Source organism: Photobacterium sp. AWH4_225, assembly GCF_056158405.1.
In genome coordinates, this window is the sequence record NZ_JBSWTF010000006.1 from 1 (window position 1) to 46,959 (window position 46,959).

The 46,959-nt window shown below is 47.2% G+C and carries 46 protein-coding genes and 1 pseudogene; 25 read left to right on the plus strand and 22 right to left on the minus strand.

The genetic code is table 11. The features are described 5' to 3' along the window. The 3 genes from ACXAD4_RS29305 to ACXAD4_RS29315 all read left to right on the plus strand — a co-directional run. On the plus strand, positions 1 to 293 hold a 293-nt coding region (locus tag ACXAD4_RS29305), incomplete at its 5' end, for a ParA family protein (protein WP_475245809.1). A gap of 17 nt (positions 294 to 310) precedes the next feature. Then, positions 311 to 619: a hypothetical protein gene (locus tag ACXAD4_RS29310; RefSeq protein ID WP_475245810.1), complete on the plus strand. Its 309-nt coding sequence runs from the start codon at positions 311 to 313 to the stop codon at positions 617 to 619. Positions 620 to 1,392: 773 nt separating this feature from the next. Then, on the plus strand, positions 1,393 to 4,179 hold the full coding sequence (locus tag ACXAD4_RS29315; RefSeq protein ID WP_475245811.1) for a glycoside hydrolase family 18 protein: 2,787 nt from the start codon (positions 1,393 to 1,395) through the stop codon (positions 4,177 to 4,179). Between the two features lie 495 nt (positions 4,180 to 4,674). On the opposite strand, the gene ACXAD4_RS29320 is transcribed toward ACXAD4_RS29315, so the two are convergent. Beyond that, positions 4,675 to 5,070 carry a transposase gene (locus tag ACXAD4_RS29320; protein WP_475245813.1) on the minus strand — a complete coding sequence of 132 codons (396 nt, stop codon included), beginning with the start codon at positions 5,068 to 5,070 and terminating at the stop codon, positions 4,675 to 4,677. A 945-nt stretch (positions 5,071 to 6,015) separates the two neighbouring features. On the opposite strand from ACXAD4_RS29320, the gene ACXAD4_RS29325 reads away from it, so the two are divergent. The 8 genes from ACXAD4_RS29325 (at position 6,016) to ACXAD4_RS29360 (ending at position 19,558) form a co-directional block, all read left to right on the plus strand. After that, positions 6,016 to 8,766 (plus strand): glycoside hydrolase family 18 protein, encoded by a 2,751-nt coding sequence (locus ACXAD4_RS29325; RefSeq protein WP_475245815.1) that lies wholly within the window; start codon positions 6,016 to 6,018, stop codon positions 8,764 to 8,766. 218 nt (positions 8,767 to 8,984) lie between these two features. Further along, a complete protein-coding gene (locus ACXAD4_RS29330; protein ID WP_475245816.1) occupies positions 8,985 to 9,356 on the plus strand; it encodes a winged helix-turn-helix domain-containing protein in 372 nt (123 codons plus the stop codon). 144 nt (positions 9,357 to 9,500) lie between these two features. Continuing rightward, a complete protein-coding gene (locus ACXAD4_RS29335) occupies positions 9,501 to 9,995 on the plus strand; it encodes a CS1 type fimbrial major subunit (RefSeq protein ID WP_475245818.1) in 495 nt (164 codons plus the stop codon). 153 nt (positions 9,996 to 10,148) lie between these two features. Beyond that, positions 10,149 to 10,805, plus strand: coding sequence for a hypothetical protein (locus ACXAD4_RS29340; RefSeq protein WP_475245820.1), 657 nt, complete (start codon positions 10,149 to 10,151; stop codon positions 10,803 to 10,805). A gap of 13 nt (positions 10,806 to 10,818) precedes the next feature. Continuing rightward, positions 10,819 to 13,290, plus strand: a complete 2,472-nt coding sequence (locus tag ACXAD4_RS29345; protein WP_475245821.1) for a TcfC E-set like domain-containing protein — start codon at positions 10,819 to 10,821, stop codon at positions 13,288 to 13,290. Continuing rightward, positions 13,283 to 14,350 carry a hypothetical protein gene (locus tag ACXAD4_RS29350; RefSeq protein WP_475245823.1) on the plus strand — a complete coding sequence of 356 codons (1,068 nt, stop codon included), beginning with the start codon at positions 13,283 to 13,285 and terminating at the stop codon, positions 14,348 to 14,350. Before ACXAD4_RS29345 ends, ACXAD4_RS29350 begins: the two co-directional genes overlap by 8 nt. A 2,274-nt stretch (positions 14,351 to 16,624) precedes the next feature. After that, entirely contained in the window at positions 16,625 to 18,016 is a 1,392-nt protein-coding gene (locus ACXAD4_RS29355; protein ID WP_475245824.1) for a hypothetical protein, read from the plus strand. Positions 18,017 to 18,034: 18 nt separating this feature from the next. Further along, entirely contained in the window at positions 18,035 to 19,558 is a 1,524-nt protein-coding gene (locus ACXAD4_RS29360) for a hypothetical protein (RefSeq protein WP_475245825.1), read from the plus strand. 203 nt (positions 19,559 to 19,761) lie between these two features. On the opposite strand, the gene ACXAD4_RS29365 is transcribed toward ACXAD4_RS29360, so the two are convergent. From ACXAD4_RS29365 to ACXAD4_RS29455, 19 genes are all read right to left on the minus strand, one after another. Further along, positions 19,762 to 20,400, minus strand: coding sequence for a hypothetical protein (locus ACXAD4_RS29365; protein ID WP_475245826.1), 639 nt, complete (start codon positions 20,398 to 20,400; stop codon positions 19,762 to 19,764). A 709-nt stretch (positions 20,401 to 21,109) separates the two neighbouring features. Then, the gene (locus ACXAD4_RS29370; RefSeq protein ID WP_475245828.1) at positions 21,110 to 21,952 is read right to left on the minus strand and encodes an MBL fold metallo-hydrolase; all 843 of its coding nucleotides are present in this window, start codon (positions 21,950 to 21,952) and stop codon (positions 21,110 to 21,112) included. A 236-nt stretch (positions 21,953 to 22,188) separates the two neighbouring features. Continuing rightward, on the minus strand, positions 22,189 to 22,410 hold the full coding sequence (locus tag ACXAD4_RS29375; protein ID WP_475245829.1) for a hypothetical protein: 222 nt from the start codon (positions 22,408 to 22,410) through the stop codon (positions 22,189 to 22,191). 4 nt (positions 22,411 to 22,414) lie between these two features. Beyond that, positions 22,415 to 22,630, minus strand: coding sequence for a hypothetical protein (locus ACXAD4_RS29380; protein WP_475245830.1), 216 nt, complete (start codon positions 22,628 to 22,630; stop codon positions 22,415 to 22,417). A gap of 88 nt (positions 22,631 to 22,718) precedes the next feature. Beyond that, the gene (locus ACXAD4_RS29385; protein ID WP_475245831.1) at positions 22,719 to 23,852 is read right to left on the minus strand and encodes an ISL3 family transposase; all 1,134 of its coding nucleotides are present in this window, start codon (positions 23,850 to 23,852) and stop codon (positions 22,719 to 22,721) included. A gap of 233 nt (positions 23,853 to 24,085) precedes the next feature. Further along, the gene (locus ACXAD4_RS29390) at positions 24,086 to 24,268 is read right to left on the minus strand and encodes a DUF2786 domain-containing protein (RefSeq protein WP_475245833.1); all 183 of its coding nucleotides are present in this window, start codon (positions 24,266 to 24,268) and stop codon (positions 24,086 to 24,088) included. A gap of 44 nt (positions 24,269 to 24,312) precedes the next feature. Then, positions 24,313 to 24,435 carry a hypothetical protein gene (locus tag ACXAD4_RS29395; protein WP_475245835.1) on the minus strand — a complete coding sequence of 41 codons (123 nt, stop codon included), beginning with the start codon at positions 24,433 to 24,435 and terminating at the stop codon, positions 24,313 to 24,315. A gap of 12 nt (positions 24,436 to 24,447) precedes the next feature. Further along, positions 24,448 to 24,669 (minus strand): hypothetical protein, encoded by a 222-nt coding sequence (locus tag ACXAD4_RS29400; RefSeq protein ID WP_475245836.1) that lies wholly within the window; start codon positions 24,667 to 24,669, stop codon positions 24,448 to 24,450. Further along, positions 24,662 to 24,910, minus strand: coding sequence for a hypothetical protein (locus ACXAD4_RS29405; protein ID WP_475245837.1), 249 nt, complete (start codon positions 24,908 to 24,910; stop codon positions 24,662 to 24,664). The genes ACXAD4_RS29400 and ACXAD4_RS29405 overlap by 8 nt, the downstream gene beginning before the upstream one ends. Then, entirely contained in the window at positions 24,907 to 26,139 is a 1,233-nt protein-coding gene (locus ACXAD4_RS29410; RefSeq protein WP_475245838.1) for a GIY-YIG nuclease family protein, read from the minus strand. The genes ACXAD4_RS29405 and ACXAD4_RS29410 overlap by 4 nt, the downstream gene beginning before the upstream one ends. A gap of 82 nt (positions 26,140 to 26,221) precedes the next feature. Continuing rightward, a complete protein-coding gene (locus ACXAD4_RS29415) occupies positions 26,222 to 26,380 on the minus strand; it encodes a hypothetical protein (RefSeq protein WP_475245839.1) in 159 nt (52 codons plus the stop codon). A 46-nt stretch (positions 26,381 to 26,426) separates the two neighbouring features. Further along, complete coding sequence (locus tag ACXAD4_RS29420; RefSeq protein WP_475245840.1) at positions 26,427 to 26,720, minus strand: hypothetical protein; 294 nt, start codon at positions 26,718 to 26,720, stop codon at positions 26,427 to 26,429. A gap of 201 nt (positions 26,721 to 26,921) precedes the next feature. Further along, a complete protein-coding gene (locus ACXAD4_RS29425; RefSeq protein ID WP_475245841.1) occupies positions 26,922 to 27,812 on the minus strand; it encodes a membrane lipoprotein lipid attachment site-containing protein in 891 nt (296 codons plus the stop codon). A gap of 13 nt (positions 27,813 to 27,825) precedes the next feature. After that, positions 27,826 to 28,131: a hypothetical protein gene (locus ACXAD4_RS29430; RefSeq protein WP_475245842.1), complete on the minus strand. Its 306-nt coding sequence runs from the start codon at positions 28,129 to 28,131 to the stop codon at positions 27,826 to 27,828. 178 nt (positions 28,132 to 28,309) lie between these two features. Beyond that, positions 28,310 to 28,567, minus strand: coding sequence for a hypothetical protein (locus ACXAD4_RS29435; RefSeq protein ID WP_475245844.1), 258 nt, complete (start codon positions 28,565 to 28,567; stop codon positions 28,310 to 28,312). An 8-nt stretch (positions 28,568 to 28,575) separates the two neighbouring features. Continuing rightward, on the minus strand, positions 28,576 to 28,830 hold the full coding sequence (locus ACXAD4_RS29440; RefSeq protein ID WP_475245845.1) for a hypothetical protein: 255 nt from the start codon (positions 28,828 to 28,830) through the stop codon (positions 28,576 to 28,578). Positions 28,831 to 28,941: 111 nt separating this feature from the next. After that, complete coding sequence (locus ACXAD4_RS29445) at positions 28,942 to 29,067, minus strand: hypothetical protein (RefSeq protein WP_475245846.1); 126 nt, start codon at positions 29,065 to 29,067, stop codon at positions 28,942 to 28,944. Then, positions 29,060 to 29,851, minus strand: a complete 792-nt coding sequence (locus ACXAD4_RS29450) for a 3'-5' exonuclease (protein WP_475245847.1) — start codon at positions 29,849 to 29,851, stop codon at positions 29,060 to 29,062. Before ACXAD4_RS29450 ends, ACXAD4_RS29445 begins: the two co-directional genes overlap by 8 nt. A gap of 11 nt (positions 29,852 to 29,862) precedes the next feature. Then, positions 29,863 to 30,312, minus strand: a complete 450-nt coding sequence (locus ACXAD4_RS29455) for a hypothetical protein (RefSeq protein ID WP_475245848.1) — start codon at positions 30,310 to 30,312, stop codon at positions 29,863 to 29,865. A gap of 1,681 nt (positions 30,313 to 31,993) precedes the next feature. On the opposite strand from ACXAD4_RS29455, the gene ACXAD4_RS29460 reads away from it, so the two are divergent. The 3 genes from ACXAD4_RS29460 to ACXAD4_RS29470 all read left to right on the plus strand — a co-directional run bounded on the left by ACXAD4_RS29460 (position 31,994) and on the right by ACXAD4_RS29470 (position 34,308). Continuing rightward, complete coding sequence (locus ACXAD4_RS29460; protein WP_475245849.1) at positions 31,994 to 32,728, plus strand: hypothetical protein; 735 nt, start codon at positions 31,994 to 31,996, stop codon at positions 32,726 to 32,728. A 424-nt stretch (positions 32,729 to 33,152) separates the two neighbouring features. Continuing rightward, positions 33,153 to 33,503: a hypothetical protein gene (locus ACXAD4_RS29465; RefSeq protein ID WP_475245850.1), complete on the plus strand. Its 351-nt coding sequence runs from the start codon at positions 33,153 to 33,155 to the stop codon at positions 33,501 to 33,503. A gap of 133 nt (positions 33,504 to 33,636) precedes the next feature. Continuing rightward, a complete protein-coding gene (locus tag ACXAD4_RS29470) occupies positions 33,637 to 34,308 on the plus strand; it encodes an MPN domain-containing protein (protein WP_475245851.1) in 672 nt (223 codons plus the stop codon). 71 nt (positions 34,309 to 34,379) lie between these two features. On the opposite strand, the gene ACXAD4_RS29475 is transcribed toward ACXAD4_RS29470, so the two are convergent. Further along, on the minus strand, positions 34,380 to 35,321 hold the full coding sequence (locus tag ACXAD4_RS29475; RefSeq protein WP_475245852.1) for an HNH endonuclease: 942 nt from the start codon (positions 35,319 to 35,321) through the stop codon (positions 34,380 to 34,382). Between the two features lie 228 nt (positions 35,322 to 35,549). On the opposite strand from ACXAD4_RS29475, the pseudogene ACXAD4_RS29480 reads away from it, so the two are divergent. From ACXAD4_RS29480 to ACXAD4_RS29490, 3 genes and pseudogenes are all read left to right on the plus strand, one after another. Further along, a pseudogene (locus tag ACXAD4_RS29480) lies at positions 35,550 to 36,086 on the plus strand (recombinase family protein); the annotation flags it as partial. A gap of 242 nt (positions 36,087 to 36,328) precedes the next feature. Further along, a complete protein-coding gene (locus tag ACXAD4_RS29485) occupies positions 36,329 to 36,949 on the plus strand; it encodes a hypothetical protein (protein ID WP_475245853.1) in 621 nt (206 codons plus the stop codon). A gap of 118 nt (positions 36,950 to 37,067) precedes the next feature. Continuing rightward, on the plus strand, positions 37,068 to 37,256 hold the full coding sequence (locus tag ACXAD4_RS29490) for a hypothetical protein (protein ID WP_475245854.1): 189 nt from the start codon (positions 37,068 to 37,070) through the stop codon (positions 37,254 to 37,256). Positions 37,257 to 37,326: 70 nt separating this feature from the next. Here the strand turns inward: ACXAD4_RS29490 and ACXAD4_RS29495 are convergent, their stop codons facing one another. Continuing rightward, positions 37,327 to 37,923, minus strand: a complete 597-nt coding sequence (locus ACXAD4_RS29495) for a recombinase family protein (protein WP_475245855.1) — start codon at positions 37,921 to 37,923, stop codon at positions 37,327 to 37,329. Positions 37,924 to 38,654: 731 nt separating this feature from the next. Between ACXAD4_RS29495 and ACXAD4_RS29500 the strand changes: the two genes are divergently transcribed. From ACXAD4_RS29500 to ACXAD4_RS29535, 8 genes are all read left to right on the plus strand, one after another. Then, the gene (locus ACXAD4_RS29500; protein ID WP_475245857.1) at positions 38,655 to 39,707 is read left to right on the plus strand and encodes a replication initiation protein; all 1,053 of its coding nucleotides are present in this window, start codon (positions 38,655 to 38,657) and stop codon (positions 39,705 to 39,707) included. Between the two features lie 1,069 nt (positions 39,708 to 40,776). After that, a complete protein-coding gene (locus ACXAD4_RS29505) occupies positions 40,777 to 41,658 on the plus strand; it encodes a ribonuclease T2 family protein (RefSeq protein WP_475245859.1) in 882 nt (293 codons plus the stop codon). Next, positions 41,645 to 42,613 carry an endonuclease/exonuclease/phosphatase family protein gene (locus ACXAD4_RS29510; RefSeq protein WP_475245861.1) on the plus strand — a complete coding sequence of 323 codons (969 nt, stop codon included), beginning with the start codon at positions 41,645 to 41,647 and terminating at the stop codon, positions 42,611 to 42,613. Before ACXAD4_RS29505 ends, ACXAD4_RS29510 begins: the two co-directional genes overlap by 14 nt. A gap of 119 nt (positions 42,614 to 42,732) precedes the next feature. Further along, complete coding sequence (locus ACXAD4_RS29515; protein WP_475245862.1) at positions 42,733 to 43,455, plus strand: hypothetical protein; 723 nt, start codon at positions 42,733 to 42,735, stop codon at positions 43,453 to 43,455. A 79-nt stretch (positions 43,456 to 43,534) separates the two neighbouring features. Continuing rightward, positions 43,535 to 44,269, plus strand: coding sequence for a hypothetical protein (locus ACXAD4_RS29520; protein WP_475245867.1), 735 nt, complete (start codon positions 43,535 to 43,537; stop codon positions 44,267 to 44,269). Next, entirely contained in the window at positions 44,266 to 44,784 is a 519-nt protein-coding gene (locus tag ACXAD4_RS29525) for a metal-dependent hydrolase (protein WP_475245863.1), read from the plus strand. The genes ACXAD4_RS29520 and ACXAD4_RS29525 overlap by 4 nt, the downstream gene beginning before the upstream one ends. A gap of 450 nt (positions 44,785 to 45,234) precedes the next feature. Beyond that, a complete protein-coding gene (locus ACXAD4_RS29530; RefSeq protein WP_475245864.1) occupies positions 45,235 to 46,134 on the plus strand; it encodes a D-alanine--D-alanine ligase family protein in 900 nt (299 codons plus the stop codon). 341 nt (positions 46,135 to 46,475) lie between these two features. Further along, positions 46,476 to 46,959, plus strand: a 484-nt coding sequence (locus tag ACXAD4_RS29535) for a ParA family protein (protein WP_475245865.1), incomplete at its 3' end; no start/stop codon positions are given.

Consider the following 46,959-nt stretch of genomic DNA (forward strand, 5'->3'; position numbering starts at 1 on the left):
ACGGTTTGGCTGATCTGCTCGATGCACTGGAAGAAGTCAAAGAGTCTGACGACGTCAACTATGCGGTATTCCGCAACGAATATGCCAAGGCCAACAAGCTGATCAATAACTTCCTTGATGAACAGCTGAATGACCTGGAAGGAAAGCTGCTCGAGACCACAATCCGGCGCACCGAAGCTATCGGCCAGGCGAGTGTCAGTGCCGAGCCTATCCATACCTACAAACCAAGCTCTACCGTCATCAACGATTACAAAGCCCTTGCAAAAGAAGTTATTGCAAGAGTAAATGTATAACAAATGTAATACATTATATGAGTAAACTAAAAGGGGTGACGGCCCTGAACCGTCGCAAGGAGCGCAAGGCAGAAGCCGATGCGCAACCACAGAAAAGTGAGAAAATCACCACGGTAGCGACCCGCCGGAATGTTACGACAGGTACTTCGCCGGTACCGATGCGCCTGCCGGAGAACGACAAGGCCGAGCTGGGCCTGTGGCTGGAAGAGCTGAGCGAGGCGACAGGCAAGAAGATCACCGGTGCCAAGCTGATGCGCGGGCTGATCCGCATGCGCGGGAAGCTGAACCAGAAAGCGTTGATCAAGGCGATTAACGAGGCGAACTAACAAGACGAACAGAGCCGTACAATTTGGTAAATCTCAAGGAGGAGATAATGGATTGGCTTTGTTATCTCTTGTGTAGCATAGCGATATATCAACAAGCAGCAAAAAGACATTACGACAGTAGACAGTATCACTACTCTCCTTCCTCTTCTGCTGCATACAGTTGTAACAGGGCAAGATACAGGATCCTGCCGCTGATAACCCCGACTTGGAACTCTCGGCCTTTTTTTAAGGCTGCTTTGAGTATTTGATAACAAGACCTGAGTCCGTACACGGCCGGATAAAGGAGAACGCCTCAAACGTAAAGCCAGGAGAAGGGGTTCAAGCTGCAATCAACGACAATTCGAATATTGCTGATGCATTAAAAAACTCAAGGAAACTAAAGCTGACTTCCTGATACTCACCGATGCAATGGGAAAGTTTAAAGGCGTGATACACTATAAAGACGTTGTCGAAGAAATCATTGCATTCACGCTCAAGTCGAGTGAATGCAAAGCGTCTATCTCCTGAAAGTACGACCAACACCTACCTCCCCCTCAATAAATGTATTATAAAGGTAATACACCTATACAGTGCCACTAATAATAAGGACCTACAGTCTAGTGCAGAGACCTGCCATTTCGGTGTGTCCTCCTTGCTGATGCCGTGAAGGGCTCTCTTTTTTTTGCGCCGCGATTAGCACAACTTAACGATATTTAACGTGATCCTAATTCCGGTTCCCTCGAAGATCACCTTCCTTTTATTGAGTTCCATCCCGAACAAAAGCAAGGTAAACAATGAACAAGAACAAAATAGCGCTAACTACCATTGCCGTGACACTGGCAATGAATGCCCACGCAAACGACAACCTTCCCGGAATCTCCGACGGCAGTTTTCACAACACCGTTACTCTTGATTACCGAACTCCGGCGGTGCAGGACCGCAACGAAGTCATTATTGCCTTCGACATTAACTGGGGCAAGGTACCGGATGAGGCATGCTACTACATAGATGATAAAGAAGTAGGCTGTCAGGGGCGTGATGATTTTACTATCAATAACCACGATGACTGGAATGACCATGCGACGATACAAGGGGATATAGATGTCCCTGTCCAGATGGTTGCCGAACAACCAGAAGTCACGGCTAAGGTGATAGTTAAATCAACGGCCGGTGTCTCAAATGCCTACCGTGCAATAACCCTTACTGGCGACGCCGTCCTACCTTTTGACTATGAAACCAGTGTTGAAGGCCTGACCGAACAAACTGTTATTTACAACGACGCCGGCAATATCAAGAACGGCACCATGAGCGCCGAGGCCGTGGTCGAGCGGAACTCGGACAAGCTGGTCACAGGCTATGTCTCTGAGTGGGCACAGTACGACCGCCAGTTCAGCCTGGAGTCTATCGACCCGACAGCCTATGGCAAGCTGGTTTACTCATTTCTAGGTATCTGTGGTGATAAAGGCTCACAGGCCAGTACTGTCGCCCAGGCCTGTGAGGACCTAGAGCTGGACGAACACGAAATGGTTGTACTCGATATGTGGGCCGGCCTGCAGAGTGCCGTCAGCCAGCGCCAGGAAGATATGGGCTGGAGCGACCTTTACGACGGGGCCAGCAAGCAAAACTATGACGGGCTGAACCCGGGCAATGTCCGCGGCTTGCTGGGCCAGATGCTGGAGCTGAAGGAGCAAAACCCAGACCTGAAGCTGGCACTGAGCGTCGGCGGCTGGACGCTGTCCGAACCGTTCCACCGCATGGCGGCAACACCGGAGTCCCGCAAGATCTTCGTCGACTCCATCGTAAGCTTTATCAATAAATGGGACTTCGACGGCGTAGATATCGACTGGGAATACCCGGGCCACGGCGGCGAGTCCGGTGCCCACACGCCAGAGGATGCTGACAACTACGTCCAGTTGATCCGGGACATGCGCACGGCGCTGGACGGGGCAGGGTTGCAGGATGTCGAAATCTCCAGCGCCATCGGGGCAACCGAGCAGTATATGGAGCTGGTCGGGGCCGAAAACTACAAGACTCTGGCTGGGGCCGGCGGGATCCTCGATTACATCTACCTGATGAACTACGACTACTGGGGGGCGTTCACCCCGGACAAGCTGGGCCACCAAACCAACCTGTTCGGCAGCAGCTTTGCCGGTGAAGACGGCGCGAACAGTGCCGAAAAGGCCATCAATACCCTGAAAGGCTACGGCGTTGAGCCCGAGCGCATTATGCTGGGTGTTGCCAACTACCACCGTGGCAAGCAGGGCACCATCCAAGAAGCGGGAGTGCCTGGCTCGGCGACAGATGTCACCGCCACCTCCGTTTTCGGTAGCCACGAGCCCACGGTGGTAGAAGGCTACGATCTCTATGCCAACATGGCCGGAGACGATATGAAAGGCAGCAATGGCTTCAAGCTGTATACGGATGCTGCCGCCAACGCTGACTACTTCTACAACGAGCAGACTGGCGTATACTACAGCGGCGATACGCTGCGTACCGCACACCAAAAAGCGAAGTATGCCGAAGAAAACAACTTGGCCGGCGTCTTCACCTGGACCGTCGAGCAGGACTACAACGGCTATACCGTCAACGCACTGAACGAAGGCCTGGGCAACACCCTGTCCGAAAACCACACCACCAAGGCAGAGCGTGACCAGTGGAATACCACCTGCGGCGACAACGTCTCAAGTGACGAGTGTGAAACCCTGAACGAGGGCGAGCGCTACTCCCTGGGAGAAACCACCGAGAACTACGCCAAGTTGCGGCCGGACCAGAAGAGCGTGTTCTTCTACGTGCCGCCGCAGGACGGGGTGGTACATGCCGACGCCTCCACGCCAGCCCGTTCGCTATGGAGCGGGGCGGCCGGCACCTCCTTCATCGAGGTTGAAGTGGTGAACGAGCAGGGCGAGGAATTCACTGCCAAGATCCGCGGCCACAAGATGTACGGCAGCCGAGGCCTGCGCATGAACGACGGGGTTCAGGACGGCCACGGCGCCTTCCACTCAACCTTCAAATATGCCGACAACATGCACCTGCCGCAGGGGATCTATACGGCCAAGCAGCCAGTTACAATTTACGGCATGAGCTGGGGCGGCTCACCGGAGCCCGTAGCCAAGCTAATCCTGGATGTAAAACTGGATATGAACATCGAGCAGGATGATATCCAGCTGGGCAGCTGGACCGATAACTACGCCAAGTTGCGGCCGGACCAGAAGAGCGTGTTCTTCTACGTGCCGCCGCAGGACGGGGTGGTGCATGCCGATGCCTCGACACCGGACCGCTCGCTATGGAGCGGTGCGGCAGGCACCTCTTTCTTCGACGTGAAGGTGGTGAATGACGAGGGTGAGGAGTTCACGGCCAGACTGCGTGGCCACAAGCAGTACGGCAGCCGCAACCTGCGCATGAACGACGGGGTCCAGGACGGCCACGGCGCCTTCAGGGCAACAATCAGTGCTGATGACAACCCGAACCTGCCTGCCGGCCATTACCGTACCGAGGAGCCTGTATTGATCTACGCCCAGAGCTGGGGTGGCGCGCCCAAACCAGTGAAGGCACTGAAACTGGATGTCGACTTTAGCTTATAGCTCAGGCCAGCAGTATTGAAGCTGTAGGGAAGACAAAAAAGCAGCTTATCTTTAGGTATGAATCCGATAGGCGCCGCCTATCGGATTTTTTTATCAGATAACAGCCTGCTTTTTATAATCACGGCGTGAAAAAATCTTAACGTTATTGACTTAGCTATAGAATAAAGAGAGTCAAAAGATATTTGCAGCAAAAAATTAGGGGAGGTAAAAGCTGTTTATATCGTAAGTTCCATTTCTAACCCATCCAGACTGATCCCATTCGGTATCATGCTCCGCCACCAAATCAATTCCACAGAAAATACATCTACCAGCATTGCATTCACCACAGTAATATAAACACTCTAAAGTTAGATGGATGAAAATCCTTCTTCTTTATATGGCAAATTGATTCATGAAAAGGGGGCACACAGGAAAGTTAATTCTATATATGAAAGGAATAAAGGCTGTTTCTATCACATCACTAAGCACTAGTTTCATCCATGAATATAACGCCACTCAACTTAAGCAAGCGGTATACAGTTTAAAATATAGTTCCTGACAAGTAAAAAAGCCACCTTGTAAAGAAGATGGCTTTTCATGGGCCAGCAAGGAGAGAGCCTTTGTGTAGTTAAGTACTAACTCACACTGTTCTTGACGTTTTTTATTCTCTTGATGCCTTACATATCGGCGGGTTATGTCTTCATTAATTCCAACGCTTTCGACAAAATAGCCTCTCGGCCAAAAGTGATTTCCCCAACGCTTATTCTTCCTCAAATACGGAAACTTGCTGAATAACTTCAGGGCTATTTTTCCTTTCAATAACCCTATCAACTTGTACATTAAACTCAATGATCTCACATCCAAGTTGATTACAGTACACCTGGATACACCGATAAACCTCTTTATCCACATTGCTCTTCAAAACCCTGAACGATACTTGGAAGTCCATATGGTATGATATTGACTTCGCGAAAGATCAAGAAATCATTTAGCAATGAGTAGTACTTCAGGCAAAGCCTCTCTGGATGATAAACACCTACTGAAATGGGTGGCTCAGGGCTCAAAACAAAAGGTAAATCAATAATCTCATTCCTATATGGTCACCCAGCAAGTGGGTTTAGAAATTCACTATTAGAAACTAATTTATAGTGTGAAAAATCTAATTATTTTTTCCTAGGAGTAGCAGAAACCTTATTACCAAAAGGGTTAGATAACGAAAAGCCTTCTATGTAAATATGTCTACCTCGTTAATCTTCTCATCCTGAAATTATCAGCTTTACAGTTATTGGTTTTTTCATACTTATCCTGAAGTAAGTTAACACGGTATACCTTTCTAGGTAAGAATATATTACTATTACTATTTTGAATTTTTTTTTGACTAATAACGATTGATAGCAAAGAGAGGTGACCACTCCTCTCCATTGCTCGATAAAGGGCGCGATAGACCCTCTTATCAAACTGTTCCCACTTCTTCATAATCTGAGTTATTTATTGTTGTAAAAATGTTATTTAATAGGTTGTAACACTAACACCAAATAATTTTTTATCATTAACTGACATAGATGCACCTTAATTTATGTTAAGCATTGTTAAGTAGACGCCACCGTATACAGTTGCTAATGCTCTGATAAATGCCTCTAAAAAGAAGCCATAAAAGGAATATTAACTTATTCCAACACTAAAGATCCTTTACCACCTCATGCAAGCCAAAAACCACTCGTACAATGATAATACTTAATGAACTAAGTTGGTTAGTATTATTTAATAATAGTTAACGTGATTGCTGTTTTCCTATCCCGATAATTGGTATCGCTTACTCCCTATGGGGCCAATAAATCGGAATTTAGCAGGAATACAATGAACGTAGGAAAAATAAGCTTTACTGCCATAGCTATTTCTATGGCAATAGGTGCACACGCTAGCCACATCACGCTAGACTACGGCACACTCTCAGAGCAAGATCGAAATAATGTCAAAATCGTCTTTGATATGAACTGGGCAAAAGTACCAAGCGAAGCTTGCTACTTTGTCGACGCTGAAAAAGTAGGATGCCAGGATCGTGACCAGTTCACTTTGACCAGCCACGACCCTGGCTCAGATATGGCCACCATTCAAGGTGAAATGGCTGTACCGCCTGAAATGGTGGCCGAGCAAGATGCTGTTACAGCCAAAGTAACCGTCTCGAGCGGTGAAACAGCGACTAAAAACATCACTCTGACTGGTGATACCACACCACCTCCAGGCTCGGACTTCGACTACGAGAACAGTGTTGAAGGCCTGACCGAACAAACTGTTATTTACAACGACGCCGGCAATATCAAGAACGGCACCATGAGCGCCGAGGCCGTGGTCGAGCGGAACTCGGACAAGCTGGTCACAGGCTATGTCTCTGAGTGGGCACAGTACGACCGCCAGTTCAGCCTGGAGTCTATCGACCCGACAGCCTATGGCAAGCTGGTTTACTCATTTCTAGGTATCTGTGGTGATAAAGGCTCACAGGCCAGTACTGTCGCCCAGGCCTGTGAGGACCTAGAGCTGGACGAACACGAAATGGTTGTACTCGATATGTGGGCCGGCCTGCAGAGTGCCGTCAGCCAGCGCCAGGAAGATATGGGCTGGAGCGACCTTTACGACGGGGCCAGCAAGCAAAACTATGACGGGCTGAACCCGGGCAATGTCCGCGGCTTGCTGGGCCAGATGCTGGAGCTGAAGGAGCAAAACCCAGACCTGAAGCTGGCACTGAGCGTCGGCGGCTGGACGCTGTCCGAACCGTTCCACCGCATGGCGGCAACACCGGAGTCCCGCAAGATCTTCGTCGACTCCATCGTAAGCTTTATCAATAAATGGGACTTCGACGGCGTAGATATCGACTGGGAATACCCGGGCCACGGCGGCGAGTCCGGTGCCCACACGCCAGAGGATGCTGACAACTACGTCCAGTTGATCCGGGACATGCGCACGGCGCTGGACGGGGCAGGGTTGCAGGATGTCGAAATCTCCAGCGCCATCGGGGCAACCGAGCAGTATATGGAGCTGGTCGGGGCCGAAAACTACAAGACTCTGGCTGGGGCCGGCGGGATCCTCGATTACATCTACCTGATGAACTACGACTACTGGGGGGCGTTCACCCCGGACAAGCTGGGCCACCAAACCAACCTGTTCGGCAGCAGCTTTGCCGGTGAAGACGGCGCGAACAGTGCCGAAAAGGCCATCAATACCCTGAAAAGCTACGGCGTTGAGCCCGAGCGCATTATGCTGGGTGTTGCCAACTACCACCGTGGCAAGCAGGGCACCATCCAAGAAGCGGGAGTGCCTGGCTCGGCGACAGATGTCACCGCCACCTCCGTTTTCGGTAGCCACGAGCCCACGGTGGTAGAAGGCTACGATCTCTATGCCAACATGGCCGGAGACGATATGAAAGGCAGCAATGGCTTCAAGCTGTATACGGATGCTGCCGCCAACGCTGACTACTTCTACAACGAGCAGACTGGCGTATACTACAGCGGCGATACGCTGCGTACCGCACACCAAAAAGCGAAGTATGCCGAAGAAAACAACTTGGCCGGCGTCTTCACCTGGACCGTCGAGCAGGACTACAACGGCTATACCGTCAACGCACTGAACGAAGGCCTGGGCAACACCCTGTCCGAAAACCACACCACCAAGGCAGAGCGTGACCAGTGGAATACCACCTGCGGCGACAACGTCTCAAGTGACGAGTGTGAAACCCTGAACGAGGGCGAGCGCTACTCCCTGGGAGAAACCACCGAGAACTACGCCAAGTTGCGGCCGGACCAGAAGAGCGTGTTCTTCTACGTGCCGCCGCAGGACGGGGTGGTACATGCCGACGCCTCCACGCCAGCCCGTTCGCTATGGAGCGGGGCGGCCGGCACCTCCTTCATCGAGGTTGAAGTGGTGAACGAGCAGGGCGAGGAATTCACTGCCAAGATCCGCGGCCACAAGATGTACGGCAGCCGAGGCCTGCGCATGAACGACGGGGTTCAGGACGGCCACGGCGCCTTCCACTCAACCTTCAAATATGCCGACAACATGCACCTGCCGCAGGGGATCTATACGGCCAAGCAGCCAGTTACAATTTACGGCATGAGCTGGGGCGGCTCACCGGAGCCCGTAGCCGAGATAAAACTGGATGTAAACCTGGATATGAACTTCGAGCAGGATGATATCCAGCTGGGCAGCTGGACCGATAACTACGCCAAGTTGCGGCCGGACCAGAAGAGCGTGTTCTTCTACGTGCCGCCGCAGGACGGGGTGGTGCATGCCGATGCCTCGACACCGGACCGCTCGCTATGGAGCGGTGCGGCAGGCACCTCTTTCTTCGACGTGAAGGTGGTGAATGACGAGGGTGAGGAGTTCACGGCCAGACTGCGTGGCCACAAGCAGTACGGCAGCCGCAACCTGCGCATGAACGACGGGGTCCAGGACGGCCACGGCGCCTTCAGGGCAACAATCAGTGCTGATGACAACCCGAACCTGCCTGCCGGCCATTACCGTACCGAGGAGCCTGTATTGATCTACGCCCAGAGCTGGGGTGGCGCGCCCAAACCAGTGAAGGCACTGAAACTGGATGTCGACTTTACGCTATAGTAACTAGCATAAACCACATCAATAATACAAAGCCAGAGTATTTCCTCTGGCTTTATTTCATTTTCGTGACAACATATACCGTTTTAATTTATGTGATGACGTGCCTTATAAAGCTAAACATATACTTGTGAAGCCTATACAGGCTATTAGTATAACAAATCAACAAAACCAATAAAATCAATAAAAAATCAACAACTAAAGCATTAATGAAACATATAATGGAAGAAGAGGCCATGAATTCTATATACGAGATAAAAATCGGAACAAATGACAAGTGTGTGTTTTTCCCCACCGAACGTGTAATAAGAAAAAACATAGGTGAAAATAAAGTTAGGCTAACCACAACTGAAGCTAAGATGCTAAAACTACTGTGTTCTCACGTTGGTAAGAATGTAGAACGCGCCTATATTGAAGATGAAGTCTGGCGTGGACGAGGAGTAGTACCATCAACAACAAACTTGAATCAACTTGTATGTACATTAAGACAAAAGATACGACACGTGGCAGAGGAGAATATTATAGTAACCGTACCTAGAGTAGGGTTTGTTTTAAGTGATATGGTAGATGTCTCTCCAATAGAAAAAATATGAGCGTTAATTCAACATATAAAACATCACGACAACTTAATGTTTTTTAATCAAGCTTAACTCAACTTAACTTAACTTAACTATATGTAGCACAACAACGCTATAAAATTAACATTTCTCTACACAGTAAACATAAAAAGGTAAAACATGTTTAGCAAAAAAACTGGTGTTGTTGCTTCTCTAATTTTGGCAGCACTCGTAACTAGTGGTGCAGCAAATGCAGCTGATGGCGACCAAATAAATAAAGTCATCAATGTATCGGCAACTATCCCTTCAGGGACATTTAGCGTCGAGCCGACATACGGGTCGTGGCCAACTGATATCGAGTTGCCATATGACACAGCAACCAAAACTTTCAACACTTACGATCTTCACCTACAAGCAGTTACCGCTACCGGCCTTACGGCACACCTGCAGCAGGAAGCAGTACTTACCAGCGGCTCCAACGAAGTACCGCTAATCGTAAAGCTGGCTAACATACCGCTAGGCCCAACACCGACCGGAATCGTACAAAACTCTGGTAGCGACGGCAGCCCAGAAACACACGTAATCGACCTATCAATCGAAGCTGCTCCCGGCACCCATGAGCAAGTCGGCCTATACGCAGGCGTTGTTAACATGGTTATGGAAGATACTTTTTAAGCTTACTTGATACGTTGCTCACTCTAAAGTATGGAGTGCGGAAGCACTCCATACTTTATATGTCTGGACAAAACCATGGTATACCTAAACTACGCCCCACAGATATTATTACTATTTATTGTTTTTTTTAGCGTACCAACTCAAGCGAGTGTCATGCAGGTATTGGTTCCCAACAAAGTAACAATACTGGAATCAAACAGCAAAGACTCATCAGCATTAATACAGGTATCTAACCCCGACAAAAAAACGCCAAGGTTCGTCAAGGTCGGCGTTTATTATATTGACCCAGATAGCATAGGTACCGGAAAAGAAAAGCTGATAGAGATAACGGGGAAATTGAAAAAAGACGACCTAATAGTCCTTCCGGATAAAATAGCCATCCCACCAAATGGCCAGACCAGTGTAAGGGCAATATATACAGGGAAAAGCCTTGATGATGACAGGAATTATAAAATCAGATTTTACCCAGTAACGGAATTAGAATATATAGGACTTGAAAACAACAATGAAAATAAAGCTGAGTTATTTTTTTCCATTTCTTCAACGACATTTGCCACTGTCGTCAAATCGAACCCAACTTACCAACTCGACATAGATGGAAGCAAGGTAACCAACAACGGTGACAGTATAACCTTGATGCAAAACTGCAATATCTGCCGAGGCAACGACTGCAAGGTATTTACGGAATTTCGACTCCCCCCCGCGCGCCAGCTAGATTTTAATCCAATCATCAAAGGGGAAAAAAAATTAACATGGCAGTGTGACTTAATCGAGCCAGGTGCAGGCAAGAGAGTCGTCACAAACCACTAAGCTAATAAATCCTATGACACAAATAAAAAAAAATTTATTTATTGCTTGGGCAGTGCTTCATTGCTTTCAGGTTGCTGCTACACAGACAGAGGCAGCAACCTCACAGGACGAATTTAGTTTTATAACTCCAGCTGGTTTTGAAGGCCTGCTGGGCCACAACGCGACACCGACCGAACTGCTGTATTTAAATATCACAATTGACGAGGGTGAAATTGTTTTCTCTGACTCTGGTAAAAAGCACTACCGCTCGGACGGGCAAGAGCTAGAGTTTGACAAGACATACCACTGCGTATCGAGCGCACTCATCCGCGACATCATTGATAATGAGAACCTCTGCAAGTCCATGAGCTTCACACTACATGAAAAGTTCGAAGACAAGGTACAACTGGTATACTTACAGCCGGACAGCCGATCTATCCCGGCATTGAACCAACATTTCGGCATTAGAGCCGAGAGAAGCCAAACTATGCAGGGACGGGAGCACATCGGCCGTAGTACGGTGGACACGGTGAGCGGAAGCTTACGGTACAACGCCAACTTCACAGAAGGTGATAATTCCAACGGCTCCCTGTCACTGTCCGGGCAGGTATCCTATGCCGAATACCTCATCGAGGCCGAGCCTATACTTGACCGCTATAATGGGAGCAACTCGGTGAACGTCGGTAAGTTGCTCGGCTCTAGGACTTATGCCGGCACCAAACATGAGCTCGGGTTCAAACCATCCAGCCAGAACGACCTGATCAACTCGAGCATCGGCGTCATACCCAGCCGAAATATGGTGGGCGGTTGGTACTCGTCAACCAGCGAGACATTCAGGAATAAACAGCAAGGCACGGGTTCACCCTTGCTGGTATTTATGCCATTTACCGGCATAGTCGAGGTATACCGCGGCAACCGCCTGCTCTACGTCACACGTGCAACGGCCGGTATGGCCCAAATCCCTGTTGTTGATTTTCCGATAGGCGTCTACGACGTGACAATCGTGCGCCGCTCCCTAGGTGGCGAAGAGCTTGAAGCCATTACGGATACGGTCAGCAATTCGCTAACTGACAGCGGTTTCACACTGGCACTGGGCATGATGAGCTCAGGACCAAAGCAACTCGATGTACTGGATGGAGATTACGATGAACTGGCAGCAGGCTTTGCCTACCAGTCCAAAGTCCATGAGTACGCCACAGGATCGCTCTCGATACTCAACATCGACACGGCCCAGTATCTCCAATCGACAATCAATTACCAGCCGCCTTTCCCACTAGGCGTCGAACTGTCCACTGAATTTAATATTAGATCCAAGGACTGGGGGGTTAACCTGCAGACAAACTATACGGGCACGCTGATGGGCAAAATGGTAAACAGTAACTTCAACTATCGGTATAGCGATCTACTCGGAGCCGAGAGCCATTCGTACTTCTTCAACGTATCACTGATGCCGAACCTGAATTATTCCAATCTATTCATGCTCAATGCCCATACATCAAAGGTAAATACACCGCAATACAGGGAAGACTACAGCGAACTTAATATCGAGAACCAGAATGCCGTCAACGTATTCGGCGTACCAGCCAACCTGAGTACCTCGCTAGGGACCTCGACGACCGATGACCTGCTGGCTACGCTATCTCTAAACTTTATCCTCGGCTCCAGGCAGGATTATTCGCTGAGCACCAACTTCACCTATACCGGGCAACGAGAATCGTCCTATGGTGAAGTCATCATGTCAAAGCAGCTGGCAGAGGAAAGTACACTGAGCCAGCTGACCTTATCTGCTGGCGGGGGGCAGGAATTCGTGCGGCTCGGCGCTGATGCGAATTTCGAGTTCGACGGTGCCGACGCCTACCTGGGCGGCTTCGTGTACCAGGATGCCCTGCAGGGGACCTACAACAGCAACCAATATGGCAGGATCAGCGGCAACATGTACTTCTCTGGAACCCAATATGCCTTCGACCGGAACGAGGCCAGCTCCGGGGTTATCGTCAATATGGATACCCTGCCAGGAAGCAACATCGATGTCCGGGCTGACGTCAGCGGAGGGAGATCCGTAAAGCTTGGAGAAAGCAACACTCTAGTAACCGTTCCGAGTTTCACAGAAAGCAGTATGTACATCAATTCGTCGAATGCCGTCATCGATGACTATAGCCACAACTATGTACTCTACAAAGGGAACTTTGCGTTCCTGGCCATAGATCCGAGACAGACGTTCGAGGCAGCCGGCTACATCAACTTTGGCGACATTGGTAACGACAGCATCACTCTGAAAAACCACGAGTCCAAGGTCACTATCAGAAACCACGAGTCCACCGTCGATATCCACGGTACCGACAACGAGGAATATTTCCAACTGACGGTCTCGCGCCAGTATCCGGTGCTCGAGCTACTCGACGACCAGGGCCGCTCGCTTTGCACCGTCGAACTAGACGATAGATTGAAGTCCAGCAACAACCAAGAGTTCGTGTATTTGGGCAAGGTAGGGTGCCAGAATGGGTAAGCAAGCTATGAATATATTGATCCGATCTTTAACAGCGGTATTCTGCCTAGCGGTATGGTCTGGGATGGTACACGGCGCACAATTCACCATTCCCGTTGGGCTGCTGCACTACGAGCCCGATACCATGGGTAACTTCCTGTTGCCACAGTCCGGAACCAGTATGCCGCTATGCGGGGAAAACAATGCCTTTGCCAGGAAGTACAGAGTATCCGGCAGTGTTCAGGGTTCTGCGAGTCACCAATATCGCGCCCAAGTGAATGAGCCAGCCTATGTCACCCTTTATGAAAGAAGTGGGAAAGGCACGGCTCAAATAAAAATCACCCCGCTGGGGACCCAAAAAACAGCATCAAAAACTTTTGGAGGGAGTGCCACCATCACGGGTAGTACATGTGCAAGTAGCACTAGTTCTTACAATTTTTATGGAGAAAAAAGTTACGGGACTGAAGGGGCTGTTAGTATTAAAGAGCATTTAAGTTATCATTATAAGATTTATTACACCCTAGCTTTCGAGCTCCTCAATCCAGAGTCTGTCACTCCAGGGATCTACTCTGCGCGAGGCGGATACCAGTTTAGCACCGAAGAAATTAAATTGACCTCTTACACTAATTCTGGCACAACAACCTCGCCCTACATTCCCAACCTTAGCCTAGTCATAGGCCACGTGTTCAATATTGATATGCCCCATACCTCGGTGTCCCTGTCGTCCTCCCACGAGGATGATGACTCTTTCACCGGCGAAGTGCGGTTCAGAGCCCAGAGCAACGAGCGGTACAGCATTACCATGCAATGCAGCAATTCGGCTGCGGCTACCCCAGAAGGGAATTGCTTATTCTCGAGTAGCGAAATGGTACTGGCTACCCAGGCGCGTTTCACAGAGCAGAACCAGAGCTACCCACTGCGGCACGGGATCCCTACTTATATCGAAGGTGCCGACTTCACCGGTAGCCCCTACGAATACCCGGGTTACATCGACTTTACCCTCAGCGGGGTCAAGGAGCACGGCGAGGCGGGAAATGTCTACTATGATGTCGTCAGACTGACTTTCGAAGCTGACTTCTAATGCCAAGCCAATTCACTTAAGCTGACAACAACCCCGGCCGGGGATCTGCCAATAACTTCTGGCTAGAAACTCGAGCCTAATCCCAGGACCGTAAATACCAACGAGTACTCCCATATTGCCAAGGACGGCTCCCAAAAACTACAACCTCCTCACTTCGACACCCAAACAACATCAGCTCCACTTATGGGGCAGCTGACACTGCAAGACGGCCTGAAAAAGAAAGAACCAACACAACAGCAGGCCTATTCACGGATAGTACCTCCCGTTAAATATGCCCAAATAATTATTGACACAAAGACTTTCCAATTCATAGAAAAAATAAAAGCCTTGCAGCTTTCAATAAATCGAGAAAAAGCATACACCAAAGAAATAAACACATAACAATATTTAATATAAAAAAACCATTATTGGGATCAGGAACCGCCAAAAAAAACGTTTTAATATACAAAAGCACACATAGAAAATAAAATAACAAAATAAAACATTCTCAAAAACACAGAGGAAAGCCCTATAGAAAATTTGATTCTATATAAAACAAGCAAAATAAAATGATTGTAATTTCATTTAAACCTAAATAAATGTAATGATATAATTTTCAATTTTGGAAAAAACATACCCGACAGATCATCAAAGGCCTATCGACGATGAGTCGGGGCATCCTCATATTGAGTAATGCTTATTACGCAACCAACCTCGATATAGCGGAGGAGGCCGATATGCTGAGCCGATATCTTGCAGTACTGGAAGCTTACTAACACCCCACGTTACTAGTATTGTCAGTAAGAAACCGGATTTCATGCAGCAAGTCGGCAATAACGTTCTATTTCCAGCTTAGCCCCCAAACCCACTTATTTTATGGGGGCTTTTTTTTAAATCAAAAACAATAAAAGCCAATTAGCCATGATTAATTTAAAGAAAATACTGGATATCCATTTAAAAAGTCGCCACACAATTAACTACTATCAGTGGGAGTTTTACAAAAATACCATACACGGAAGCTGTATTGTCTGCGAACTACCAATGGTGCCCCCATACTCTGTAGTCCGTCATAAAAAAGAACACACTTTTATTGTTGCAGGGATAAACGTTGACACGCTTGCCCCACGATTCTGGTTCGTTAAATATAAACCAGAAAAAGGAAGTATTTATAAGGTCAAAGGAACCATTGAGCTAGCCTCCTATGACAGGAAACACTCAATAAGACTAAACTCTTTAAACTGGTGCCATATTATAAGCTCCACTCTTCAAAATGGCCTATCTAACTATAGCCATGTAAAAGTTGGCCACAGCCGTTTTATTCTATTTAGTAACCGATACAAATCGCGCCTAACTGAATTACTTACACACTCAGGTCCGGAAGGCAAAGAGGCTGCCATTGATTACTTTTTTCACATCACAAGTACCGCCAACAGAACACAAGAGCAACATCGACTACTCATGGATACAGCCAGGAACCGCGACTGTATTGGCCAATAAAATATTTTTTTTGGGAGCAAGAGCCGTAAAAAAGGCAGTTAGAAAAATATGGCGGTTCCTTTGATAATAGGATAGCGCCCATCAGGTACTGGTAAGGCATGATGGCACCGCCAAGCAACATAGCGACCTCTATCCCAGCGTCTTTGATAACTCTGAGTACAGCAATACTCGTTATTAGCACCAACACTAATGTACCTAAATTCTTTTGTTATTGTTAATGCTTTTGCCCCAATAAAGCTTGGGGCTTTTTTATTCAAGCTATTGAACCCCGCCCGACAGTGGCAACTGTCAACGTCTTGCGTAATACCGGCCAATACTCAATAAAACAGCGATAAGAGGTTGAGCAGTTATCTGAAATTCCTCGTTCGAACAGCATGCCACTGAGACTGGCCTCGCTAATGAGGGGAGCCATAACCTCGAAGGTACCAAGGGATAACTTCAGGGGCAAAATGCTTCCTTTGAAATAGGGGTTCCTCATTGAAATTGCACATTGGTTGGCAAAAACGCTGATTTAGAATTTAGACGTCTGTTCTTGCAACAGCCCCCCGAATTTCGGGGATAACTGGCTAAATCGGCAGCTTATATAATTTTTATTAAAAAAAATTAAGTTAACTTTCTGTTTTTTTGTATTCCGAATATAATGCCGACCAATCACTGATTGGAGTGTACTAAGCAATGCAAAAATCAAAATATAACTAGCGCCAAATAGCTAGTCACTAAAATCCTATAAATTTAAAGCGATAACAATATGAATAAGTGCAGCGCTCTATTTATATAGGAATAGGATTATTTCTACTCATGAAGAAGCAAGTTGGTCTATTCATTTTATTGCCATTAATTTTTCCTGCTTATGTGCTGGCAAATACCAGCATCGAGGACGATGTTCTGGATGAGTTCTCGACGGTCGTCGCCGGTATCAATGACATTGAGGTCAAGCTCAATACCATCCAGCAGGAAGTGGTTGCGTATAATGAAACCCAAGCGGTAAACTTACAGCAGCTCGAGTCGCTCGAGTCGTCCTTGGTGCTGAATGAAGCACAGTTGAAGCAGCACAAGGATCTATTTGTCCAGGTCATCACATCCGTTGAAAATCCTCTGGAAACAAAGGAATACCAAGCCCTATCGGAATTGGCTCTGCGCTCAGAGTCGTTGAAGCAGCAGATCACCGAGCTAAAGCAGCTTACCACCGACGAGAGCAAGAAGCGTGAATTGCTGGCGCTTGAGAAGGCAACGAAGTATGACTTGAGCGCCAGTATCAATGCCTTCAAAGATAAGCACTCAACTTTTTTATATAACTACAGCAAGCAAGCCAAACGCGCTGTCATCAATAGCGTGTATTCATGCAATACTCGTAGCGCCCTGAGCGACTGCGTGAATAGCGATGGCTTCAAGCAGGATATTGCCAAGCAGATCCTCAATAGAGAGTTCGTCTCGGACTATTACCACTTTGGCGGTGTCGAGCTCAAGGACTTGTCCTATACGTTAAGCAATGCAAGCCAAAACCTGCAAGGGGAACTGGTTTATACGGCTAAGGTAGAATACAAGTTTCTCGTCAACCCGGGTTTGTTGCGGGCCACCAAGGATATGCTCGGCATTGACTTTGAGGAATATCAGGTTAGTCTGAAAAGCAACTGCAATGCCACCTATGAAGTCAACCGCTCCAGGGTGGGCTCTGGGACTAACTTAGCCATAAACCTCTCGAGGGGCAGCAACACAATCATTGCCAGTTGCGATGGCGAAAGGCAGTCGGTGGTAAGGGAAATAGAGCAAGATCAAGCGCTGTATTTTAACTTTGCCATGACCAAGCCGGAAAAGGCGGCCTCCCCCGACATCAAGCCGCAAAAGAAAGTGCCGCCTATCAAGCGTGAGAAGAAGCTGTACCAACCCCATATTATCGGTACCGACAGTAATGCCAAGTTGGTGTTTGCCCTGCCAGCCGCCGCTGACACACAGACGCTGGCCAACCTATCCTACAGCAATGCTCAGCAGGCATGTATTACTATCAAGGGAACGCTGCCGGAAGAAAAGTTGCTGTTTGATAACCTGGATTACATCACCCAGGATGAGATTGCCAACAAACCTTTCTGGCTCGCCGGGGGCGATCACTTCAGGCTATCAGACAATGACTTCATTGTTTCTGGCTCGAAATCGGACGCGCACAACAATGTCATTTGCACTATTGCGCTTTAACCGTGGCGACAGGCGATCATGACGTTAACCGAAACCTGTTCTACGGCACTCTTACTGATGGCATTTCTGCTTCCCGAAACTGCCGCAGCTGGGATAGAGCAGGATATAGTCAATGCGCTCTCCCCCGACGTGGCAAGCATCCATGCGCTTGATCACCAGCGCCAAACCATTGCCGACAATATCACCGAAAACCGGGAAAAAACAGCGGTACTGGGCGAGAAAGTCAGGTTACTTGAATCTAAATTGGCACTAAACAAAGAACAGCTCAACAAGGCCAGGGATGAATTCGTCAGGTTGATTGCCGTTGACCCGGATCCCAGCGGTACGCCCGAATACAAAGTGCTGACGGACCTTGCCAAGGAAACGTCGTTACTTGAGAAGCAAATCGCAGCCCTCAAGGCGACAGTGGATGACGACATCGTGTCGAAGGAACTACTTAAACTTAAAAAATCAACCAGCTATGAATTGGGCCGCCAGATTGACGCGTTCAGGCGTGACTATTCCAACTACATTTACGATTACAGCAACAAGCGCAAAACCAGAATGATCCGCGGCAACTACCCATGCAGTGCCAAGCGATCACTGACAGACTGCACCCATACCAACACATTCAAGGAGTCGTTGGTTGCCCGCGCCCTAAAAAAAGAATTTAGCTCTGGCCAGTTCAGTTACCAAGGTGTTGATCTTGAGATTGAATCTTACCAATTGGTTGATGCTCGCCAGGATCTGAATGGCACTCTCAGCTATACCGCCGAGCTGACATACCACCTTGTACTGTCGCCCCTCTTGTTGAAGGTAACAAAAGATATCCTGGGGATCGATTTTGACCAATACCAATTAAGCCTTACCAGCAACTGCCCGACGCTGTTTGAGGTGAACCAGCGCGTAATCGGGGAGCTTAACCAACGCGCAATCGATGAGGGGGAGAGCCTGCAGTTCAAGGCCGAAAGGGGCAAAAATACCATTGTGGCTATATGTGGTGTACTCAAGCAGACGGTAGTCAGGGAGGTGGAAAAAGATCAGGCGCTGCACTTTCACTTTGATATCCCGGCACCGCCTCCCCAAGCAGAAAAGGAACAAGCACCGGCCAACACCTTTGCCAATACTGAAAACAAACCGACAAGCCAGCCGGTGGGGGATGCCATCAACAAGGTCATATCAGTTTCGTCGGTGATCCCTTCCCCGACTTTTAGCATTACGCCGATTTATGGTGCCTGGCCGGCAGAGGTTGAGATACCTTTTGATGATAATACCCAGTCATTTTCAGACTGGACAATCAACTTGGCAGCCAACGTATCTGTCGGGTTATCTGCCCATCTGGCCACCCCACTCGTATTGAGAAGTCAGGCCGGCGTAACGCCACTGGAGGTCAAGATCAACAAACAACCGCTATCAACGGAGCCTGTACTTATCATCGACCATACCCATGGTAAGCATTTAGCCAAAACCCACTATATCAACCTCACGATCGGCAGTAGTGATACGGCATTCATGGGGTTATATTTCGGAGTTGTAAGTTTGGTGCTTGAAGATAATTTTTGACTTAGCCCAAAAATAAATGTGATTCCCGGTTACGGGCGGATAATCCGAAAACGAGCGAGATGAAGCAATCTTGATCTAAATTTTTCCCGAACACTTCGCGGATCCACGTTTTAGGGTTTCTTGATTACCTGGGGTGTGAACCCCAACACTAGCCTTAAAAAATTAGATTTTAAGGCTAGATTTTTAGCCTTTCACTCATTTTATTACAAACGTATATCGAGCGATATCACACTACTCAGCTGTTTGTCATAAATTATTGAGTATGTTTTTCCTGATCTTGTGAATAGGATAATTTCAGCATTTGATGACATTAACTGACCAGAGCTGTCTGTGAATGGAAAGTTATCATCAAGCTCCCAGTAACCATCTGATTCCCATTCGAAAGATCCACTGTAAGTGTTTGAATTATCAGATGTAAAAGTAAACGTGTTACCGATGATATTCCAATCAGGAGAAATATTTCCCAAAGCTTCTGATGAGGTTTTATTCAACTCTGCTCCTAATTGGTCACTACTGGCTTTTGTACCACTAAAGTTGACGCTGTAATGACCCGTTTGTAGAGTCCAGCTACCAGCCGTCCCCTCTTTATATTGATCGTAATCAATAGAGTTTGTGCTTTCTGTAAAAGATAAAGGCACAAAGGTGCTATTCGATTTGAAATCAATTAAGAGTAGATCACCTTGCTCATCATTAGCAATGATTGCTGAATCTACACCCATTTCCGATTCATTCAAATACAAACCTTCAAATTGATCGGGTAACTCTACATGATTATTATCATCATCACTTGAGCACCCAAGTAATGCAATTGAAGCTAAAGCAGCGAAAGTTATTATTTTCATTTACATTTCATCCTAAGTGTTATTTTTTGACTTAATTGTAATTACCTTTATTTGAATTCAACCAAGGATAAGGCTCTGTCGAAAGATTTGGTTTCTCGCGCAAATGATAATTCATTAATAAAATAGTGAAAGCATTTTTTGCATACAATATTCACATAGTTTATGTGGACTTATATTTATATTTTATAACGGTGACATTATTTAATAAAAAATAAGTTACATATTATTTGGTTTTATGGCTGACCTAACCACATTCAATTTTATTTCAAGCTAAATAAGTACAATTTTAATATGAGCATCACATCGAAATAGTAAAAAGTAAGAACTGCTTTATGAATGTAGAGATGAGTCTTGGTGTTTCTTGTTTACAAAAAGCAAATCAACAATAACTCATAGTTTATAAAAGATGTTGAACAATTCAGACAGTAGCCCCCACGGCCAACATACTGAACCTGAAACCATTGATGCAGTAATGGTTTTTTCAGTAGGTGCTTGGAATCTCAGCATCCAAGCCTAAGAAATCTCTCAACAACAAGCAATGTTGGTGCAAGCGTTTGAGAAGATGGGTTCGAACGCAACAGCGAACAAGTGCCAAGACGAAGAAATAAAACAGCTTGAGAGCAAGTAATTGATGAGGCCCACTTGATAGTGGGATTTTTTAGGATTGATGGAAATGAAAGTAGAACTAGACGTTGAAGCCGTTGAGCGGCTAAATTCTGTCTTTGTCTATGGCTAATCTCTCTTGCATCCGCAGGAATCCAAAAAAGTTACTCTCGCTAATAAATGGATTGCCATTTACACCTAGCTTTTCCCTATTCTCAAACAGGTAGTTTTTATGCGGGTGGTTTGAAAGGTTAACGCTAACCTTCGGCTCTTTATTGGCTATGGTTCTAATCTTCGCCATGCTATTAAGGAACGTATCTATCATCTCTGGGTCGTTCCTCAGTACGCTATGACCGCCAACAATGAACGCTCTATGAGGATTCCCATTGTCGTAAACAGTGAAGTCTAACGAGTAATCACCTTTAGTATGACCAGGAGTCATATAAAACTTAAACTCTCGACCACCAAAGTTCATAGTCGTGTCTCGATGTATTGTTATATCCAGAGTGGGCGGCTTGAATTGGTTTTCCTTCTTGACACTGGTTGACTGTTCGATTGATAAATCATGTGCGCTCTTGGTCATTATGACCTTCGCATCGTGCATATCCTGTATGAGACTAGCACCACCTACATGATCTGAATGTCCGTGAGTAACTAGAACGTGAGTTACTTTCTCATCCTCTAATCCCAATTTCTCAAGGTTGATTGGTATCCACTCAGAGTATGGGTAATCAAGTGTATCTATAATGACAAGGCCATCGCTTGTCTTTACAGCGTAGGACGATACCCACTTGTCTCCCACATAATAAACGCCATCAAACATCTTAAATGGCTCGATATAGCCATTTTTCTTTGTCATTGCTGGGACTTCAGCGTTAGCTATAGAAAGGCTAGATAGAGTGATGATGCCAGCAAGAGTAACTAGCCATGCTTTTGTGCTTACTTTCATTTGTCGTCATTCCTGTTGCTGTTCAAAACTTCGAGCATATCAGTTTAATATCAGTGGCTTACAGCACTTATATCGTGCACCACGTGAAATCTGAGTAAGTTCGAGGGGTGTTAGTCGTGGGATTTGAAGAGAGGAACGTCTTGTTCTAGTTGCTCCCAGCTTACAGCGATAGTTGGATCATTTTCTCGCTCTTTGACGATGGCTGCTAGCTCCATATCCACGGCAAGCGGGTAGGGTTAAGCTCTGCCAGCATCTATCTCTGCTTTGGCAATAAAAGCCTGTTCTATGAGCTCACGGCTTAGGTCGGGGTTGTCTGCCATGGCCTGGTGTACTTCAGGCTCCCACTCTTCTGAGCCTTCAGCACCTACATGCTTAAACTCTTCATCCATTTGAGTTGCTTCTTGTTGTGCTTGTTCTGGGTCAACATTGTCGAACCAGTTCTTTCTAGGTGTAGTCATTTATCTATCCTTTGAAGGCGATAGTCTTATAGAGCTCAAAGGCCTCTTCGGGTTCCACTTGGTTGAGTACCGGCTTCTTGATCACCTTTCCGGTTAGGCCGCAAACAATACCAACGTTAGGGTAGTTCGCAAGCTTATCTTCTGCCACATCATGTAAGTCAGGTGGTACGGAGAAAACAAAGTAGTCGCAATATGGCAGGTACGATAATAACGACTTCATTTAGGAGCGAAGGCGCAATAAAAAAGGTTCATCTCGCATCTCCGGGGAAGACAGACCGAATTTTCAGGAAGAAGTATCCAGTGTCGCGTTAGCCATAGGCCATTCGCTTCATGACTTTTATTCTGTTGTTCATGCCTTCCAGCCGACAGGTATGAAGCGGATGAACCGCAGAAGAAGTAATACCTGGCAGATACTTTTTCAGCTTCTGAGCAAACTGGATGAGCGGTTGAATACCGCTCTCTTTTGCCTGTGTCCACCATTCTTCCCAGAGTTTGGCCGAGTCACTTTCGCTGCAGCAATACCATAACTCCTTAAGTTGCTCTTTCATCAAGTAAACGACCATCAAGTCTTTATTGGCAGAGAGTAATTCCTCCAGGTATCCGGACTGTTTCTCGTTCAGGTTAGCTCTGTTTTTTAGCAGAACCCATCGGCCTCGCTTTACTCGACGACGAGCGGGCTTGTCATCCTTCAACTTATTTGCACAGTCTACGCGAACACGGTCAATCACCTCACGACCATACTTAGCGACGACATGGAACAAGTCATAGACGACTACCGCATTGGGGCAATGCTCTTGCACCTCCAAGTCAAAGGCTGTATTCATGTCCATGGCGACCGCTTCAATCTGCTGACAGTGTTTTCCGAGCATCTCGAAAAATGGCCGAATAGCCTCTCGGCTTCTTCCTTCATTAATCCAGAGCACTTGGTGGGTATCTGCGTCAGCAATCACCGTGGCATAGCGGTGCCCTTTGAACAGTGCAAATTCATCCATTACCAGGCGTTTAACCCGTCCCCAATCAGGCTCTTTGACTTCCCTAGCTAGACGCCTTTTGTCGATGTTTTTAACCGTCGTCCAATGAAGCTTTAGCAACTCAGAGATGTGCTTGATAGGAAGTTGGGGCAAGAGGCTCTCTACGAATGATATCAGCCGCTTAGTCTGTCTAGAGTAAGGGGATAACCAACTGATGCTCTCAGTAAGCACACCACATTGAAGACAGCAAAGTCGTCTTACCGGTACTTTTAAAATAACGGCATACTCCATGATATTTCTGTCTGAGACTGTCCGTATGGATGTGTCATGAACTTCAGAACTCGTGGCACCACAAGGGCACGTAGGGTGAGTCGTGGGAGAAAGGTGAATCGTGAGGGAGTCTGGGTGTTGATCAACTTTAATCGGGGTAAATCCTTCCCAAAGAGGGAAAGGTAATGTAGTGTTTGGCATGTAAAAACGGTTGGTTGTTAGAGTGTTGTTTGGCGATTACACAATAACGTATCCAACCGTTTTTCGTATCTGCTCCCCGGTAATCCGAGAAGAACCATAAAAAAAGAACCCAAGGATAGTCCTTGGGTTCTTACTTAGGTTGGCCGACGAACGGCGCCCGTCAAATTAGCGCTGTAGGATTTCGAGAATGTAGACAAGTACTGTTAACAGTACTGCTAACAGTTTTAGAGCACCTAAAACCATGATCGCCTCCTTTGTTGGGGAGGCTTAACCCTACGTTGTAGGCATGGGGTTAAGGCCTGAGCTCTGGCCATAGCTTCCGCTGCTTCGTGTTCGTTCGTTGACTGTTCTGCGAGCATGAAGCACTTATGGATCCGCTCTAGGTATTTATTATTCTTTTTGTATTTAACGGCCACCGTAAAGTGGCCAGTACCTATTGTTATCCTTCTTTCTGAAGTAGCTACTCTTCCAGCACCAGAACACGCAGTTCAAGGTCGCAGATCTTCTCCATCGCTTCATCGTCGGATTCGATAAAGGCAGTGGCAAAAATTAGCACTCCAAGGATAAATACAAACATTGGCATCAGCAAACATCCTCACACCAATATTGGCAGTTCATTCTCATCAAGGCCTTCAGGGCATGCGCCTGCACGCAGTAGTTTGGCCTCGTGCTTGGCTTTCAGTAACTCAATCTCCGCCTTATGAGCTTGGATAAGCTGCTTAATCTGGTTCTCATTCGACATATCTTCGCGGAAGTCATCAATAACGAGAATGGCGATAAACAGTATCAGTGCTGCTACTTTTAGAACATCAACCACTGTTGCGCTCCTCCCAGTAAGCGACTTTCGCTCTTTCAAGTCTCAGGTCAATATTAAGGTCGGCAATCTCTCTTTGGTGCTTTCTTTCTAGCTGATTAATCTCGAAATCACATAGCCATCGCTGATGCTCTAGTTCATCTCCCTGCTCACTCATCGACTTACCTATGGCTATGCCAATGGCGAACGAGCACATGATTACCAGTGGTGCTAATACTAACAGCAAGGCTTTAGCTGGCGTCATGCTGCCACCCCACTTGTTATTCTCTTATGCTCTTCCCGAACCCAATCAATAACAGCGCCGTCTAGTTTTGCCCACTCCTGACTAACTGCGCCATTGGCTTGAACCAAGCCAATAATCTCACACATACCATGTGCAGATTTCTCAACCATCCTAGCGTCGAGGCCACGAGAGAACTCAAGTTTTTCAACAACATTGAAAGAAAATGGCGTGTCACTTTTTAAAGCTGTATGTCTAATCCTGAAGTTGCCAGTTATACCAATCTTCATCTTGTCGCCATCTTGAGAGTCAACAAGGATGTATATAGTCGCAGGCTTATCATCCTGAAACCCATGAACCTTTGTCTCCATATGCGAGCATATTTCGTGCATGATCCCGTGAAAATATGCAGAGTTAAATGCCTTACTGTCATTTTGTGCGAAGTCATTACGATTTGAGTATTTAAGAGCGATTGCATGTAGTGAGTCAAAATCCCAGCTCGCAACATCTTCCATATGAGAGCAAATATCCTCATAGATACCATACTTTTCTGCAGCCCATACAGCACCAGGATGGGCCTCTCTGAACTCGCCTCGTTTTTTGAACTTGCTTGCAGCAGAACGTATTTCTTCTTCTGTCCATTTTCTAGGGCCTTTGGGATTGAAATTCATATGTTTGCAGCATGCTTCAAGCCAGAGTTTTTTCTTGGCGACGTGGTAGAAAGATGAGTCTTCACTCTTTCGCCATTCTTCTCTTGATGAGAACTTAATCGCAGACTCCTTACACTCCTCCAACGTCCTTGTTCTTGTTTGTCTTTCACTATGGGTGAAGCAATCATCAATCCAGCCTCGTCGGTGGGCGAAGTTGTATGTACGTGGACAGCCCTTTTGCCAATCAACAATCCTAGGGAACTTACTAGCCACGTCCTTGCACTCTTCAAAGGTCCAAGTTCGGTTAACTAGCTTCATGTGCTGACAGCATTCATCAAGCCACCCCCTTTGATGGGCAAATTTGTATGTACTAGTATCCAACTTCTGCCAGTCAACTCGGCGTGAGAACTTCTTTGCAGCCGACTTGCATTCATCAAGTGTCCAAGTGTTATAAAGCCTAACCATATGGCTAGTACATTCTTCAAGCCACCCATGTCGCCATGCAGCTTTGTAGGCAGTAGGCCATTCTTTTCGCCATTCTTTAATAGTTGAATATTGAGCTGAGGTTTCTTTGCATGCCTCAAGGTTCCACCGTCTTGCCATCCTTCCCGTTCCGTATTTTTCCCCTGAAATCACGATGTCTTAGATAATTATGCTCTTTATCTTGCGTCTTCTAGTCACTGTTCTACCCCGCAAAACTGAAAATCAAAAAACCAATAAACAAGATCCAGCCAATAACTATCGACGGGGTTATCTCACCCTTAACCAAAGCCTTGGCCCTAGCCACTGACTCCATTTCATCCATCTCTCGGTTGAAAGAATCTTCCTTTGCTTTCTTTTCCATCGCCCCCCCCCCCAAAACAGCCCACCAACCGGTGGGCTAATCGTTATTAAATTGCTATGCCAATAGCGAATACAGTCACAACAGTGACGATAAAGGCGACTGATAGGTAATCACCTGCATTCAGCTCTTCAAGTGACTTGGCTATTTTGTTGTCACTTGCCATCTCGTTGTACTCGCACTCGACCAAGTTTCTCTTATAGGTAATGGCATCTTTTGGGGCTGACTCACTACCGGACCGCATCGACTCTGGCTTGGCCCTAATCTTCCGAACTTCGCAGTCTAATCGCTCGTACTCACGGCGGTAACTCCGCAAGACCTCAAAGGCCTCAATGAACTTCATGCCGAAAGTTCCTCTTCGAGTTCTTTGTAATTGAGGCCAAACACTCTGCATAACTGCTTTCTACTGTCTCGGCAATCACGAATAAAAGCCCTGACTGCTGGCTTAAGTTCCTGCGGGATAGGCTGTGTAAACCGTCTGGCTCGCATCAACCTATCCCTTAATTGCCATTCTTTTGCTGAAAGGTCTTCCATGGCTATCGGGTTACTTACAAGCCTCTAACACATCCTTAAGTGCCTGCGTCTTGCCTGACTCTTTAATTTCAAAATCGGCGTAAGACGTATCACCGTCAACACGGTACTTAAGCAGGTTTCCAGCAAGTACATGGTTGGCCAGTGCAGTCGCATCTTTACCGACGATAAAACCAGAACGGTAAGAATTGCTGTATAGCTTCGAGCGCATGGTCACTGGCTTGCCACCTAAGATGGCTTTTACAACCACTGGGCTAGATGGTGTTGCGATTGCATCCTCAACACGCCAGACAAACATGAAGTCTTTTTGGTTTCCTTTAATGCGGCATTCAAAGTTAACGTTGGTACGCATCTTTAATTTGCCAGCGCTGTAATAAGCAGGGTTTGCTGTAATGGCCTTGTACCCTTCAAACTCATCACCGTATTCACCGGACTGCCATGGCGCACTGGTATCGACTGTTTCGGCCCACTTAACTAGACGCTGAATTTCTGGATCGCTTAGCCATTCAACCTTTCGCTCCCAAGTGGCACGGTCTGCTGCATATTTAGGGTTGGTAGCCATTCGACGGTATGTTTCGATGCTCCCAAGGTCATCTTTGATATAAACCGCTTTCAGTTCTTCCACTGTCTCGTAGGCCACTAATGGCAGCGTCATTTCTGCAAGGACTTGGTAGCATGACTCCATATCACCGCCTTTGTTGTACTTGTCATTAAAGTACCTGTGGTCACGAGTTTGATGCTCGTAGTGGCCATCAGTAGCACACCAGTTACCGAAACTAATCGTGCCAACGTTATTACCAAGCAAGGCGCTTTCTACGGAGCTTTGCGCATGAAGGGTAGACATAGTTGACTGGCAGCCAGAAAGTGCAGCCACTGCTAGTGATGCGACAATTACTTTTTTCATGGGAGAATCCTTGTTACTGGTATGCTTTGATTACTTCAGATAGGTTCGTGCGAACGCCTTCACGCTGACAGCCGTTATGAACACGAGTCATCATCCACTGGACGCTGCTTTTCAAGTTGGCGTCAGTGGGCGCATCCATAAATTCTTTCTGGTACTTGGCACGATCTGCCATGCCCATATCACGTAATCCTGCCTGGTATGAGCTGTAAGCAGGCTCAAGGCCAGACTTTACGGCTCCCATGTAATCGCCACATGTTTCATCAGCAAGGGCTGCTGTTGGTAGTGCTAGCAATGCTGCAACTAGAGCTAGTTTTTTCATTTAACGTTTACCTGTTTCTATTTTTATTCGCCGGCAAAGTGCAGGCGTGTTTATTCACTGGGCGCTAGGTTCCCAGTTAGGTCTTGTTTTATTTGTGTTCCCACTGCCAATGAGAAGAAATTAACGAAACCGTGGTGGCAGCGGGGTGCAGCTTATGGTGCTGCACCGAATTTAGCTTTTATTCTTCGCTGCAGAATTGCTTGTACGCAGCCTTAAGCTCAATTTGCTTTCTAATCGTCTCTTTGTAAGAGTTGATTAGGATTTGGTATTCAAACTCACCGTTGACAGGCCCTTCTTGGACCCATGATTGTTGACGGTCAATTTTGTACTTGAGGCTGAAAAGCTTCGCTTCAGCTTCCTGGCAATCTGTCTCCATCGAGATGGCCATTACGTTTGTAGATAGAAGCAAGGCCGCTGCAATGATTAGTTTTCGCATGACCATGCCTAGAAAATCGTGTTGTCCAAGAACCGCAAGGTTCCCCAGTTGGTGAACTTGTGGCGGTACCGGCTTAGTCGCTTTAGGTTCCGCTTATCAGGATCTCCGGACACCCATTTAATTGACTTAGCCTTGATTAGCATGTTGTTGGTGATGTTCCGGTAGTCGTACTCAACGCCATCCAACTCAAAGTACATTGTGTTTGACCGGCCACCGGTACGCTTCTGGCCAATACTTCCGAATAGCGCTCTGAAAAATCCCATCAGTGCCTCTTATCTTTACTAACTGCCATCGTTCAGGCGTGTTTGTTCTCTGGGGTATACCCAGTAATTAAGCATTTATTCGTTAAAGTGGTGCGGCGTTACCGCACCTGGTTATGCGAAGATATCTAGCAGCACATCCCAGTTACCGGCAAGCAACCAAACAGTGAACCACACAGCTAACCCTATCTTCATGCAAAGTAGGATTATCTCTAGCTTTACTTTTAGATCTTCAAGCACTGAAGTAGTCCCCAAGATAAGCAATTAAACCAAGGGCAATGGGAGTACCCAACAATAACCACCAACCGGTTCTGTCTTTGGGCACCGTATATGGCTTGGTTTTTTGTTGGGCAGTGACAAAGGCTGCCGCTTGTGGCTGGTACTTAATCTCACCGCCGTTTCTGGCCATGTGTTCCATGACACCCAAAGTCATACGGGCGTCAGCCAGCGCACGGTGCGCACCTTCACTAGGAATACCACACTGCATGGCCGCTTTAGTCAGCTTCTGCCAGCGATAATTACCATGGCGCTCATTCCACTCACCGTAGAAAGAGGCGTAATCTTCCATCACACAGTGGCCAGCAACCTCAACCAGTGACATAGCCGTTTCAGCATCCTTATTGACTCGTAAAAACTCATCTTCAGGCATGGCCATCAACACCGCCTCTGCTGATTGGTCCATCACTCGGGTATCGTAATCAGCGTTATAGATAGCCAGCGTTTCTACCTTATCCTTACAGAACTCATTGGCGAACGTGAACAGCACATCAATAAAGTGCGGGGTATCCTTCACCATCTCGTTGGTGATACCGTGAATCGCTGTAGCTTCAGCAGGGATTGGCTTGATTGGCTTAACCAACGTATCCATAATCACCTTGCCAGTACCATCAATCACAGAAAGCTCTACCACCTCAGCATCATTCCCCAAGCCAGTTGTCTCGGTATCCAAGATCCAAAGGTTTGAGCGGTCACTAAGAAGCTCTTTCATGTACCGGCTAACTGTTACCTTGTTGCTGCTACCCACATTTACCTCTACTACATGTTCTTTAGTTTTTCCGTTTCCTCTGCTGTCATCGAAAGGTCGATAGACAAACCTGCTTTAGCACATAGCAACCGCCATGCCGCATAAGGAATCGGGCTTTCATTTTCTTTACTGCTCGTCCACTTGTTGAAGGAAAAGTTAGAGCTCAGGCCTAGCATCTTAGTAAGATTGGACAAACTTAATTTATAGTTATCTCTCAAGAGGTTAATGATATGGAAAACATCATCACCAGATGGAGACTTTCTATTCTTATCCTCTATAGGCAAGAATATAGATTTGTTTTTAAAAGACTGACGAACGTACATCAAATTAATATGGCGAGCAGCATTCTTATTTAACTTGCTAATATTTAGGTTGTTATCTGAAACTTTTTCAGGATTATCAGCCATCTCTTCCCGAGATAGAACCTCAGCAATAGGAATATCAATATATTCTTTAGTCATATTTTATTGTGGGACGAACCCCGCCCTCAAAATATAAATTTATTTATTATATCGATGCTTATCGCTAGCACCTCACCGGAGCCAGTTGCATGCTCAGCCATCAGGCCCTGGGCATAATCCTCAGAAAGCAAAGAAAAAATGTACTCAGGCTGGATAACCCCCCCTGACTACAGCACCCACAAGATCGCAATTAAAGCCTTATTATTAAAAGCTTAGCGCCACCCAACAATGTGTCGGCTGCCAGTCCTTCGTATGTAGAAATGTACGTCTTCGAGGCCTACGGCTAATCGCGAAAATGATGATATTGCAATAAGCATGTTTGATTCTCCGAACCTAATGCAGGCGCCCAACTGCCCCGCTCTTCAAGCGTTCGTGTGCTAATAATAATTCGTTCAGTGAATAATGAAAGTATTTTTTACATTTAATATTTATATGTATTATCGATAAGCATATTTGATATTTATATAAAATATAATGTCATTTACGAATCAAAAGGTTCTATATGGCTTATTTCTCACTACCTGAAAAATATTTCATTTTTACTTCAGATAAGTTTCAATGATAGAAAAAATTGCATACAGGATCCTTCCCGAACTAGTAAACAAGTACTATAAATTATAATTAATATTAAAGGTGTAGATATGAGTATATGTATTTGTTAATTTAAAGAAATATAATCAACAATAATTCATGACTTATAAACGAGGTTGGTTACTGCAGATAGTAGCCCCCACGACAAGCCCACCTTTGCCCCCTGAATTTTGAAATTGATAAGCCTTCCGCTGGCAACGGACCGTTGGCAGGCACCGACCCGCCACAAAAGAAAACGGGGCAAAACCGGGTGGGCGGGGGATGTGGGGGCCACCGAGGGGCTTGCGCCAGGTGGATTGGCCGGCACGGCCAACATGCCGAACCAACAGCAACTGAAGCTGTAATGTTGTAACGCCGAGGCTAACCGCACGGCAGCACGCCTTCTGTGCTGCGGTGCGCAGGCCTGCCCGGCCGGTGGTGCAGCCACGGGACGATAAACAACTCGCCGGCTTGCCCGGCGGCCTTACAGCCTGCTTTCCAAGGCTGCGCGCCAATTTACACATAATGTTTTTATGCCTGAATTTGCCCAGCCGCCGCCAGCTTGCCTGGCGCTAGCGGCGTAACAACTTCGCATAAATTCCATTATGTTACAGTTGGCGCCATCCCCCCATGCGTGGGGGATGGGGGTTGGTAGCAAAGCTCTTGAGGGCCCTGCGATGGAGGCGGACGGAGGGGCGTTTTGTAGGCCATGACGTTTGCCGGGTGGGCAATTGACGCGCAGCGTTGATGCGCCCTGCCTACGCGGCGCTTTTACGTGATGGCCTGCAAAACAAACCGGAGGGAGCCGAAATGCGGTCGCAGGGCGGCGTTATCCATATGATGAATGTAGTAAAAAAATTAAAAACGTGACAAACCTCACACCAATAAACACAAAACCCAATAAAATCAAAAGCTTAATCGCAAAAACAAAATAATAAAAAGTTTAATTTGTGGCACAATAACTATTGATTTATTTGTTTTGTGGTAATATAATGGCACACGTGTAACTACACCCTAAAAATATCTTTGACAAAAAAATCCTAATGTTTAATCATGTTCCCCAGCGCTGGCCAGCACTACATGAACTTTTTTAAACAAATAGGGATTTACCATGTTAAAACTATTTCTGCCGTCCTCTCTTCTTATTCTTTCTGCTTTTGCCAATGCCAGCGATACACACATCGGCTCAGTAACCTTGGCTCAACCGTTCCCTCTCCAATCCGCCGACTTGATTGATGGGCATGTCGACTTCGGTAATACGTTCTCATCTGTGGAGCAGCTTTGTGTAAAGCCTTCATATGAAAGTAGCCACACGTGGATGACGACGCTGAATGTCTATGACAACAGCAACAATTCAGTCTTCAACTCTTTCTATAACAACAATGTAGAGTATTGCCGTGCTGTCCAGACAGACGAGCTTCGTGAAGCACTCATGACAGGAAAGTTCAACATTGACGTTAAACCCCAGACCTGGGGCTTGCAGAGCCTAACTGTAACTATCGTAGGTACAGCCAATACCGTTGCAGGAGAAACCGTGACGCTGGATGCCTCAGAACATACAATGAGCGGTTATGGTGGTAGCTACCTGTCTCATTTTGTTGAACCAGGAACCACATACTCAATTGAGGTAACAGAAAATAACTCGGCCCACAATGATCGCGGGGACAGGTTTGCAAATGTAGGCGTGGCGTACATCGATAAAAACGGCGAAAAGAAAATTTCCATCGCCAACGACAACGTTTCATATATCACTTCAACAGGAGAACTACAGTTCTTCCTTATCGATGACGCACAAAACAACAGCGGAAAAATCGAAATTAATATCCAGCGAGTAAATATTGATTAAGATTACCGACTGACCTGTGTAACGGAGGCAGCCAAACGGCTGCCTTTCTTGTTCTGGTACCTCACAGGAACAGCTGCAGCCTTCGAACCACTATTCGTTAGGAAGATTATTTTTTTCAATGCTTTACGATGAATAGGCCAGAATACAGCACAGTACGGTATTCTCACTTAACCGAAACAACAACGAGCATAAAATGTATTACAAGTGTAATACACAACTCAGCGTAAACATCTGCTATTAAAGAGCCATATCAAAGTAGTCCGCAACACAAACAAAGAAAAGTACAACAAGCTGTGAGCCCTCCTCCAATAGTACCTACAGCTACTTTCAGTCCTGACACCACCGCATTACATATTGCTCTAAACCACCAAAAAACAGGTTAGAAATGATACGTAAAATCTCTCTCGTTATAGGGATACTATCCTTGCCCGTTATGGCCAGCTTCGAAGAAGCTCCTGCAACCTGGACAGGTTTGACAGCAGGCAAGTTGTTAGACATTAGCAAACAAGGTGATCAAGGGTTCCAATATTCAATGCTATACATCATGGGTCTGGCCGACGGACTAGAGAGCCAATACATTACGAACTGGCAACGAGCCTGCCGTTCTGAGAAAGAAGCAACCAACCAAGAAATCGCAGCCAGAGTACTTACACGTATGGAAACATTAAATGCACCCAACAAAACGGCTGGGAATGTCGCGGTGAACGCCTACCTCAATGAATATTGTGATAATGAGATCATTGATGCTGACAGTAGACTCTACGACTCGCAATGATGTATTACATATGTAATACATAAAAGCAATCAAAACAATGATTTTTAAGCAATAAGATATAAATCAAACTACTTTACTTATCCTTTTGATATGCTAGCTCTCTTCTGCAATTTATCGTACAAGGAAGAGCACCATGACCACTGCGATCTTTATTGAGGATGCAGTACTACCTCAACTATTTACGTCAGCCATCGAAGCGTATGAAATCGAACACAAGGCAACGCACCGCTCGCGGGCCAAGGACAGAATAGAAACGTTCGGCCTTTTATGGGGACATATCATTCCGGAGAAAGGCAACAAGCCCGCACGCTGTGTAATTACCACAGCAACTATTGAAACATCTGCCGTACGCGATCACGGATCGGTAGCCCCTGACTTTGAGTCCATTCAAAAGAAAAAAGAATTCTTCGAGCGCTACTGGCCAAACTTGGAGCTGATCGGGACATTCCATTCCCACCCTTATGATTCACTGGATGAAGTTAATCATGAAACAGGTTGGCGAGCATCTAAAAAGGATGAGGAATTTTTCTCTTACATCCATGAGGTAATCGCACCAGAGCAAGATGAAATGGTGCACCTGATCCTGACAATCACCGAGCTGCAGCGCAATGGTTGGGCGTACCCGAGCCGACTAGCAAACAGTGAAATGGACAAAGGCTTTGTCCTATCAGCAGAAAGACGCAAGCTCTGGCTACGCGCCTATGCTTCATCGCATGCCGAAGATAACGGTGAAGGTTATTACTATCATCATGATGACGTACACCTACAAGCCCCTTCGCTGGAATGCCGATTCTTCGAGAACTAACACAATGCGGCAACTAACACGTTGCCGCTCTCTATTGAGCCAACAACTATAAGTATTACAAATGTAATACATTATCGTTCCAAATGCTTTGATTTAAAGACTTCTTTTCGATGGTGCTCTAGATAATACTTTTGCTCGTCTGTAAACGAGCCAACATTCAGCGGGTAAGAAATAGCCCAAGATTTTAGGACGTCGATAACAGGAGGCTCAGCAACCAGCAGCTCACCGTCATCAGCAAAAGAAATCCAACCACGGTCAAATAAACGGTCGATGTGCGGTGAAAGCAAGAAGCCATTGTAGCCATCTAGCTTTTCTATATTCGATGAATCACACCAAGGCTTACTATGACTAGCCACTAAGAAACGCTTATCAGCAAGTCCAGTCACACGACAGTGAGATTCAATGAGCTCCAAATTGCGACGATACTTACCTTGTCCTCGTCGAGACTTAACAAGTTGCTCTTTTTCAGTTTGAGTCAAAGATGTATCTTGCTCAAGCTGCTGCAAAGCAGCACTCTCTTTTTTCTCAACCTTCTCATCCATATCGACAGCAACAGGCGCTTCTGTTTCCTTACCAGCTAGTGAGAACAGAACCTGAGCTAACTCAGTAGAAACGCTAGCCAAATAACAGCCTTGGTTGCCATTACCGTTTTTTTGAATAGGGGAGTACTTTGCTGGTAATAGAGGCTCAATTTTATCGATATGATCTTTGGCACGAAATGGTTTCTCTAGCATGGTCCATTTCACTTTTACTAACCATCCTTCATCATCCCAATAGTCACCCTTATTACCAAACTCACTCGGTTTTGCTGAAGAGCAACATGCCTCTACAACTTCACCTATCGCTTTCACCTCTGCATATGCAAAAGAGAAAACGGTATCGCCTACCGCAGTACGAGGCATATTGTCGTAGCTATGGTTTTTTGCCCCGTTAGTATTCTTCTTCGGCGACCAAATATAGCCTCCGCGGATCTCCTCAGCATGAGTTTGTTTATGGTTAACCCACCAATACATTGCTGGCCTCGATATTCTAGAAAAGATGATGACTGATCCTCACACATGAAAAAGGGGGGAGCAACCCATTGAACAGTAAAGGTGTAATACGCCATGTCCATAAAGGTGTACTTTCAGGACAGTCCGCAGTGACATCGCTTTTATTGTCCAAGATCTCCTGTTGCACAAACCTGTACATGACCATAAAATCACATATAACATAATGGACACTATTGCAGGGTTACACAGATGCTCATCGGCTATGCACGGGTCAGTGCCAGCGACCAGTCGCTCGACATTCAAGTCGAGCAGCTGAACCAGCTGGGCTGCGAGAAGATATTCAGGGAGAACGCCAGCGGCAAGGACTCCGACCGCTCCCAGCTACAGGCGATGATCGATTTCTCCCGCGAGGGCGACACCATCCATGTCATGAAGGTCGACCGCCTCGCCCGCAACACCATCGACGCGCTACAGATCGCCGACACCCTTGCCGCCAAGGGCGCCGGCCTGGTATTCCACGATCTGGGCAACGTCGACATCAACAGCGACGTCGGCCGAGTGATCTACACCACGATTTCGGCCTTCGCCGAAATGGAGCGCAAGCGCATCCTTCAACGCTGCAACGAAGGAAGAGAAAGAGCACGGGCGGAAGGGAAGCACCTAGGCCGCTTCCCCGACACCGAGCTGCACAGCAAAATACGCCAGCTCGCCGATCAAGGGATGAACAAGCATGCCATCAGCAGGCAGCTGGGATGTAGCAGGACAACAGTTTACAAGGTTTTGGAAATGAACAATTTTGTCTGGAATGACTTTGGCACACTGGTATCGGCAAAAAATACCGGCTCGTTAATCATTATTGAAAACCATGCAGGGGAAACACGTAAGATGAGTATAAAAAAGTACCAACAAAGCGCTCTTGATGTATTTGAAAAATCGCAGGGCCTGATCGGTCAGCAGATCGCTATCAGAACCAGTCAAAACACCAATAACTGGGATACTTCCGAATGGTTCAGTGAGGTTGCGCCAAAATGATCGAGTTTCAACCTGAAATGGCGGGTGCCATAGTATTCGGGGCATTGGTAGTACCGGCCATCGTATTCTATCGCTCGCATAAAAAAATAAAGGTAAAACTAAAATATCTGGAAGATAAAAACCAAAACCTCAGGGCTGCGCCCCGACAACAGAATGACGAAGAACTGAAATCACTTTACCAGAAATTGCAAAACCAAGAGCGAAGTGCAGATCTGCTTGGTCGTATCATTGCCCAAAAAGATAAGGAGATATCTTCTACGCATGATGAAGTGATTGAATTAAAAAAAGAGTTGCGACAAACCAAGGAGCTTGTAGAGTCCTTGCGTTCAAAGCCTCAAACAGAACGCGTAGGAAAACGTACATGTCGTCGCCAAGACACTTTTGAACAATGCATTGAAATTGTCAGGCAACATCAACCTGACATGCAGGCTTATAAAGTGAATAAAATATTTCCCGAGCATTTCCAGTTTAGGCTGGACGTCTATGGAGCCGTCATAGATAACCTTAGCTATTTTGTAGAAATCGATACCGAGCAAAAAATCACCCTCCTGAAGAATAACGGAGAGGTATTAAAAACATTCGATAACAGTAGTGAGTTTAAGGGTTGGCTCAATTAAATGCGCAGCAACGTGATGATGCCCCCGCTAGCGGGAAGAAAGAAATTCGTTATGCCCGTCAATGACTAGGGCATAGAAAAAACGTACATTACAAACAGGCAGCAACAAGGAGGTTGATATGCAGCTAACCGTCGGCGAGCTCAAAAAAATGCTTGAGCTTTACTCGGATGATACGGAAATTTACTTTGGCGGGCTTGATTTCTACCGCTTGAAAACCCGGGGAGAAAAACTGGTTCAGATCGAGTTCGATCAATTGGTCTACAAGCAAAAAACGACAGGAAAAGTTGTGGTCGAAAATTTTGACTAAACATAAAGACCATAGGCATGAACTGGATCAACCCTAATATAATGTATTACATTTGTAATACACAGAACATCTACAACCCCCGACGCTTCACATAATCACTCAACGTACTCGGTGCAGCATCAACCAGTTTGGCTGTCGCCCTGATCCCTAACCCCATTGTTAGATATTTCTCTATTTGGTCACGTTTTGCATCAAGTTTGAGGGTTTTCGCAGGACCTTTAGGCCGGCCTAGTTGATGGCCGGCAGCCTTACGGGCTGCTAATGCTTCTTTAGTACGCATACGGATAAATTCGCGTTCGATTTCACCGGCAAGCCCAAGCATAGTGGCAATGATTTTTGATTGCAGCGAACCGTCAAGTTGCATGTTCTGTTTAGCAATATGTACTTTCAGCTGTTTTTCCATGCATAGCTCGAGAATTTCTAATACCTGCAGAGTAGAACGAGCCATACGCGTGACTTCTGCAAAAACAATGGTATCGCCTTGTGTCATCCCTTCTAGCAGGCTGCCAAGTTTCCGCTGCCGCCATTTTTTTCGTCCTGACACGGTATCTTCAACAAACACAAGATCAGAAAGACCGCTCCGGTTAGCGTATTCGTAAATTCCATGTTTTTGGTTTGAGATATCCTGGCTATCCGTTGAAACACGTAAGTAGGCATAGCTAGTCATAAGTCATCCTTGTTTATAATTTATTCATATCACGCTATAGGATCTTATGGTTAAAAGGAACTGTGTAAGTTATTGATAGAGTGTAATTATGCTTCCTGTAGCGCGCTGTGAGCAAAGATCTTGGCTTGGTAAGGAAATTTTGCGGGGTTGATGCTAAGTGCTCTTAGGTTTGGATTGAGGCCGCTTTTGGTTGTTGTTTTTATCTTGATTGTGAGTTGAGATTTGTTGTATCAGGTGATGTTAGTTTGTTTAAGGATGCTGAAGCGTCAAAGACTTATCCACATATCCACGCTATATAACAATATATAACCCTATATATAACTATATAGAGTATATAAAGTATATAGGCTCAAAATTGACCTTTTTAAACAATACGTTAAGTCACTTTAGGTCACAAATTTTTCCGGTTAATGATCTTTTTTTTCCTGCAACTGATCTTTTTTTTCCTGTAAAGGTCACATGATTTTCCGATCTAATGATCTTTTTTTTCCTGTAAAGGTCACATGATTTTCCGATCATGCTTCCGGGAATATGGGGATAACTCTAAGTCTGTGTTTTATTGGTTCGCTGTGCTTTTCAAAGGGTCACATAATTTTCCTAAGAGAGTTTGTTATGGCATAGCAATCAGGCATAATTGGGCTTTTGGTCACTGCTTTTTCCGATTTCCCCGCTGAAACCGGAAAATTATGTGACCTTAACACGCAAATTTGGTTATTTTAGGGGGAGGGGCAGTGACCAATTTGGAGTTGCAATTGAAGGGCACACAGCAGGAAATTGTTCGCACGGATGACAGCAAGCAGCTACCGGCGCAGTTTTTCAAGAAGAGCCATGATCTTATTTTCAGCCAGACCTCCCTTTCAGCCCGGGAACACGATTTGATGGCACTGCTGCTGAGCCGATTGCATGAGGAGCATTGGGAGTCGTTCAAGAACGGGCTTATTCCCAAGTCGCCGGCTTACAATTTCAATTCCGATGTGCTGTGCGAATGGCTCGGTGTGAAGAAAGCCGATCTCTACAATACGTTGTCCGATACGGCTGACAGGTTGTCTGATCGTAAAGTGGGAATAAAGCGTGAAGGAAAACAGAGTTTTGCCTTTATCCCGCTGTTCAAGCGCCTCGAATACCAAGATGCGGTATTGACGATGACTCCCAATGATGAGCTGATGCTTGAATACCTAGGCGTTTCGCAAGGACATGCCCAGGTCGATCACCGGGTCTTCCGCAAGCTGAGGCGAGAACACTCCAAGCGCCTTTATCCGCTTCTGTGCCGTTTCAAAAACGAGGGGACGAAGCTGCACCCTCAGTCTATTGCCGACCTACATGCTTTTTTCGGTTTGCTCAACGAAAAAGGTGAGCTGATCAAGAAAAGCTACGCCAACAACAAGGTCTTCATCGAGCGCTGTATCAAGCAGTCTATCGAGGAGATCGCTAAGACGGACCGAAATATCGAGTTCGACATTGGTCCCGATGGTTATATTGGTTACCAGCCAATCAAGAAGGGCCGTAAGATCGACAAAATCGATTTTCTGTACAACTGGACCACCGTCCATCAAAAAAAATCGCGGGCCAAGAAGCCTGTACTGGAAGAAGCGTTGACGTATTCCGATGCCGTGAAGACATATTGGGATATTGAATTCGAACGGGCAATTCCTACTCCGGCGGAGTTCCATAATGTGAAGAACCGACTGGGCGAACTTGCTATGGATGATGACATTGCAATCAATGAGGCATTCATGCTGAAGTTCAAGGGCGCGATGGCTATTGTTGAGGAATACGGCACTTAAGAAACATGTAAGCTGATTAGCTTCTTTTTGATGTTATTGATTATGTTATATAGTTTGTAAAATATTAAGTTATAGTGCATTAGAAAAGGCATTATTGATCCCTTTCTAATGTAATTGACCTATCCCCTATTTCACCCGCTCCCGATCTATGCCGAGCAACTTTAGACCCGCGACCAATTCCAGAACCAAACTGTTATGTTACAGGCACATGAATACCACACGACAAGGATTGTTTAACGGAATAAATCAGGGACGGATACAAGGACAGGGCGCTGTTGCAGCAGCGTAGCCTGAACAGGAAAGGAATAGCATAGCCACTCCATTCTGCCGCTTAAATGCGGTCGTATCAACTCGTCTTATTTGAACCAACTCCCAACTTTTTAGGAAACCGACCTTTCCTGGTCGTAGCGGGGACAACCACGCCAGCGACATAAAATAAGTGGGCGGCCTGCCGGTTAGCAATACGGCATAAAGAAACAGGCGGTGACAACCGGACTCCCGTCTTGACGGGGACGTACCCGTATCATGGTTGCAGTAGATACGGGTAATAAGCAGGTAAGGCGAAACGGGTGATAACCATACATTGCCCTGCTGTTAGGTATGACCTGAGTGTGACGACGTCACGCGTTGAACAGGCGCAAACCAGCAGGGAAACGGAAGAGAGTAACGCCTCGACCTGCAACGGTACTGGCGAACCGTGCGACTATGCCCAGCCCTAACTAATCTGTCGCAGAACCATCGCACCTGATAAAGGATCCGGAAGAAGAGCCAACATACTTTCTTTGATGGAAAAGCGGGTTGATGCTAACGCACTTGTGTGGCATCACCCAGCCCCCGTCATAGATACCTGTACGTAAAAAACGTCCGATATTCACGTACAACCAGCCAATGAACAGCCTCCATCACACCACACATAACTGTTTACCCCTTAGTCTTCGAAAAAAAATTTCGCGGCTGTCCGGATTTAACAGCGGTAAATTGGTCACTTTGTGACCAGTAATCCAAACGGTACTGCATGGCTTTATATACTCTTCATGGAGACTAACCAACGCGCAAGGACGGAGGACACATGAAAACCTGGCTAACCCTGTTGTTCATTTTGGCCGTACCAACAGCAGCGACCGCGGCAAGCTTCACGGCCACTGAGCAATGCCCGCATTCCCGGAAGCTGAAAGAATTAAGCTGCCAACCATCTCTACCAACACTTACCGTCGGGAAAACCTACGCAGCACTGAAGTACAACTCTCCGGAAGAAAAAGTCATTTGGATCGATATTCCCGGACAAGGAAAAAGATGGACCTATGCCTATTGCGGCAATGCCGAAGGCGAGATCGGTTATAACAACCCAGATAGGAAAGCGAAGCACACACCCGGCATGTTTGATTACTACAAGCTTGCGATAAGTTATTCGCCGGAATTCTGCATATCCAAAGACGATTACAAACAGGAACAGTGCAGCCGGAACTGGATAGTCCATGGCCTATGGCCCCAGTACGATAACAGCAAGGAAAAAGGCTATCCGTTAGAGTGTGCTACCCAACAAGGGAAATTTGATGACATAGACAAAACGAGGATTTGGCAGTACATGCCATCTGATTATCTAATCTGTCATGAATGGAACCGGCACGGTACCTGTTCCGGCCTCAAGCGCTCGGAGTACTTCGCATTGACGGAGAAGCTTTGGCAAACTTTAACCCTACCAAGCTTGCAGCACCGCCATTACAGCGCAACCGAGCTCAAAGAACAGATCATCTCCACTAACCAGCAATTGAATAGCTATATGATTGAGCTCGCATGTGACGAAAACCATCGGTCGCCGAAAGCCAGCGATGATACCCTCGATGAGATCCGCATCTGCTTCGACCGCAGCGGTGAACCGATGGCTTGCACAGAGAAGGAGAAATCCTGCAGCACCGGACGTTTCATGGTCAGGACGATTGAGGGTAATTAGCATGGCAACTATCCTCGAAACGCCTCCCACAACCGTAAGCAATGAGCAGCAGGTGCTGGCTGAGGCTCTGGATGTGGCGATTCCCGGCAAGCATAACGGTAATCTGCTGATCGGGACATGGAATATCCGCCGGTTCGGTAACCTGACCCGTAAATGGGGAGAGGACGGCAATGACTACAGCCCGAAAAGGGATCTCCGGAGCCTGCTATCCATTGCCAGTATCATCCGCAGGTTCGATGTCTGTGCGGTACAGGAGGTCGGCAGCAACCTGAGGGCATTGCGGGATATGATGAAGTATCTCGGTGACCGCTGGGCCTTTATCATGACCGACGTCACCAAGGGCAAAAAAGGAAATAGCGAGAGACTTGCCTATATCTTCGATACCGAACGGGTACAGTTATCAGGGCTCGCCTGCGAACTGGTACTCCCGCCGGAAGTCCTGGAAGATCCGAATAACATCAGCAAGCAGTTTGCCCGGACACCCTATGCGGTAAGCTTCAGGGCGGGAGACGAAACATTTATTCTGGTGACCGCCCATATTCTATATGGTGACAGCAGCCAGGAGCGCGTTCCCGAACTGGAAGCCATCGCTGAGTGGATGGCAGACTGGGCGAAAAAGAGCAAGCGGTTCCACCATAATCTGATCCTACTAGGTGATTTCAATATCGACCGGGAGGGAGACCCATTATGGGATGCATTTAGTTCGACAGGCCTTGTCGTACCCGATGCACTCAACAAGGTACCGAGATCGATTTTCCACGGAGGGAAGGATGACAAATTCTACGACCAAATTGCCTGGTTCACCCAGTCGAGGAAGGCCCAGCTGAATATGTCATTCCTGGACGCCGGTAATTTCGACTTTGTTCCGGTCCTCTACCCTAGCCTCACCCGGCAGCAGTTATCGCACCGCATTTCCGATCACTACCCCCTATGGGCCGAGTTTGCCCGGCGGTAGGTAACTGACACGGAGCATATTTCACAACACAGCACAATGCCTCGCAAAACGGGGCATTTCTTTTTCCCGAGCTCAAGAACTGCACTAACCTCAAGCTCTCGCAGCCATCAGAGAGACACATGCGCTTCCTCAAACTCCGTACCGACCACAACCGGACCCGGCGCGACGGCAGCCGATATGTCACCCCGCTGATCGTCGACGCGCCGCGCAAGTTTGCCCCGAGCGATAGCCGTACCGAGACCAGCTTGAAGCGCACCCGCTGCCAGCTGATCACCGGTGCCCACGATTCCGGCAAAAGCCGCTGGCTAACGCGCCTGCGGGAAAACCGCAACGAAATCTGGGGCCGCAAGCCACAGCCGGTATTGCTGGAAGGATTGATGCCGCTATCCAGCTGGGTAGAAGTAAAGGGGATAGAGCGATGGTACGCTGATTTTACTGCCGGCGAGGACGCCCCAACGCCATGGCAACGGCTCAACCTACAGCTCAAAGCCGACCTGCTCGCCGATTACCTGCTCGATACCCAGACGCTGCTGTTTGTCGACGATGCCCACAAGCTAACCGGACGCAAGGCGCAGGTCGCCCGAAAATGCATGATGTCGGCCAAGCTGTGGCTGGTTGCAGCCAGCGAAGAGGGCCGCCTTCCGCCTTCCATCCGCCCAATCATCGAGCGCCGTGATCCCCAGCGTATCAACCTCGAGAGCGACGTCAGCTACGATACCACCAAAGCACTGGTCTGGTTCCTAGTCGCACTCTGTGTCGTCGCCGGAGCCTGGGAGGCCGGGGCCGTGATAGGCGGCCTGCAGATGCTCGGCAGCGGGAGGCGCTCTACCCGTGCTGACTAGCATCGTAAGAATACTCCTGCGCGCGCTGGTTGTTGCCCTGCTGATCCTGCACGCGGCACTGACATCCGTTGCCACCCTAATGCTTCCGGCTGATGCCAAAGCGGCGGAAGAGGGGCCGGGGTGGCAGATCAGCCTGCCGTGGAGCCAGCCGGCAGAAGCACCGCCGGACATCCAACCATTCGAGCTACCAACCCTCAAAGGAGAGGCGCCGCACTTTGTGACGCCGTCACCGGCTTTGGCACCGGCCCCGAAGGTCGACCCCGATGCGATTTTCACCGTGATCAACAACTGTTACCCGGAGAAAACCAAGTTCAAGATCGATCTCAGCCTAGTTGCCGGGGTACGTTCGAGCATCGACCAGTTCAACAGCAGCGACTGGCCGGCGATCACCGACCACTACATCGGGGTCGTCGGCGAGATGCCGCTCTATTCGACCACCGAGCAGGCTAGGGAAAGGGAGTGGGAACACAAACGCAGGGTCGGTACCGCCAAAAATGTCGCGACCTTTGCCCAGGCCCTGGCCAACCGTAACCATGCCTACCGCGAGATGGGGTTATATCTGGTGATGGAAGCCCGTTCGCAGGCGCGGGTCAGGCAGGGGATCGCCAATATAACCGAGCAGATCGGCTTCCTCGAGAAAGTGGCCGCTGCCCAGCGCGATATCCTCAAATACGAAAGCCAGATTGTAGAGAACCGGCTGGCGTTGATCTCGATGTGTGACACCGCGAAGCAGGAGCAGGTAAACACCTACCTGAAATCGCTCGCCTACCTGCCGCCACCGGATAACTCTTTGCAGCAAAGGTTGCCCCAATGAAATGGCTCAACCATACCCTGATTGCCGGTGCGGTCTGCGCCGTGATATCACCGCCCCATGTTGCGGCCTGTGTAGCGGGGGCAACCGCCCCTGACTGGTTTGAATATATCGCCAAATTAACGGGGCGCCATATCAAACACCGGGGCCCGACCCACATCTTCACCCATTGGCTGCTTGCCGCCGTTGCCTCTACATTTATCTGGGACTACCACGGTCTGCTGGCTGCCTTTGCATGGGGCGGTGTCAGCCATATCCTGACCGATGCCATGACGGTATCGGGCGTGCCGTTCTCGCCCTACAGCGACAGGCGCTTCCACCTGTTCGGCGGCCGTTTCCGTACCGGTGATCCTATCGAGTACGCAATCGCGGCCGGCGTAGTCGTTGCCTGTATCGCCATCGGCCATGTCACCGGCAGCGGAAGCTTTGCACCTTTTTTCTATGACTGGAGCGGGCTATACCAGCAAGGCCTGATTGATGGTGCCGAGTGGAAGGCCAACCGGTTTAGACTTATTTAGTGTATTACAAATGTAATACACTAAATGGCTTTAATGTTTATTGTGAATAAATCACTTGTCACGTTGAATGCTTGCTTGAATTATCCGACTCATAATATTGGTCTGCTAAGTGAGGGAAGCAGATACGAAAAACACTCACCGCAATTAGCTAATGGCCTCGGCCAGAATGGCAATCTCTTCAGCCAAACCTGACAAAACAAAGGGGATGAACCAAGCCAGCAGGTTAACTAGAACCCCTTAATAATATTTAACTTTTTTCATTGCTACCGAAGTGTACTCTTGAGCAAATTCCAATAGCCGGAACGATCCTATGTATATGCGTAATGATAAAAATAAAAGATGCTTACCTACATCGTTTACCACCCAGAAAAACAGTGTACATGATAACAAAACTAGTCCGACATCACTGTATATCACACCTTCCTTCTTCAGAAAGCAGCGGGGCGGCTAATGAATATCGGGATTTTCATTAGCGGGGATGTGCAGTACTGGCGCCCACTCGCGGATCAGACCTATCAATACCTCGAAAGGCATCTGAGCCGTATTGGATACAAGATCAGCCTGATCAACCCACAGTTTATAAATCAACAGTTCTACCACCTGCTCAATATTGACTGTGTTTTTATTGCCCAGCACGATATGTTAGCTACGAAGGGATACACACAGGCATTACTGGATATCGAGAATATCCACTATGTCGGTTGTGGTGTGGAAACTGCCAATAAAACCTACAACAAGAAAAGCCTAAAAAAAATATTAGGCTACGAAAACCTGCCCGTTGCTACATATCGTGAAATTTCCCGGAATAGCCATTCTTCATATGAGGAAGTGTTTGATTTCGCGTCATCACATATCAAACTCAGCACACTGACGCAAAAACTCTGGTATGGCGAAAGCATTATCGATATTCGCGACACTGCCAGCACCGAAAGACAACTTCAAGAATGCTTCAAGTTCTGCGATACGGCAATGGTCGAGCCCTATAATCCGCAGACAGTACATATGGCCTGTATCATCATCAACAGAACACCGCTTGCCATAGTTAAAAGGGCGAGTATGACCAACGGTTCCCCCTATATCTACACCGATAACTACAGTATTGATCCCAACGATGCATTACAAATTGAACTGCTCTCCCAAAGAGCCTGTGATCTTCTTGCGCTGGAAGGACTGGTCCAGATTGACTTCCAGGTCAGCCGTGCATTCGGAGTCGTGTTTGAAAATGTATTAACGTACCCGCCTATTTATCAGGGAGGAGGTTTTATAACCGCCCTGAACAAGGCGAAAGCCGACCCAGAAGCAATATTGAAAAGCCTCATCCAGGAGGCCAATTGCTATTGCGTTATTTAAGTAATTTTTTAAACAAGGCAGCGATAAAAGTTATGCTTGATTTGATCGTAAAATATGCACGTTTTTCAAACAACAACAAGAGTACTCACAGACTGATTATTACCATTTACCTTCTGTGGCTACCGTTAAATAGCATTTTTTTACTGGAGACTGAAAATTTAATCTGGGTAGCCACACTCGTTATACACTTTACCGGAGTTATTTTCTTCCACCAAAGTTCAGACTACAAAGCTAAATACCTCCATAATTGACCAACACGGAATGCCCTTGATGCAAGAATAACCTTGCTCCCTAAACTTTTATGTATTACATTTGTAGTACATAAAAGAGAGGGCAACCCCGTGAAAGTCATCGCTATTATCAACCAGAAAGGCGGCGTGGGAAAAACCACTACGGCCATCAACCTGAGTGCCCAGCTTGCCAAAGAAGGCAAGCGCACTCTTGCTATCGACCTCGACCCGCAGGCCAACTTGACCGTCGTACTCAGCGGCGGACAGTTCGAGTTCGAGACGACTATCTCGCATGTTTTCGAATCGGCCAAGAAGCACCCGATCAGCCAATCTATTGTCCCTGCCCAGGCCGGTGGCGATAACTTCGACAACCTTTCACTATGCCCGGCAGATATCCGCCTGAGCCGGGTGATTGAGCAGAGCCTTACCAAGGTGCATCGCGAGCGTATCTTGCTTAAGCAGTTGGATACCATCAAAGATGATTACGATCTGGTTATCTTGGATTGCCCGCCTAACCTCAGCCTGACATCCGTCAACGCTATGATGGCCGCCGATCTTTTCCTGATCCCGGTTGATGGCGGATCGTTCTCGTTGA

Coding starts and splice junctions, on each gene's coding strand:
- ACXAD4_RS29485 (WP_475245853.1), top strand. CDS start 36,329: ATGATCGAGTTTCAACCTGAAATGGCGGGTGCCATAGTATTCGGGGCA.
- ACXAD4_RS29475 (WP_475245852.1), bottom strand. CDS start 35,321: ATGTATTGGTGGGTTAACCATAAACAAACTCATGCTGAGGAGATCCGC.
- ACXAD4_RS29360 (WP_475245825.1), top strand. CDS start 18,035: ATGACGTTAACCGAAACCTGTTCTACGGCACTCTTACTGATGGCATTT.
- ACXAD4_RS29375 (WP_475245829.1), bottom strand. CDS start 22,410: ATGACTACACCTAGAAAGAACTGGTTCGACAATGTTGACCCAGAACAA.
- ACXAD4_RS29320 (WP_475245813.1), bottom strand. CDS start 5,070: ATGTGGATAAAGAGGTTTATCGGTGTATCCAGGTGTACTGTAATCAAC.
- ACXAD4_RS29370 (WP_475245828.1), bottom strand. CDS start 21,952: ATGAAAGTAAGCACAAAAGCATGGCTAGTTACTCTTGCTGGCATCATC.
- ACXAD4_RS29395 (WP_475245835.1), bottom strand. CDS start 24,435: ATGCCAATGTTTGTATTTATCCTTGGAGTGCTAATTTTTGCCACTGCC.
- ACXAD4_RS29410 (WP_475245838.1), bottom strand. CDS start 26,139: ATGGCAAGACGGTGGAACCTTGAGGCATGCAAAGAAACCTCAGCTCAA.
- ACXAD4_RS29505 (WP_475245859.1), top strand. CDS start 40,777: ATGAAAACCTGGCTAACCCTGTTGTTCATTTTGGCCGTACCAACAGCA.
- ACXAD4_RS29530 (WP_475245864.1), top strand. CDS start 45,235: ATGAATATCGGGATTTTCATTAGCGGGGATGTGCAGTACTGGCGCCCA.
- ACXAD4_RS29315 (WP_475245811.1), top strand. CDS start 1,393: ATGAACAAGAACAAAATAGCGCTAACTACCATTGCCGTGACACTGGCA.
- ACXAD4_RS29515 (WP_475245862.1), top strand. CDS start 42,733: ATGCGCTTCCTCAAACTCCGTACCGACCACAACCGGACCCGGCGCGAC.
- ACXAD4_RS29350 (WP_475245823.1), top strand. CDS start 13,283: ATGGGTAAGCAAGCTATGAATATATTGATCCGATCTTTAACAGCGGTA.
- ACXAD4_RS29345 (WP_475245821.1), top strand. CDS start 10,819: ATGACACAAATAAAAAAAAATTTATTTATTGCTTGGGCAGTGCTTCAT.
- ACXAD4_RS29330 (WP_475245816.1), top strand. CDS start 8,985: ATGGAAGAAGAGGCCATGAATTCTATATACGAGATAAAAATCGGAACA.
- ACXAD4_RS29430 (WP_475245842.1), bottom strand. CDS start 28,131: ATGAAAAAACTAGCTCTAGTTGCAGCATTGCTAGCACTACCAACAGCA.
- ACXAD4_RS29335 (WP_475245818.1), top strand. CDS start 9,501: ATGTTTAGCAAAAAAACTGGTGTTGTTGCTTCTCTAATTTTGGCAGCA.
- ACXAD4_RS29365 (WP_475245826.1), bottom strand. CDS start 20,400: ATGAAAATAATAACTTTCGCTGCTTTAGCTTCAATTGCATTACTTGGG.
- ACXAD4_RS29340 (WP_475245820.1), top strand. CDS start 10,149: ATGCAGGTATTGGTTCCCAACAAAGTAACAATACTGGAATCAAACAGC.
- ACXAD4_RS29405 (WP_475245837.1), bottom strand. CDS start 24,910: ATGACGCCAGCTAAAGCCTTGCTGTTAGTATTAGCACCACTGGTAATC.
- ACXAD4_RS29455 (WP_475245848.1), bottom strand. CDS start 30,312: ATGACTAAAGAATATATTGATATTCCTATTGCTGAGGTTCTATCTCGG.
- ACXAD4_RS29425 (WP_475245841.1), bottom strand. CDS start 27,812: ATGAAAAAAGTAATTGTCGCATCACTAGCAGTGGCTGCACTTTCTGGC.
- ACXAD4_RS29440 (WP_475245845.1), bottom strand. CDS start 28,830: ATGGGATTTTTCAGAGCGCTATTCGGAAGTATTGGCCAGAAGCGTACC.
- ACXAD4_RS29415 (WP_475245839.1), bottom strand. CDS start 26,380: ATGGAAAAGAAAGCAAAGGAAGATTCTTTCAACCGAGAGATGGATGAA.
- ACXAD4_RS29490 (WP_475245854.1), top strand. CDS start 37,068: ATGCAGCTAACCGTCGGCGAGCTCAAAAAAATGCTTGAGCTTTACTCG.
- ACXAD4_RS29355 (WP_475245824.1), top strand. CDS start 16,625: ATGAAGAAGCAAGTTGGTCTATTCATTTTATTGCCATTAATTTTTCCT.
- ACXAD4_RS29525 (WP_475245863.1), top strand. CDS start 44,266: ATGAAATGGCTCAACCATACCCTGATTGCCGGTGCGGTCTGCGCCGTG.
- ACXAD4_RS29325 (WP_475245815.1), top strand. CDS start 6,016: ATGAACGTAGGAAAAATAAGCTTTACTGCCATAGCTATTTCTATGGCA.
- ACXAD4_RS29310 (WP_475245810.1), top strand. CDS start 311: ATGAGTAAACTAAAAGGGGTGACGGCCCTGAACCGTCGCAAGGAGCGC.
- ACXAD4_RS29495 (WP_475245855.1), bottom strand. CDS start 37,923: ATGACTAGCTATGCCTACTTACGTGTTTCAACGGATAGCCAGGATATC.
- ACXAD4_RS29420 (WP_475245840.1), bottom strand. CDS start 26,720: ATGAAGTTCATTGAGGCCTTTGAGGTCTTGCGGAGTTACCGCCGTGAG.
- ACXAD4_RS29460 (WP_475245849.1), top strand. CDS start 31,994: ATGTTAAAACTATTTCTGCCGTCCTCTCTTCTTATTCTTTCTGCTTTT.
- ACXAD4_RS29385 (WP_475245831.1), bottom strand. CDS start 23,852: ATGCCAAACACTACATTACCTTTCCCTCTTTGGGAAGGATTTACCCCG.
- ACXAD4_RS29435 (WP_475245844.1), bottom strand. CDS start 28,567: ATGCGAAAACTAATCATTGCAGCGGCCTTGCTTCTATCTACAAACGTA.
- ACXAD4_RS29520 (WP_475245867.1), top strand. CDS start 43,535: ATGCTTCCGGCTGATGCCAAAGCGGCGGAAGAGGGGCCGGGGTGGCAG.
- ACXAD4_RS29380 (WP_475245830.1), bottom strand. CDS start 22,630: ATGAAGTCGTTATTATCGTACCTGCCATATTGCGACTACTTTGTTTTC.
- ACXAD4_RS29470 (WP_475245851.1), top strand. CDS start 33,637: ATGACCACTGCGATCTTTATTGAGGATGCAGTACTACCTCAACTATTT.